Below are 57,135 nucleotides of genomic sequence, written 5' to 3'. Positions count from 1 at the left end.
TGGCACAACTGGTCACCGCCGCCGGATCCATCGGCGGTCAGGTTGACCTGCTGTTGCTGGGTCAGGGGCTGACCGAGGCGGGTGAACAGGCGGCTGCCCTTGGCGGTGTCGACAAGGTGTTGCTTGCCGAACATCCCCGCTTGGCCGACGGGCTGCTGGATGGGGTGGACAAGCTGCTGGCCAGCTGGTGCGAAGGTTACAGCCACTGCCTGATGGCGGCGAGTGCCATGGGCAAGGCGCTGCTGCCACCGGTGGCGGCCCGGCTCGGGGTGGAGATGCTCTCCGAGGTGACGGCTATCGAGAGCAGCGACACCTTCCTGCGCCCCATCTATGCGGGCAATGCCATTGCCAGAGTGGTGAGCTCGGCGCCCGTCAAAGTGATGACGGTGCGGGCTACCGCGTTTGCCAAGACGGCGACGGGCGGACAGGCTCTTATCGAGCACTTGGCCGTGCCCGAATTCGCTGGTCGTACCCGGTTGGTCGAGCGCCGCGCGGTGCGCTCAAGCAGGCCCGAACTGACCGCCGCTCGGGTGGTGGTCTCCGGTGGCCGAGCCCTTGGTTCCAAGGCGCAGTTTGCCCTGATTGAGGCGCTGGCCGACAAGCTGGGCGGTGCCGTGGGGGCATCGCGAGCCGCCGTTGATGCGGGATATGTCGCCAACGATCTGCAAGTGGGGCAGACCGGCAAGGTGGTGGCGCCCGAGCTCTACATCGCGGTCGGCATTTCGGGCGCCATCCAGCATCTGGCGGGGATGAAGGAGTCGAAGGTGATCGTGGCCATCAACAAGGACAGCGATGCCCCCATCTTTCAGGTGGCGGACTACGGGCTGGTGGGGGATCTCTTCACCCTGCTGCCGGAGCTCACCGCCAAACTGTAAATTTGTCAGAAATGGCTGGGCTGTGGTCGTTTATGCGCTCTGCCCGCCATTTCTGTGCATGTTCCCTGCAAGCCCTGACCCGTTCAGGGCTTTTTCTACGGCAAGGGGGAGGCAGAGTGACGGTAAAAGGTTGAGCCAGCTCCCAAAAAGCCTTTGATCCGCTGGCTGCTCTTGTGTAAAACCTGACAAGTCATCGATTACTCTCATCCACTCACGGAAAGCGTCATGAGCAAACAGATTTACAACTTCTGCGCCGGCCCCGCCATGCTGCCGGTTGAAGTCATGGAGCGCGCCCAGCGCGAATTTTGTAATTTTCAGGGGCTGGGAGCCTCGGTCATGGAGCTTTCCCATCGCGGCAAGCCCTACATGGCGGTGGCCGAGAAGGCTGAAGCGGATCTGCGCGAGCTGCTGGCAGTGCCGGACAACTACAAGGTGCTCTTCATGCACGGTGGCGGCCGCGGTCAGTTCTCCGCCGTGCCCATGAACCTGCTGGGCGGGGCCAACAAGAAAGCGGACTTTCTGCTGACCGGTGTCTGGTCCCAGAGCGCGGTGGATGAAGCCAAAAAGTATGGCGATATCCAGACCTTCCAGGGGGTTGCCAAGAACGAGCAGGGGATCTCCCACCTGCTGCCGACCCCGGCGTTTCGCGCCGATGCGGCTTACGTTCACTACTGCCCGAACGAAACCATTGATGGCATCGAGATGTTTGACATCCCGGCCACCGGCGAGGTGCCGCTGGTGGCGGATCTCTCCTCCACCATTCTCTCCCATCCTCTCGACGTGAGCCGCTTTGGCATCATCTATGCCGGTGCCCAGAAGAATATCGGGCCGTCCGGGCTTGCCATCGCCATCGTGCGCGATGACCTGCTGGATCAGGCCCGCGCTGATGTACCGTCGATTTTCGACTACAAGCTCACTGCCAAGAACGACTCCATGTTCAACACCCCGCCCACCTACGCCTGGTATCTGGCCGGTCTGGTGTTCGAGTGGCTTAAAGAACAGGGTGGCCTCGAGGCGATGGAAGCGCGCAACAAGGAGAAGGCAGATTTCCTCTATGACTATCTCGATCAGTCGAGTTTCTATGGCAATCAGGTGGATGTCAGCTGCCGTTCGCGGATGAACATCCCGTTCCAGCTGAAAAATGCCGAGCTGGACAAGCAGTTCCTGGCCGAATCGGAAGCCGCTGGCCTGCTGGCCCTCAAAGGGCACCGCATTGTCGGTGGCATGCGCGCCAGCATCTACAACGCCATGCCGCTGGAGGGGGTGAAGGCCCTGGTGAGCTTTATGGATGACTTTGCCAAGCGCAACGGCTGAGAAGAGTGCCCCTATGTGTTTGCTGGTGGCCTCTCGTGACAACCCTTGAGCCGCTTCCAGCTATTGCAGTGATTCAAGACGCCGGGGATACCCCGGCGTCTTTTTTTCAACAGAACCAGCTCGCTGGCGTTTACCGTGCGATTTCCCCTGAAAGTGCCCTTGCCGAGCGGGACGCAGGCTGTTAACGTCCGGACAGGCGTTTATTTTTGAGATAGCACAGGAAGTCTATGAATTCGTTGCGTTTGGAACCCATTTCTCGTGTGGCCGGTGAGGTCAATTTGCCCGGCTCCAAGAGTGTCTCTAACCGTGCGCTGCTGTTGGCGGCGCTGGCTCGTGGCACCACCCGTCTGACCAACCTGCTCGACAGCGATGACATTCGTCATATGCTGGCTGCGCTGACCCAGCTCGGGGTCAAGTACAAGCTCTCCGCCGACAAGACCGAGTGTACCGTGCAGGGCCTGGGCCGCAGCTTTGCGGTAAAAGAGCCGGTCAATCTGTTCCTTGGCAACGCCGGTACCGCCATGCGACCGCTGTGCGCCGCGCTATGCCTAGGCTCCGGTGAATATACTCTGGGCGGCGAGCCGCGCATGGAAGAGCGTCCCATCGGCCATCTGGTGGATGCCCTGCGTGAAGCGGGAGCCCATATCCAGTACCTGAAACACGATGGTTATCCGCCGCTGGTGGTGGATGCCAAGGGGCTGTGGGGCGGCGATGTGCACGTCGATGGCTCCGTCTCCAGCCAGTTCCTGACCGCGTTTTTGATGGCGGCGCCGATGGCGGCCGGTGATACCCGGATCCACATCAAGGGGGAGCTGGTCTCCAAGCCCTACATCGACATCACCCTGCACATCATGAAGCAGTTTGGGGTGGTCATCGAGCACGACAACTACAAGCTGTTCTATATCAAGGGCAACCAGACCTATATCAGCCCGGGTGATTTTCTAGTGGAAGGGGATGCCTCCAGCGCCTCCTACTTCCTCGCGGCGGGCGCCATCAAGGGCAAGGTGCGGGTCACCGGTATCGGCAAGCACAGCATTCAGGGTGATATCCACTTTGCTGACGTGCTGGAGAAGATGGGCGCGCGCATCACCTGGGGTGATGATTTCATCGAGGCGGAGCAGGCGCCGTTGCACGGAGTGGATATGGACATGAACCATATTCCCGATGCGGCCATGACCATCGCGGTTGCCGCGCTGTTTGCCGAGGGGCCGACCTCCATTCGCAATATCTACAACTGGCGGGTGAAGGAGACCGATCGTCTGCACGCCATGGCGACCGAGTTGCGCAAGCTGGGCGTCGAAGTGGAGGAGGGGCATGACTTTATCACCGTGACCCCGCCGACCCAGCTCAAGCATGCCGAGATCGATACCTACAACGATCACCGTATCGCCATGTGCTTCTCGCTGGTGGCGCTGTCGGATACACCGGTCACCATCAATGATCCCAAGTGCACCTCGAAGACCTTCCCGGATTACTTCGACAAGCTGGCCAGTATCAGCCAGCGTGGCTGATCACTGACAAACCCGTCATCACCGACGCTTCGGGCCCGCGCTGAGCGGGCCTTTTTGCCTTCCTCACCAGCATCGTCATTTCGCTTAGCATCATTTCAATAACTTGCAAGATTGCCATATAAAATAGTTTTGTAATTGCTGTAATTTCCTATTTACACATGCCCTGTCGCGGGCTATGTTGAGATTTCCTAATCGCAGTCATCTAGCAGGAAGCCTTGTCATGCAGCATCAAACCGACGACGTTCGTATCAGTGAAATCAAAGAGTTATTACCCCCGGTTGCGGTGCTTGAGAAGTTTCCGGCTACCGAGGTGGCCTCGTCCACCGTTTTTGAATCCCGTCAGGCCATTCACAATATCCTGGCTGGCGAAGATGATCGTCTGCTGGTGGTGATTGGCCCTTGCTCCATCCATGATCCGGTTGCCGCGCTGGAGTACGGCAAGCGCCTCAAGGCGCTGCGCGACGAGCTGAAAGGTCAGCTGGAGATCGTGATGCGGGTCTACTTCGAAAAACCGCGCACCACAGTGGGCTGGAAGGGGCTGATCAACGATCCGTACCTCGACAACAGCTGCAAGATCAACGACGGTCTGCGCATTGGTCGCAAGCTGTTACTGGATCTCAACGACATGGGGCTGCCGACTGCCTCCGAGTTCCTCGACATGATCACCCCGCAATATGTGGCGGATCTGATGAGCTGGGGCGCGATCGGTGCCCGTACTACCGAATCCCAGGTACACCGCGAGCTGGCCTCCGGCCTCTCCTGTCCGGTGGGCTTCAAGAACGGCACTGACGGCACCATCAAGGTTGCCATCGATGCCATTGGCGCTGCCAGTGCGCCGCACCACTTCCTGTCGGTCACCAAATACGGTCACTCCGCCATCGTGGCGACTCGCGGCAACCCGGACTGTCACATCATTCTGCGTGGTGGTCGTGAGCCGAACTACAGCGCGGCTCATGTTGATGAGGTAGTGAAGGGGCTGGAGAAGGCCGGTCTGCCGCAAAAGGTGATGATCGACTTTAGTCACGCCAACAGCAGCAAACAGTTCAAGAACCAGATGGTGGTGGCAGAAGACGTAGCCGGTCAGCTGCGTGCCGGCAGCAAGGCGGTGTTTGGGGTGATGGTGGAGAGCCATCTGGTGGAAGGCCGTCAGGATCTGGTGGAAGGGTGTGAACTCACTGTTGGCCAGAGCATCACAGATGCCTGCATCGGTTGGGCCGATACCGAAGTGTTGCTGCGCAACCTGGCGGATGCCGTCGCAACCCGCAACGCCCGCTAAAGCCATCCTAGCGGCGCTGTTAATCGTCAACGCGCCGCTGGAACAGCAAGCGGCCGTTCGGCCATATCGAATCCATAAAGCAAAAGCGCGACCCTCGGGTCGCGCTTTTTCGTTGGTGAAGTGGATTACCAACGGTAGGTTTTCAGCAGCGCCTCCAGTTTCTGACACTGCTCCACCAGCTGGATGCTGGCGAGATTGGCGGCGTGCGCCTGACCCAGGGTGTCGTTGGAGGTGTTGCGGATATCGCTCACCGAGCTGTCTACCTCATGGCAGACCCTGTCCTGCTCTTCGGCCGACTGCGCCATCTGGGCGTTGAGGTCGTTGATGCGGGCGATGCGCTCGATGATGTTCTGCATGGCTGCCAGGGTCGCTTCGGTCTTGCTGATGCTCTCATCGGCTTTGCTTTTTGCATCCCCGATCACCGTAACTGCGCTCTGGGCCTCATTTTGCAGGGCGGCGATCATCTGGGAGATCTCTTCGCTGGCGGCGCGGCTGCGGTTGGAGAGGGCCCGCACTTCATCGGCCACCACCGCAAAGCCACGGCCTTGCTCACCTGCTCGGGCTGCTTCAATGGCGGCGTTGAGGGCCAGCAGGTTGGTCTGATCGGCAATCCCCTTGATCACCTCGAGTACGCCGTCAACCGCCAGGCAGCGGCTGTCGAGTTGCTGGATCACCTGATCCACCCGATCGATCTCTGCCGACATCTCGCCCATATCGGTGATGGAGTGCTGGGCGAGACGGCTGGTGTCGGCGGCATCCTGATTGGTGAGAGCGGAGAGCTCGGCGCTGTGGCGGGCATGTTCGCGCACTTCATGAGAGCTGGCGGCCAGCTCGCTGACGGCGGCGGCAACCTGGGTGGTCATCCCCTCTTGCTGGCGGGCCGAGTTTTCGGTCTGGGTCGCGACCTGACGGATCTGGTTCGACTCCTGATAGAGCTGGTGGGTCGCCCCTTCCACCTCCTGCAGGCTGTGGCGGAATCCCTGCACCATGTCATTGACGGCGCGGGTCATCTGGCCCAGTTCATCCCGGCTGTGATTGACCAGGGGGAGGGCGAGGTCGCGCTCTTTGGCCATCCGGATCATGGTGAGCTGCAACTGGCGCAGGGGGTGTTTCACGTAACGTTGCAATACCCACCAGAGCAAGCCGAAGCCGAGGCTGAAGACGGCGGCCAGGCTGCCGCTCAGGATCAGGTTGTTGTGGCGGATCTCGCCGAAGGTGTGGCTGAGGTCATAACTGATCCGCACTGCCCCCATCACTGTTCCTTCATTGACCTGGTGACAGGTGAGGCACTGGGTGCCGCGATACTCCTTGTAGGCTTTGAACGGTTTGATCAGGGTGAGCCGGTTGCCCTGCTGCTCCAGGATGGCTTCGCCCTGATTGATGGCACGCTCATCGAGGGGATCCTGCGCTTTCTGATCCGGATGACCCGGGCCAAACAGGTTGCTGACGGCCGGCGCGCGCACCAGACGGGCCTCAACGATGCCCGCTTCACTCTTGAGTTTGGTCTGCACTATCTGCCGGTTGGCCATGCCACCGGTCATCATCAGCACGTTCACCTGATCCATATAGGTGTTGGCCATGCTCTCAACTTTCTCCTCTGCCAGCCGGATGGCGAGATCCCGTTGCAGCCAGGCGGAGAGTTCGAAGCAGAGGCCAAAGGTGGTGCTGATGACCAGCGCAAGAGGGAGGAATATTTTCCAGTTCAAGGAGAGGTTATGCATTTTGGGCAAGTTCCATGCGCTTGGTGTTGTTATGTGATCCCGTATCATCTTGATCGTAGACGAAGAAACGGCGGGAGATGGTTCTCTATCGGCACACGATAACCACTCTTGAGTAAATAATCTGTTAAGCAGATCGGTAATGCAGGTTGCCAAAATGCCTTTCGGGAGGGGGGCTGCTCCTCGGGTTGATCCAGAACAAATTGCTAGTAACGATAATCGTTATCATTGTCATTATTTGCTGATAATAGTGACCATCATGAATCTGACCCCTTCCATGACCGGTATTGCCACGCCGGATCCCCTCAAGTTTGCTTTTAGCGCCAAGACCTCGGCTCACGCCAGTCGGGGAGGGATGCGCCCCTTCCCGCTGGATGAGGCTGGCTGGCAGAGCTGGTGGCAGCGAGAGAGTGAAGCTGAGGAGCGCGCCCTTTACATCCACATTCCGTTTTGCCGAAAGCGCTGCAGCTTCTGCAATTTCTTTGAAAATGGCGCCAACCCGGCGCGGATCAACCGCTATGTCAACGCCTTGTGCGCCTCTCTTGCGCAGGCGGCTGACACCCCGCTGGCGCAGAGCATGCCGTTTTCAGCCGTCTATGTAGGGGGCGGTACACCGACCGACATGAGCGCCGACGAGCTGGCCATGCTGGCCGCCGTGATCCGCCGTTTCCCGTTGGCGGCCGATGCCGAGGTGACGCTGGAGGGGCGTCTAAACGGCTTTGATGATGAGAAATGGCAGGTTGCGCTGGCGGGGGGCTTCAACCGTTTCTCATTCGGGGTGCAAAGCTTTGATACCCGGGTGCGTCAGCAGGCGGCCCGTTTCGATGACAGGGAGACGCTGCTGACCCGTCTGGGTGAGCTGACCCGGGATGATGCGGCTGTGATCGTGGCGGATCTCATCTTTGGTCTGCCCGGTCAGGATGATGCCGTGTGGCAGCAGGATATCCGCGATGTGATGGCGAGCGGTGTACACGGGGTCGATCTCTACCAGCTCATCGCCATGCAGGGCACCAATCTGGAGCGGGCGCAGGAGAAGGGCACCCTGGATTGGCTCGCCGATGGCCAGCAGCGGGCGGCCATGTATGCCTATGGCGGGGCGCAACTGGAAGCCCACGGCTGGGAGCGTCTCTCTTGCAGTCACTGGCGGCGCAGCCCGGCCGAGCAGAGTCGTTATAACCAGATGGCCAAGCGCGGTGCGGAGATCCTCCCCTTTGGCGCCGGTGCGGGGGGCAGCATTCTTGGCCACGGTTTGATGTATGGACGGGATCTGGCCCCCTGGCACGACGCACTGGCCAACGGCAAGCGGGCGCCCGGCATGGTGATGGGACGCAATCCCAATGCAAGGATGGACGGTCTGCTGCGTGGCGCCCTCGACAGTGGAGTGCTGGCGCTGGATCGTCTGCCAGCGCCTTTGCTGACCCATCTGATGCCGCTTTTTGCCGCCTGGCAGCAGCACGGGCTGGCCGAGATCGAGAACGCACGGTTGCAACTCACCCTCGCCGGCCGCTTCTGGAACGTCAATATGCAGGCTGGCTTGTTCGAGTTCTTGCAGCTCAATCCGCTCGATGGTTCTGCGCCGCCCAGCCACGGTACTGCCGCGGTACGCCATTCGCTGGTTTGAGCCCGAGCGGAGCATTTGCACGGAGCACTTGCATGGCTCCGTGCGATCCATAACGAAAGAGGGAGCCTTGCAGGCTCCCTCTTTTGGCTTGGCAGTTAGCGTCGCGCGAGCTTACTCGTCGCTGCTCTCCTGATAGCTGTCGCGCATTGCTTTGGGCAAGCGGCGCATTGGCGCAAAGCCGATATCCTCACCCACTACTTCCCGCTTGCGGGACTTGTTTTGAGGAGCCTGGGCAGGCTTTTTGCTGGCGTCGCCTTTGGCTTTGCCCTTGCCCGCGGCTGGCTTGCCCTTGGCATTGCTGCTCTTGGCGTTGGCATGACCGCGAGCCCGAGGCGGGTTCTGCACCGGTTTGCTGCCTGGCAGAGTCTGGCGACTCGGCTTGCCGCTTGGCTCATACCCTTCCAGGATCTCCACGGACAGGGATTGGCCGATCAGGGCTTCGATCGCCTTGAGCTGACCCAGCTCGTCCTGACTGACCAGCGAGATGGCCTCGCCGCCACGACCGGCGCGGCCGGTACGGCCGATACGGTGGATGTAATCTTCCGCCATCTGGGGCAGTTCAAAGTTGATCACGTAGGGCAGTTGATCGATGTCCAGACCGCGGGCGGCGATATCGGTCGCTACCAGCACCCGCACCTCGCCACTGCGAAAATCGGCCAGCGCCCGGTTGCGGGCTCCCTGGCTCTTGTCACCGTGGATCGCCACGGTATTGAGGCCATCTTTTTGCATCTGCTGGGCGAGGCGGTCGGCGATCTGCTTGGTGCGGACAAACACCAGCACCCGCTGCCAGTTGCCACGGCCAATCATGTGGGAGAGCAGCTCGCGGCGGCGTTCCCGATCTACCTGAATGATGCGCTGGGTCACCTGCTCCGCGGCAGTATTGCTGGGGTCCACCTCGATCAGGGTGGGGTCGTTCAGCAGATCATCGGCCAGCGCCTTGATGTCGTTTGAGAAGGTGGCAGAGAAGAGCAGGGTTTGCCGCTCTGCAGGCAGCGCCTTCATGATGCGGCGGATGTCGACGATAAAGCCCATGTCGAGCATGCGATCCGCTTCATCCAGCACCAGCACTTCCAGCTGGCTCAGGGTCAGGGCGCCCTGGGTCAGCAGATCCAGCAGACGGCCCGGGGTGGCGACCAGAATGTCTACCCCCAGCTTGATGGCGTCCAGATTGGGCTTGATGCTGACACCGCCATAGGCGATCAGAGTCTTGAACGGCAGGTGGTGGGCATACTTGATGATGCTCTCGCCCACCTGTGCCGCCAGTTCGCGGGTCGGGGTCAGTACCAGTGCGCGCACCTGACGACGGCCACGACCATGGTTGGCCAGCAGACGCTGCAACATCGGCAGGGTGAAACCGGCCGTTTTGCCTGTGCCTGTCTGAGCGCCGCCGAGCACATCCTGACCGGCCAGAATGGCCGGAATCGCTTGCTGCTGGATGGGGGTTGGCTGTTCGTAACCCAGCTCCTTGACGGCCCGCAGAATATGCGGAGACAGACCCAGTTCGTTGAATGACATGTTCGAGAGAAACTCCTGAGATGAGCCTTTGGCTCAACGGGCAGCCAGCATGTTGGGGCCAGCCACGATATGGAAAAGATAGTGGGGCCGTAATATAGCAAAAGAGCGGCCTCTGCGCAGTAGCTGTCGCACCGGCCGCCATACAATCGTTCAACGCAGTGGCGTAAAACGGTGCGGGAGCATCAGAGCATCTCGCGGATCTGCTCGGCCAGACTCTCCGGTTTGGCCTGGGGGGCGAAACGCTCCACCACGTTGCCATCGCGGTCTATCAGGAACTTGGTGAAGTTCCATTTGACGTTTTCCAGCCCAAGAAAGCCCGGTTTCTGTTGCTTGAGCCACTGGTAGAAGGGGTGGGCATGCTCACCGTTGACATCGCACTTGGCCATGATGGGGAAGGTGACCGGATAGTCGAGGGAGCAGAAGCGGGCGATCTCGTCCGCATCCCCCGGCTCCTGATTGCCAAACTGGTTGCAGGGGAAGCCCAAAATCACCAGCCCCTTGGGGCCGAGCTCCCGATAGAGCGTTTCCAGCCCTTCATATTGGGGAGTAAAACCGCAGCGACTGGCCACATTGACCACCAGCACCACCTTGCCCGCCAGTTGAGTCAGCGGGTAGGGGGTACCATCCAGTCGTTGCAAAGTGAGATCGGGCAGAGGCATGAGAAGATCCTTTCGTGGGTGATGCGCGGGTTGTGCCGTGAGTGGTTCGGTCGGTGACAGAGACAAGCGCCGGATGAACAGCAACATGGCGATGCGGCTACGGTATCGGTTGGCTCTTGGCACCGCAAGGAGGCCGCGGCGCCTCCTCGTCCCGATTGCAAGGGCCATCACAGTTTCGACAGCCAATACGCTTTTTGGCAGGGCGGGATCACAACTGGCGAGAAAAATGCGGGGAGGGGGGCAGCAACTCGCGTATTGATGTTGGGACTTCTCAAGAGAAGCAAACCGGTTTGTACCTTTGTCGCTTAATCGCTAAAAAGCGCCATCTTTTTGTACATTGCGAGCCACGATTGGACTATCAAACTGTCATGGATGCTATCTACACCCACGGGTGGGCGATAGTGGACGATTTTCTCACCGCCGCCGAGGTAGATGCCCTCAAAGCCTGTTTGCCAAGCGAATGGCAACCGGCCGGGATCGGCCGTGACGCCCTGCATCAGGGCAATCCCGACATTCGCCGTGACCAGATCCACTGGCTGGAGCCCTCCCTCGGTGCGCCGGTGGCTGACTACCTCGCTCGGATGGAGTCCCTGCGTCTTGCCGCCAACCGGATGCTGATGCTGGGATTGTTCGACTACGAGGCCCACTTCGCCCGCTATTGCAGCGGGGATTTTTACGCCACCCATCGGGATGCCTTTGCCGGTCGCTCCAACCGCCGTCTTACCACCGTTTTTTACCTCAACAACGACTGGCTGCCCGAAGCGGGTGGAGTGCTGCGCATGTATGACAACAAGGAGCAGTTTCTGATGGATGTCAGCCCCAAGGGGGGCCGGCTGGTCATGTTTCTCTCCGAGGAGTTTCCCCACGAGGTGCTGCCTGCCAATCGCGAGCGCTACAGCATTGCCGGCTGGTTTCGGGTCAATGGCAACGGCATGGGAAGGGTCGATCCCCCGCGCTGAGGGGCAATGTGTCCCGATTTTGACACAGGGGAGACTTTTCACTGCAAGAAGTGGGGTCATGGGTCTCCCATCAGCTGACAAGGGTTGATCTCCCTTGCTACACTGGCGCGCACTTATGTTCGTATCTGGCTTCGTCCGGTTTTTATGGTGGTTGGCTTATCAAATGGTCATGACGAGGCCGCTTTTCCCAAGGGATCACATCTAATGAAGAACATGCATGTCTTGCTGCTGTGCGGCGGCGGTGGCTCCGAGCACGAGGTTTCTCTGCGCAGCGCCAATTTCCTCGAGCAACAACTGGGCCTTCTGCCCGGTGTCGAAGTGACCCGCGTCGAGATGTTCGCCGATCGCTGGCTCAGTGCCGATGGCCGCGAGTGCAAGCTGGGGCTCGACAAGCTGCTTTCGTTTGACAGCGTGGCCCGTCCGGTGGATTACGTGGTGCCCTGCATCCACGGCTACCCGGGTGAGACCGGCGATCTGCAATCCTTCCTCGAGCTGGCCGGATTGCCTTATCTCGGTTGCGATGCCGAGGCGAGCAAGATCTGCTTCAACAAGATCAGCACCAAGCTGTGGCTCTCCGCTATCGGTATTCCCAACACCCCGTACCTGTTCCTGACCGAGCAAAATGAGGCGGCGCTCGCCGAGGCGAAGGCCGCGCTGGCCAAGTGGGGCAAGGTCTTTATCAAGGCGGCCTCCCAGGGCTCTTCCGTTGGCTGCTACTCCGCCAGCAACGAAGCGGATCTGGTGAAAGGCATTGCCGATGCATTTGGTTACTCCGAACAGGTTCTGATCGAGAAAGCGGTCAAGCCGCGCGAGCTGGAAGTGGCGGTTTACCAGTATGGTGACGAGCTGGTGGCGACGTATCCGGGCGAGATCTGCGTGCCGCAGGACAAGTTCTACACCTATGAAGAGAAATACAGCAGCGCCAGCCATACCGAGACCGCATTGCGTGCCGAGGGGCTGACCCAGGCGCAGGCCGATGCGATCCACGAGTATGCCCTCAAGGCATTCCGTCAGCTGAAGCTGACCCACCTCTCGCGCATCGACTTCTTCCTGACCGACGAGGGCGAGATCCTGCTCAACGAAATCAACACCTTCCCGGGCATGACCTCTATCTCCATGTTCCCGAAACTGCTGGAGCATCACGGTCACCGCTTCGCCGACTACCTTGAGCAGATCCTGCGCAAGGCCAGTTAAGCGCGCTCTCCCGCTCGCGGGATGAAGCAGGACCCAATAAAAATCCCCGCCAATTGGCGGGGATTTTTTTATGCCTTTATCAAGCGGGGCAGGCCAGCTTGAAGGGATAAACAGGCGGGGAGGGGATGACTCTTCCCCGCCTGTTGCTAGCTGTGGGTGTTACCGGTGGTTAGCCGCGAGCCACCCGAAAGCGCACGCTGCGGGAGTGGCAGGGCGCCAGATCGCCAAACTCGCCAGCGGCCAGTTCAAGGGGCAGGGGTTGTTCATCCATCCGCACCGCTTGCCAGTCGCTCAAGGTGTGCTGGCTGGTCACCTTGCCTCCCTTCAGCACCGCCTGTTCGCTCGGGTTGTAGACCCTGATCACCAGCGCCTCTTCATCCTCGGCTTTTTTCAGGGCGCTCAGCACCGGACCGGACGGGTCCATGGTGAGCAGGCTGAAGTGCAGCGGGGTGGTGAAGCTCGCCTTGTTGAGCTTCATGGCATCGAACGGGATCTTGTTGTAGCAGCGCACCGGGGTGAGGTAGCTGCGCGCCGCCTGCATCACGTTGGCGCTGATGTGATCGCCGGCAAACGCCAGCAGGCTGAAACGGCAGCTGAGCTTGCCACGCACCTGGGAGTCCGGGGTCGGCAGCTTGATGCCGGAGGGGCGACCCGGGCGCAGCAGCAACTCCTCTTTACCGAGTACGCCGACCCCGCGCAGCAGGGTGAGTGCCAGGGTGTCGCACTGCTCACCGATCACTTCAAACTCGCGCAGACCGTCGCTCAGCACCGCCAGTCCCTGCTTGCCATCTTGCAGGGCGACGAAGTTCATCAGCTGCCAGACCGGAATGGGGGCCTCTTTCCACCCCTCCGCTTCCCAGTTCGCCATGGCGCTGTCGCGGGTGGGGCGGGTGATGCAGCCAAACTGGTTGTCAGAGACCACAGTGTCGCTCGGGAAGGGGGTGGGGATCAGCACCCGCACCCGATGATCATCGGCCTGATTGTCGAGCTCCAGCTCGATATCGATACGCGGGCTCTGATGCGCCAGGGTGATGCGGCAGATGACATCGAGGTGGCCGCTGCACTGGCGATCCGCACGCTCGGCGAGATTGGCCGGCAAGGCCATACGCAGTTTGAGAGTGGCGATGCTCTGCCACGCCTGATGGGTGACCTCGCGGGTCACCGCATACTCGGTGGAGTAGCGCAGCCACTCGTCCCGCGACGGCGAGTAGTCATATTCGTCGCCATCATCGGAGCCCTCCTCCAGCGTGAGCACCTGATCAAAGGTGGTGCCGCGCAGCTTGTCCAGGATCTGCAAGGTGCCGTTGTCATTGAGGGCGATGCGGTAAAAATCGTTCTCCAGCAGCTCGCCGCTGGCCGTCACCGGCTGCTCCAGTCCCGGCTGATTGCCCTCGATATGGAGAGTGCAGTAGCCCATGGCCGGCAGCGGATGGCAGAGTTGGATATCGTACTCCATAAAGGGGTCGTAGTTGCCGTAGTGAACGATCTGTCTGTCCACCAGTCCCGGGTCAATCTCGCGTCTGGCGCGGATGAAGTAGGGGATCGGCTGGCCTGCCTCGTCGCGCAGGGCAAAGGATTGAGCGCGAATGCGGATACTGGTGTTGACCACCTCCTGACGGGGGAAGGGCATCAGGTTGAACAGGCAGAGCTTGTCAGCCACCTGTACCCCGTCTTCACAGAGCGCCACCGGCATGTTGTCGACAATCTTGCGCATGTAGAAGCGGATCAGGTTCTCGGCCATGTCGTCGGCCAGAATGAAGCGGGTCATCACCTCCTGATGCACCTTGTCGCTGCAGCAGCAGCCGATGCTGTCATGGGCGTGGTTCTTCATGATCTCCTTCCACATCTTCTCCAGCAGCCCGTGGTGGTACTCAAAGCCAAGTGCCCAGGCGATGCTCGCCAGTGGCTCGAGGATGTTGACGATCTTGTTCTCGATGGCAGCGTGGGCCAGCTTGATGTCCATCCGGGTGGAGGAGATGGTGCGGTGTACCCGCATGTATTTGCCGTCGTTGAACTCCCCCTTGAGGGTGGCCAGCTGATCGCGGCACGCCTCGATGCGCTCGAATACCTGCTCGAAGCGGCTCATGTGGAATTCACGCTGGGGGTAGATCTCCCGCAGCTTGTCGATAATGGCGAAGATGTTCTGTTGCAGCGGCATCTGGTCGTGGCCGTTGGGCAGCAGGATATCCTTGGTCACCGAGGCCTTCTCCAGCACCTCGAAGTAGGATTCGAGCCGCTTGCGCAGGCCCGCCTCATCTTCCGGCAGGTACTTGCCGATGGCGTAGCCGAGCGGCAGTACCTGGGCGGTCACCTCGCTGCCGTCGTTGCTCTGCCAGAGGAACTCGGTTTTGTCGGTACCGTGGCGCTCGGAGCAGCCGCGCCAGAACATGGCCGATCGATCCCGAAGCCGTTGAAGATGTGGGGTAGCTGGGAGGACATGCCGAACGAGTCGGGCAGGTAACCGATCTTCATCGGCTCGCCAAGGCTAAGGCAGTCGCGCATCCCGTAGAGCAGGTTGCGCAGGATGGACTCGCCGCTTACCTGCATGGTGTCGGTCTGGGTGTACCAAGGGCCGATGATGAGCTTGCCTGCTTCCACCAGCGCCTTCACCCGGGCCTTGTTCTCGGGCTGGATGGCGAAGTAATCCTCCAGCACCGTGGTCTGGCCGTCCAGCACGTAGAACTTGTAATCGGGGTCGGATTCAAGACGCGCCAGGATCTCCGCCATGTTGTTGATCAGCAGGATGCGGGACTCTTCGGTGGTGAAGTACCACTCCCGATCCCAGTGCATGTGCGGCGTGATGTGAACTCGTGAAACTGTCATGACAATGATCCTTTGCTGACGCACGGCGGCCCTTGCCTGCCGTGCGGAAAAATAGTCTGTTGAAAAAGTGGTGGTGAAGATGAGCCTTACTCTGCGGCGACCACCTGATAGGTGCCGCGCTGCATGGCGTGACGACGCCAGCCGATCAGCACCACAGTGGAGATAAGGGTGCCCACCAGCGCCGCACCGAGCCAGACGGCGGCAGCCATCAGGGCGCCGTGTCCGCCATCGTGGAGCAGGAAGAGGGAGAAGATGCCGGCCCCCGGGGTGGAGAGACCAATTCCCATGGCACCCACCATGGCGCCGGTGACCACCGAGCCTGCGAGGAAGGAGCCGATCACCCGGATCGGATCTTCGATGGCCATCGGAATGGCACCCTCGGTGATCCCCGCCAGCCCCAGCAGCCAAGTGGACTTGCCGGTCTCGATCTCGAAGGTCTGGAACAGGCGTGGCGCCAGCAGGGTGGAGAAGGTGACGGTAAAGGCCGAGACCATCTTGACCGCGCCGAAGATGGCGTAAGGGCCATAGACCCCGTTGGCCATGGCGCCGAGGCAGAAAGCGTAGGCCGCCTTGTTGACCGGGCCACCCAAGTCAAACGAGCACATAAAGCCGAGCAGGGCGCCCAGTACCAGCGCATTGGTGCCGGAGAGGCCGTTGAGCCACTCGGTGAGGCTGTTGTTGAGCCAGGCTACCGGCTGGCCGATGACAAACAGCATCAGGCTGCCCGCCACCAGAGTGCCGATCACCGGATAGAGGTAAAAGGTGAGAAAGCCGTTGAAGTTGGGGCTAAGGCGCACATGCTGCTTGACCCAGCGCATCAGGTAACCGGCGATAAGACCACCGACCACGCCGCCGAGAAAACCGGAGCCAATCATGTTGGCGGCCAGTCCCGCCGCAAAGCCCGGGCCCAGCGCCGGTTTGTCTGCCAGCGAGTAGGCGGTATAGGCCGCCAGCACCGGCACCATCAGGGTGCCCAGCATGCTACCGCCCAACTTGCGGTACATCCAGAGCCAGGAGTTCTCGGTATCAAACAGATGTTGCAGGCCGAAGATCTGGGCCAGAAGCACAGAGACGGCGAGCACGGTACCGCCTGCCACGATCAGCGGTACGGCAAAGGAGATGCCGCTCAGCAGCGCCTGCTTGAGCTCGGTCTTGAGGCTCACCTTCTTGCCGGTCTGCGCGTCGCTCTGGCTGGGGTTGGGCGTCGGGGCGGTGCGACCGGCCTTGGCCGCGTCAAGCGCGTCATTGAGGATCCGCTCGGCATGGCGGATGGGCTCGGCCACCGGCGTCTCGATCCGGGGAATGCCGGCGAAACGCTCCTGCTCCTTGATGGCCACCTCGGCGGCGAAGATACAGGCCACCGCAGCATCGAGCGCCTCTTGCGGCAGGCGATCCTCGATGCCGTTGGCACCCTGCTTTTCGACCAGTACCCGAATGCCCAGCTTGCGCCCCGCCTTTTCCAGATACTCGGCGGCCATATAGGTGTGGGCGATCCCCGCCGGACAGGCGGTGACACAGACCACAGTGGGTTTATTTGTATCTAAGTTGTCTTTTTTTGCTGGTTGCTTGCCGCCATCCCCTTCACCATCGAGCAGCGCCATCAGCTGCTCGGCACTCTGGGCCGCCAGCACCGCCTCGCGGGTATCGTCATCCACCAGGGCAGTGGTGAGGGTGGTGAGTAGCTGCATATGGGTGGAGCCCGCCTGATCGGTCGGGATCGCCAGCATGAAGATCAGGTTGACCGGCTCGGGGCCGTCGATCCCCTCCCAGCCCAGCTCCTCGCTCAGGGTAGCGACGGCAAAGGCAGCTTCACGCACCGCATCACACTTGCCGTGGGGCACCGCCAGCCCTTCGCCAAGGGCGGTGGGGCCCTGCGCCTCGCGGGCCATGACCGCGGCCAGAAAGGCGGGCTTGTCGTGCAGCTTGCCGGCCTGATCGAGCCGATCAGCCAGGGCATGAATGGCCGCATCCCGATCGGCAAACCGGGTTTGCAACGTGATGAGATGGGGGCCGGTAAGACTGGTCAGATTCATGATGATCCTCTGTCAGGTTGGCTTGCCAGCAAGCCGTCATGGTGAAAGTGACAGCGATGCTAACAAACCGGCCGACTGATTTTTGTGAGTGGTATCATACAATTTGTTATTTGTATTGTTTTTGTATTATTTGTTCAAGGTGATTTGTTAGGTCAAATGAGGCCGAGCCGTTTTGTCTGCCGGGCAACTGGGGTAGAATGGCGCCTCTTCCATTTATCATGGCGCAGAGCCGACGAGGTGGCCTTTCGTGTCGAAAAAACCCATGTATCGCCAGATAGCCGACACCATCCAGCAGTGGATTGCGCAAGGGGAGCTGGCCCCCGGCGATGCCCTGCCCACCGAAGCCGAGCTGCGCGAGCAGTTCGGGGTGAGCCGGGTGACGGTGCGCCAGGCCCTCAAGCAGCTGACCGAACTCAACGTCATCGAGAGCATTCAGGGCAGCGGCAGCTATGTGCGGCAGGAGAAGGTGAACTACGACATCTATCAGCTCACCAGCCTCTACGAGAAGGTGACTGATCCGGCGGCCGAGACTCACAGCGACATTCTCGCCTTCGAGGTGATCAAGGCGAGCAGCGAGCTGGCTGAGCGGCTCAATCTGCTGGAAGGGGCGTTGGTCTATTACGTCAAGCGGGTGCGCTTTATTCGCCAGATCGCGGTAACGCTGGAGGAGACCTGGATGCCGCTCGCCCTTTTCCCCGACCTCAGCTATGCGGTGATGCAGGGCTCCAAGTACCACTACATCGAAGAGGTGAAGCAACTGGTGATTGACCGCAGCGAGCAGGAGATCATTCCGGTGCTCCCCTCGGCGCAGGTGGTGGAGGCGCTTGGTATCGATCCTGCCAAGCCCATTATCGAGAAGGTCTCCCGTGGCTTCTTGCAAGATGGCACCGTGTTCGAGTTCAGTCGCAACTTCTTCAAGAGCGATGATTACAAGTTCACCCTGGTGGCGCGCCGCGCCAAGGGGTGAGCAGGCGCCAGCACCCGAGATAAAAAAGGCCACCACCGTGTTTGCGGTGGTGGCCTTTGTTTTTGGCTGATTGCCGGGCTGAATAGCAGATTGTCGGGTGGTTTGATGCAGCCGATCTACTGCTCGGCGTCTTTGATAACTTCCTCGACCCGTACCTGCAGGCTCCCTTGCGCCAGAGTGGTGATGAGCTGATCGCCACGGTTGACCTGATCGGCGCGGCTAATGACCTCACCACGCGCAGTGCGGGTGATGGAGTAGCCGCGACCCAGAGTGGCGAGCGGGCTCACCCCGTCGAGGCGGGCGGTGAGCATGGCGAGGCGGTGACTAGCAAGGTCTTGCCGCTTGGCAATCAGGGCATAGAGTCGCTCCTCGGCCAGCTGATGGCGGCGCTTGCCAGCTGCCAAGAGGCGCTCCGGGCTCTTGCCCTGCAGTCGCAGCTCAAGGTTGGTGAGGCGCCGCTCACCCTGATGCAGCCGCTGGCGCAATAGCTGTTGCAAACGGGTGGAAAGCTCGTCGAGGCGCTGGGACTGCTGCTCCAGCCGCCGCTTCGGATCCTGATGGTCGAGCCGCTTTTGCAGCAGGATGAAATCGTGGCGGGCGGCGGTCTGCTGGCGACTCATCGCCTGCAGCAGTCGCTGCTTGAGGTGGGCGAGGCGCTGGATGCGGGCCTGATTGTCCGGCGCCACCAGCTCGGCGGCGGCCGACGGGGTAGGGGCGCGCAAGTCGGCGGCAAAGTCGCTGATGGTGACATCCACCTCGTGGCCCACCGCGCTCACCACAGGTATGGCGGAGTGGGCAATGGCGCGCGCCACCGCCTCTTCGTTGAAGCACCAGAGATCTTCAAGCGACCCGCCACCCCGCCCGACGATCAGCACATCCACCTCGGCGCGCTGGTTCGCTTTGGCGATCGCCGCGACGATCTGGCTGATGGCGGCGCTCCCCTGTACCTGAGTCGGGTAGATAAAGACCGGCAGATCCGGCGCGCGCCGTTTAAGCACCGTCAGCATATCGTGCAGGGCGGCGCCGGTGGCTGAGGTGATAAGGCCCACCGCCCGCGGCTCACGGGGCAGCGGCCGCTTGCGGCTTTCGTCAAACAGCCCCTCGGCGCCGAGACGGCGCTTGAGCTCCTCAAAGCGCAGCGCCAACACGCCGTCGCCTGCCGGCTGCATCGACTCGATGATCAGCTGGTAGTCGCCGCGCGGCTCATAGAGAGAGACTCGCGCCTGCACCAGTACCTGCATGCCATCCTGCGGGCGAAACGCCACCCGCCGGTTGTTGCCCTTGAACATGGCACAGCGCACCTGTGCCCCCAGATCTTTGAGCGAAAAGTACCAGTGGCCGGAGCTTGGCATCGCCAGATTGGAGAGCTCGCCGGTCAGCCACACCAGCCCCAGATCCTGCTCCAGGATTATGCGCACGGCGCTGTTGAGGCGGGTGACGGTAAAGACCTGCTGCTCGCGGCCGCTCGCCGCACTGGATGGGGTAAATCGGTTCAAAGGCGTACCTGTGGTCTGCTCCGGCGGGGCCGGGATAAAACGATGGCCGCTATCTTAACCCGAAACAGGGGGAGGGCGTTAAGCAGGCGGCGCCAGCAGCAGAAAAGCAAGATTGGAAACGCTGCCGTTTATCCGGGCAGGCAGTATGGCTCCCGACAAAGCCCTCGCGCTTGCCCGCATCTGGCCAAGTTACGGCTTGTCTCGATGCCGTTGATATATCTTGTCCGCTGATATTCACGGCGCCACCAGCTTGACCAGCGTTCACTCGCCCCCTGTTTGGAGTAGCTTATGAATCCCTCAACCCACTTAAGTTTGACGACCCGTTTGCTGCACTGGTCGGTTGCCTTGCTGATGATTGGCCTGACCCTTGTAGGTTATCTGATGGTTAAATTTGAAATATGGGATCTCTATGCCCTGCATAAATCTCTGGGGGTGATTGCACTGATCTTGATCCTGCCCCGCGCCATTCTCCGCATTGTTAGAGGGTGGCCTGAGCCTGTGCGTCAATATCCTGTTTACGAGGCATTGGCAGCCAGGGCGATCCACTGGGGTTTGCTGATTTCAACGCTGCTTATTCCGGTGTCTGGTCTATTATTCCGATGAATCCAGATATCCATGATCCTGCCAATGTGATTCCATTTAGTGAATCCGTTCGGGATATTGCTCACACAGTCCATATATATTTGCCATATATCATGCTGGCATTTTTGCTGGTGCACATTGTCGGGGCGTTGAAACATCATCTGCTGGATAAAGATAATACCTTGCTGCGAATGGTGGGGCGAAAATAATAAAGAGAGGCAACCCTTGTTGTGCCAGAAAATATATATTGGCAGCGGGCTAAATTTATTATCCAGACCGAGCAAAGGAGATTGAGAAGAGAATGATACCGGTGCGAGTGGTCGCCGCGAGGGCAAGAGACAATACAAGGACACAAAACAAGGGGAGGGTGGTCAGAGGCCGCTTGCCCCCTGAGCCCCTGTCGATCATCCCGTTGCATGGGGGTTGCGCTGCGTCGGCACCTACCGGTTTTGCATAAATCACCGGTTAGCCAACTCTTTTGCCCCGAAATGGCGCTTTTCGTACTGATAATCTTGGTTTTTTGGCGTTTTGGCCGCCTAAAAGAGGGCTATGCCATAAAAAATTCAAAAAACTTCTTTACCAGTGACCAATGCGTGAGTAAACTTCGTCGGCAATATTTTACACCCCCACTTCCTCAACGGTGAGATATTGCCATGCTCAGGATTGCCAAAGAAGCGTTAACCTTCGACGATGTACTGTTGGTTCCCGCCCACTCCGAAGTTCTTCCCAATACTGCCGATCTGCGTACCAAGCTGACCTCCGCCATCAGCTTGAACATCCCGATGATCTCCGCTGCCATGGACACAGTGACCGAAGCCCGTCTGGCTATCGCACTGGCCCAGGAAGGCGGTATCGGCTTTATCCACAAGAACATGTCCATCGAGCAGCAGGCTGCCGAAGTGCGCAAGGTCAAGAAGTACGAGAGCGGCGTGGTCACTGACCCCGTCACCGTGCGCCCTGACATGACCATCGCCCAAATCAAGGAGCTGAGCCACAAGAATGGCTTCGCCGGTTACCCCGTGGTGACTGACGGCAATCAGCTGGTCGGTATCATCACCGGCCGTGACGTGCGCTTCGTGATTGACCTCTCCCAGACCGTTGAACAGATCATGACCCAGAAAGATCGTCTGGTCACCGTGCGTGAAGGGGCCCCTCGTGAAGAGGTGGTTGCCCTGATGCAAAAGCACCGTATCGAAAAAGTGTTGGTGGTGAACGGCGACTTCAAACTCAAGGGCATGATCACCGTTAAAGATTTCCAGAAAGCCGAGCGCAAGCCCCACGCCTGTAAAGATGACAAGGGTCGTCTGCGGGTCGGTGCTGCGGTTGGTGCCGGTGCCGGCAACGAAGAGCGCGTCGCTGCGCTGGTTGAAGCCGGTGTTGACGTGCTGCTGATCGACTCCTCCCACGGCCACTCCCAGGGCGTGCTGGATCGCATCAAGGCCACTCGCGACGCCTATCCGGATCTGCAGATCATCGGTGGCAACGTGGCGACCGCTGCGGGCGCCAAGGCGCTGGCTGCTGCCGGTGTCAACGCCGTCAAGGTCGGTATCGGCCCGGGCTCCATCTGTACTACCCGTATCGTGACCGGCGTGGGCGTGCCCCAGATCACTGCCATCTCCGACGCCGTTGACGCGCTGGAAGGCACCGGTATTCCGGTGATTGCCGACGGCGGTATCCGCTTCTCCGGCGACATCGCCAAGGCCATTGCCGCGGGCGCCAGCTGCGTCATGGTAGGTTCCATGTTCGCCGGTACTGAAGAAGCGCCGGGCGAGATCGAGCTCTATCAGGGTCGCTCCTTCAAATCCTACCGTGGTATGGGTTCTCTGGGCGCTATGTCCAAAGGCTCCAGCGACCGCTACTTCCAGACCGACAATGCCGCCGACAAGCTGGTGCCGGAAGGCATCGAAGGTCGCGTGCCGTACAAGGGGCGCCTCAAAGAGATCATCCACCAGCAGATGGGCGGCCTGCGCTCCTCCATGGGCCTGACCGGCAGCGCCACCATCGACGACATGCGCACCAAGGCAGAGTTCGTGCGCATCTCCGGCGCCGGGATGAAAGAGTCCCACGTCCACGATGTGACCATTACCAAAGAAGCCCCCAACTATCGGATGGGCTGATAAAACGGGGCCCTGCGCCCCGTTTTTCCACCCTTTTTTTATCCCGTGCCCTTTGTGACAACATCAGCCTGATGCAGGAATAAAATGACTAAAGACATTCACCAGCACCGTATCCTTATCCTCGACTTCGGTTCCCAGTACACCCAACTGATCGCCCGCCGCGTGCGCGAAATCGGCGTTTACTGCGAACTGTGGGCCTGGGACGTAACCGAAGAGCAGATCCGCGAATTCAATCCGAGCGGCATCATCCTCTCCGGCGGCCCCGAGTCTGTCACCGAAGCGGGCAGCCCGCGTGCCCCCGAGTATGTGTTCAACGCCGGTGTCCCTGTGTTCGGCATCTGCTACGGCATGCAGACCATGGCCGAGCAGCTGGGTGGCAAGGTGCAATCCTCTACTGAGCGTGAATTCGGTTACGCCAAGGTGGAAGTGCTGGGCGAAGCTGGCAAGAGCAGCGCGCTGCTGCGCAACATCGAAGATGCCATCGCCGACAACGGCAATGCCCTGCTGGATGTCTGGATGAGCCACGGTGACAAGGTCACCACCATTCCGGCCGACTTCACCACCATCGCCCAGACCCCGACCTGCCCGCACGCGGCCATGGCCAACGAAGCCAAGCGCTTCTACGGCGTGCAGTTCCACCCGGAAGTGACCCACACCCGTCAGGGTGCCCGCATGCTGGAGCACTTCGTCAAAGACATCTGTGGCTGCGAATGCCTCTGGACCCCGGCCACCATCATCGACGACGCCGTTGCCCGCATCCGCGAGCAGGTGGGTGACGATGAAGTGATCCTCGGTCTCTCCGGCGGTGTCGACTCCTCCGTGGTCGCCATGCTGGTGCACCGCGCCATCGGCGATCGCCTGACCTGCGTCTTCGTGGACAACGGTCTGCTGCGTCTGAATGAAGGCGAGCAGGTGATGGAGATGTTTGGTGATCACTTTGGTCTGAACATCATCAAGGTTGAAGCGGAAGAGCGCTTTCTCTCGGCCCTGGCCGGTGTTGACGAGCCGGAAGCCAAGCGCAAGATCATCGGCCGCGTCTTCGTCGAAGTGTTTGATGATGAAGCGAAAAAGCTGAAAAACGCCAAGTGGTTGGCGCAAGGCACCATCTATCCGGACGTTATCGAATCCGCTGCCAGCAAGACCGGCAAGGCCCACGTCATCAAGTCTCACCACAACGTCGGCGGCCTGCCGGAAGAGATGAAGATGGGTCTGGTCGAGCCGCTGCGCGAGCTGTTCAAAGACGAAGTGCGCCGCGTTGGCCTCGAGCTGGGTCTGCCCTACGACATGCTCTACCGTCACCCGTTCCCGGGTCCAGGTCTGGGCGTGCGTGTTCTTGGCGAAGTGAAGAAAGAGTACTGCGATATTCTGCGCCGTGCCGATGCAGTCTTTATCGAAGAGCTGCGCAAAGCCGACCTCTACAACCAGGTCAGCCAGGCGTTCGCCGTCTTCCTGCCGGTGCGCTCCGTTGGCGTGATGGGTGATGGTCGCAAATATGACTGGGTGATTGCCCTGCGCGCTGTTGAAACCATCGACTTTATGACCGCCCACTGGGCTCACCTGCCGTACGACTTCCTCGGTCACGTATCGAACCGCATCATCAACGAGATCAACGGTATCTCACGCGTGGTGTACGACGTCTCTGGCAAGCCGCCCGCAACCATCGAATGGGAATAAGCGACTCGCGCCCTTCTACCCTTCGAGCATAAAAATGCAAAAAGACGCCCTTGAGGCGTCTTTTCTTTTCTCAATCGTTTGCGCTACATATCTTCTTTTTTAGAGCAGCTTTTTCGCCACCTTGCCCCTGTCATATGTGACAGGGGCATTTTTGCCATCCCGCACTAGGCTCTCTCATGCCAATTGAGCCCGCTGTCAACAGCGGCTTGTGGCAAGGGGGAGGGCTGAGCCAGTTGCAGATAGCTGCGCAAACGGGCCCATCGTTATCGCGCCAACCGGCAGTGATTACACCCCGGTGGAGACCGGAAACCACTTGAATCAACGGGGCGCAGCCCGAACGGCCAAACGAGTCGGGATCATAGAGCACGGAGAGTTTGATATGTCAGAACAAGCAGTGTTGGTGGGTGGATGGACCGCATATCACAAGCTGACCGCCGAGGATCAGGCGGTATTTGATCAGGCGCTGAAAGGATTTGTCGGGGTGCAGTACGTACCCTTTGAAGTCTCCACCCAGGTGGTGGCTGGCACCAACTACCGCTTCAAGTGCAAGAGCACTGTGCCGCTTGCCAAACCGATCCATGGCGAAGCCGTGGTACAGATCTTCAAATCACTGGACGGGGATGCCCATATCACCTCCATTACCCCGATTTGATTGGGGGCGGGGCTTGGCGGGGAGGGGGAGATCTCCTAACCGGTTTGCTCCAAATCCTGAAAATATGAAAGACGCCTTAGGGCGTCTTTTCTTTATCTATGATCTGGCACCGCAGATATATGTCCAGTATTGGTACGTCTTATTTAATTTGTTGATCTTGCTCAGGAAACTGCCATATCACACTTTTTATTATCTTCCTTACTAGCTAGCATACTGGCTCGGTAACAGCCTTTTTCGTCAAGCTAGAGTAGCCGCAGAGTTATATGGCAAGCTCAGTGAACTGACCTGTACCGCTTCCCATCTAATCGCCATTAGAGGTCACATGCAGCTTACAGTGCATGAAAACTGGATTGAAGGTGATGGTGTTCGCTTTAAAGGCGAATATCCAGTCCTCAGCGCATCACTGATTCACGAACACGTTTTGGTCATATATGACTGGATGGCCTTTGAGAGAAATAGCCCAGCTAGAAACCTATTTTGCTATGCTCGTGCGGGGAGTTTTATTTGGCGGGCATCAGATATTGGTCAAGGTGCGGTTGATGCTTACACCTACATTACAAGTGAATCTCCATTATGGGTAGGGAATTTTGCGGGATTCAACTGCAGAGTTGATGAGGCATCAGGTAATGTATTAGAGACATATTTCAATAAATGACCCTTAATATATTATTCACTTCGTTCACGGCTTTGCGAACTTTTAACAAAAAATTGGAGGGACTATGAGAAAGCCAAGAGTATTTATCGGTTCATCTGTTGAAAGCCTACCTATAGCAGATGCAATTGCTGAAAACTTAGAGTTTGATGCAGAAGTTACAATATGGCGGAATGGTACATTTAACATTTCGAGTAACGCTCTTGATGACTTGATTTCAAAAGCTAAGTCTGTAGATTTCTCTATTTTTATTTTTTCTCCTGATGACCTGACAGTTATTAGATCTAGAGAAAAGTATGTTGTAAGAGATAACGTAGTTTTTGAACTTGGTTTGTTTATTGGTGCAATTGGAAAGAACCGGTGTTTTATTGTAAAACCACGTGGCGTTGACTTGCATTTCCCAAGTGATCTTCTAGGTATTACTCCAACAGATTTTGATGCAAACAGAAGTGATGAAGACTTAGCAAATGCCCCGTAAACCCTCGCCCAATCGGGCGGGGATATAAGGGGAGCTAATCTGGTGTTTTCTGCGATGCCACATACGCCTTCAGCGTTTCGATAGTGGCCCCTCCTGCGCTACAGGCAAAGTAAGAGCGTGACCACAGCATCCCACTATTGCTCTGTTTCCGTAGATGCGTATTCAAAATCCGCACATGGCGGCTGCTGATTGACTTCAAATTGTTGACCAGCACGCTGATGGACAGCTTGGGCGGATAAGCAACGAGAAGATGAACGTGATCGGCTTCTCCATCCATCTCCAAAATCTCCACCTCCAACTTCTCGGCTGCGGACAAAAACGCGTGGCGCATCTGTTCGATCATGGTGCCGTCGAGCAGTTTGCGGCGGTACTTTGTGGTGAAGATTAAATGCACAACCAGCTTGCTGACGGAATGACGTTTGCGCAGATAGCCAGTGAAATCAATGTTGTGCTCACTCATTTGAAATGTCTCGAATTAAAGCATATAGTGCCTGAACTTTATCAGTGAGCAGTGACCGTGAAAAGAGCTACTAAAGTACGCCTTTACCCAACAAACGAACAGGCTGCATTTTTAAATGCCCAGTTCGGAGCTGTGCGGTTTGCGTACAACAAGGCTCTTCGTATTCAACGGCACATGTTCAAGCGCCGTGGTGTATCCCTGAAGCCCAAGCGTGACTTGAAACCGCTACTAGCGGTGGCAAAAAAATCGCGCAAATATGCCTGGCTCAAAGAGTACGATTCCCTCGCCTTGCAACAGGCAGTGATCAATCTGGACAAAGCATTTGCCAACTTTTTCAACCCTAAGCTCAAGGCTCGGATGCCGACTTTCAAGAGCAAACGGGGCAGGCAATCGAGCTACCACCCCAACGGGAAGGTACTGGCCGATGCTATCCAGCTACCGAAGATGACGCCGATCAAAGCAGTGCTCCACAGGGACATCAAAGGAACAATCTCTAGCATCACGATCAGCCGTGGCCCGACAGGGAAATACTACGCGTCAATTCTCAGTGATGATGGCTGCGAAGCGCCCGCCAAGCCGACACTCATCACAGATGTGACAGGCTGCGACATGGGGCTGTCTCACTATCTCATCGCGTCCAACGGCAAGAAGATCGACAACCCGCGTCACCTTATCAATGCCAGCCGCAATCTGCGGCGCAAGCAAAAATCGTTATCTCGCAAAAAAAGAGGCAGCGCCAACCGAGCGAAGGCACGGATACAGCTGGCCGCCCTGCACGAACGTGTAGCCAACGCCCGCGCCGATTTTCAGCACAAACTCTCCCGAACGATGGTTGACGAAAACCAAGCGGTCATCGTAGAGACATTGAAATCAGCGAACATGATGAAGAATCACAACCTAGCCAGAGCCATAGGAGATGCGGGCTGGCATGGATTTATCATGAAGCTGGAGTACAAAGCAGAGGCGCAGGGGAGACACGTGGTCAAGCTAGACCAATGGTTTGCCAGCTCGAAACTGTGCAGCTGCTGCGGGCACAAGATGCCTGAAATGCCATTGCATCAGCGCAGTTGGGCTTGCCCAGCATGTAATGCGGAGCATGACCGGGATATCAACGCGGCCATGAACATCCGACAGCAAGGCATATTGGAATTAAAAGCGGCGGGACACGTCGTTTCTACCCATGGAGGCCAGCGTAAATCTGCCAATTCGGCAGTAGCGGCCTAAGAAGTGGGAAGCCTCGCCGCTTGCGGCGGGGAGCAGTCACCTTCATCTCTTAATTACTCCGCTACACAAATAAAACGAGCTTTCAAACTACAAGGTTTGCTTGAACTTGATTCTGTTCAGGAAAAACCACGTATTGATGTAAATGCTCAATTAGCAACGCTCACCGACACAGATATGATCGCATTGTCAGTGTTACTTGAGTCTGTAAACTCAGATGTTGATGGTTGCGTTAGTTGGGATTTGTATAACCGTTTCGTTAAATATGATTTAAGTTCGGCTAAAATCAACTTGGCTATAATAAAACTCACCCGTTTAGGTATGATCGAAAAATTAAATAGCTCTGATTTTAATGGTAATGAGTATTTTAGCTACAAGTTAACTGAGTACGGAATTGACGTTTGTCTATCAAATCAAGATCGTATTGAAACTCTTACTTCACCAGAGAAATGTTAATCTGGCTGGGGTATGCCTCCGCTATTTAGAGTGTCGTAGGGTGCAATGAAATTGCACCTCTACTTTTGTTTCTCATACCTTGCACAAAAGCCGCTCGGCAAATGGTGCAATGCGCTGCGCTTATTGCACCCTACGTCTTTTCGTAAATCCGCTGGGGTGGGGTGGCTAGGCACCATGTCTTGCCAAGGCAACAAAAGGGGCGATCTGCGCCCCGATTTTTCTGTTTTCCCCGCTGTATATCGCCGCACGCTTGTCCGGCACAGCCTTATTGTCTGCTGACTCACAACCAACACTCCTGTTTCGTCACCCCCATCAGGCCGAGCAGACTAAAGGCTACCTTCACTCATACCTCGCCGTTTCCCAGGCGTGTATCGCCTGTTTGCGGGTCTCGCCCCAGTGATAGCCGCCGAGTTTGCCGTTTTGCTGGATGACCCGGTGACAGGGGATCATCAAGGCGACGGGGTTGGCGCCCACCGCCAACCCCACGGCGCGGGCAGCCTTGGGATTGCCGACGGCGCTCGCCACCTGGGCGTAGCTCACCACCTTGGCGGGCGGGATCTGCAGCAGCGCCCGCCAGACGCTGATCTGAAAGTTGGTGCCGCTCACGTGCAAGGAGATGGGGCGATCCGGCGCCTTGCTACCATCGAACATGGTGTTGATGACCCCCTGGGTGCGTGATGGCGCTTCTTGCAGCCTTGCCGCAGGCCAGCTGTGGGCGAGGGCGGCCAGCGGCGCCTGTGGGGCCTTTTCATCGAGAAACGAGAAGTTGCACACCCCCCGCGGGGTCAGGGCGACGAATGCCTGACCGAAGGGCGTGTCGTGCACCCCGTGATCGATAACCAGCCCGGCCCCGCGCTGCTTGTACTCGCCCGGCGTTACCGCTTCGAGCTGCACGAAGTGATCGTAGAGCCGTGAGCCGCTGCTAAGACCCAGGGTATCGGCCACCTCAAGCAGTGGACGCGACTCCTGCAGCAGCGCCTTGGCCCGCTCCAGGGTCAGCACCTGCAGATAGCGTTTGGGCGTCACTCCGGCCCAGCGGCTGAACAGCCGCTGGAAGTGAAAGGGACTTAAGTGCACGTGCGCCGCTATCTCGTCCAGAGTGGGTTGGCGCTCCACCTGACTTGCGATAAAACGGATGGCATCGGCGATGCGGGCGTAATCAGACATAAGGCGCTCTCACGATAAGGTTTCGGTCGCAGGATCTTGGGGGCGACAAGGTCATGTGCGACAAATAGATACCCCACCATCGGCCAGCAGGGCAATGCCGGTGGTAAAGCTTGATGCATCGGACGCGAGATAGAGGGCCGAGCGGGCGATCTCCTCCGGTTGGGCCAGGCGCTTGAGGGCATGCATATTCTGCACAAAGGCGAGACTCTGTGGCGTATCGGTAAAGGCCCGTCCCATGGGGGTGTCGGTGCCCCCCGGCAGCAGGGCGTTGACCCGCACCCCCTGCGTCCCGAACTCCGCGGCTAGCACCTGGGTCAGGCCGACGAGGCCCGCCTTGCTCGCGGCATAGGCCGCCATGCCCGGCAGCCCCAGGGAATAGCCGACGAAGGTGGAGGTAAAGATTAGGGAGCCGCCGCCGCGAGCCAGCATGGCGGGGATCTGGTACTTGGCTCCCACAAAGGCGCTGGTGAGGTTGGTATCCAGGGTCTCCTGCCACTGCGCCAGTTCAAGCTCCTGCACGCTGCCCGGCGTCCCCGTGCTGCCGGCGTTGTTGAAGGCGATATCGAGCCCGCCGAAACGCCCCACGGCCAGCTCCACCAGGGCGCGGGCGTAAGCTTCGCTTTTCACATCCCCCGAAAGGCTCACCGCCTGGCCCCCGAATTCCCTGATCTCCTCCACCAGCGCATCCAGCTCGGGCTGGCGCCGTGCCCCCAGCACGACGCTGGCCCCCTCCCGAGCAAACAGGATGGCGCTGGCGCGACCTATGCCGGAGCTGGCTCCCGTGATGATGGCGACCTTGTTGGACAGTTGTGACATGGCAGTTTCCTCGCTGGTGTATTGTGCGGGCGCACAGGGTTGGTAGTGGGTTGGAACCCCAATGGATTCGGCTCTCAATAGGTTCGAACCCACTTGGGTTTGACCCCGCTCAGGCCCCACTATGGCAACCGGCCCTCGCTGGCACGACCCGGATCTTGCTCTCTTTGCCCTCGCGTCGCTTTGCTGCGCGCTGATGGCGGCCCCTGCGGCAACAAAACAGGGGATCTTCGGCCGTCATTCTCTATAATGCCCCCTCTTTTTTTGACTGCAGGTTTGACTGCCGGGCCAACCACCGGCGGCGCCGTTGGCCGCGAGCCGGCCACCCTGATTGAGACGATGTCATGCATACCCTGGAACAGCTTCGCGCAGGTAAACTCTGCGGCGCACGCCACCTGAAACTCGCTGAAGGACTCACGGTTTTCCCCCCGAGATCTTGAGCCTCAAGGAGACGCTGGAGGAGCTGGATCTCACCGGCAACCAGCTGAGCGAGTTGCCGGACGGTTTGGCCGAATGCAAGAAACTGCGCATTCTCTTCTGCTCCGAGAACAATTTCACCGAGTTGCCCGAGGTGCTGGGGCGCTGCCCCGCGCTGACTATGGTGGGCTTCAAGGCCAACCGCATCGCGACCGTCTCGGCCGCTTCCCTGCCCGCCAGACTGCGCTGGCTTATTCTGACCGACAATGAGATTGAGTCGCTGCCGGACGAGCTGGGCCAGTGCAACGCCCTGCAAAAGTTGATGCTGGCGGGCAACCGCCTGCGCGAGTTGCCGGCGAGCCTTGCCAACTGCCGCAATCTAGAGCTCCTGCGCATCGCCGCCAACCGCATCGAACGTTTCCCCGAGTGGCTGCTCTCGCTGCCGCGCCTTGCATGGCTTGCCTACACCGGCAACCCCTTTAGCGAAGGGGAGGAGGCGCGGGCCATCGATGATGCCTATGTCACGCCGATTGCCTGGGAGACGCTGGCGCTGGGCGAGCTGCTGGGGCAGGGAGCATCCGGCGTTATCCATCGCGCCACCCTTATGGGTAATACTGCTGATGCAGTGACTCAGGCGAGCGATAGAGGCGATGGCAATCAGGTGGCGGTCAAGCTGTTCAAGGGAGCGGTGACCAGCGACGGGCTGCCCCGCTGCGAGATGGCGGCATCGCTGGCGGCGGGCAGCCACCCCAACCTTATCAAGGTGATAGGCAAGGTGGCGGATCACCCCTCCGGAATTCCGGCGCTGGTGATGGAGCTGATCGACCCGGCCTTTGCCAATCTGGCCGGGCCGCCGAGCCTGGACTCCTGCACCCGGGATGTCTATCCCGAGGGGCTGCACCTGAGTGTGCCGGATGCGCTGGCGATGGCCCATGGCATCGCCTCGGTGGCGGGCCATTTGCATCGCGTGGGCATCATGCACGGGGATCTCTACGGCCACAATATTCTGTTTACCCGCAGGCCTGACGCCCCGGCTCGCGCTCTGCTGGGGGATTTTGGCGCCGCTTCCTTATATGACCGCTGCGACCGCGAGCGGGCCGTAGGACTTGAGCGGTTGGAAGTGCGCGCCTTTGGTTGCCTGCTGGAGGAGCTGTTGGCCCATTGCGATACGCAAGACTCACCGCTTGATGGGTTGCATCAGCTCAAAGCGGCCTGCCTCTCGGAACTCCCCGCCGATCGTCCCGATTTTGCTTATATCGAGCGCCAGCTGGCGGCCGCTCGCGCCACGCTGTCGTGATCTTTCTGGCGTTGGCAGGCACGGTTTGGCCTGCCAACGTCATTCCCTTCTTTCATTAATGGCTATCAATGCATGACGTATTTGCATGGGTTGGTATGTCTTGTCCGTCATAAACGCAGCCAATAGCGATCATTGCGACAGCGAGGCGCACGGTAAGGGGATGTCCCGTCATTCGCCCGATAACACGCAGAGGCTGCGTGGCAAAAAGGGGAGGGCAGAGGGTTGCACGGTGCCGGTTAAGTTGTGATATTGAGGCATCTTTAGTACAGAAGGGTAATAACGATGGAAGCTGCGTTTTGGCATCAGCGTTGGGAAGAGAACCGGATTGGCTTTCATCAGGCGGACTTCAACCACTGGCTGCAATCCCGGTGCTCCTCCGGACTCACCACCAGAAACTGCCGCTCGCTTTTCGGATCGCGCAAAAAGAGGTTCTTGGTCTTGGCGGCGGGCAGGTCGGGTAGCAGCCTGCTCGCCTCCTCACAGGTAAACACCGGAGGATGGTCAAAGCACTGGTAGGGGATAGCCAGCTGATCCAGCAGGGAATAGATTGCCACAGAGACTCCTTTCGTCGGCGAAGAGTGGTCAGAACGGGATGGGTGGGAATAACGACCGGATCGAGCTTACCAGTTTGACTTCCGCCTCGCAGCCAGCGTGACGATTGCGAGCAGGCACTGTATGAACGTACAATAGTCCCATTCTCGGACAGCCCTTTTACGCTTCATGATTGCAACCCAGCCCACCGTACCCGCCACTCCGCCCCTCGACGGTTTTATCCTGACCCGCCATGGTCGGGACGTGCGCGGCCGCAACGGGCAGCCTGCCACCACCGAAATCGTGATGTGGCTCTGGAGCGCGCAGGGGCCGGTGCGGGTGGTGGTGCCGGGGCAGGAGCCGGTGTTCTTTTTGCCACAGAGCCACATGGCAGAAGCCGCCGAGCTGTTCAAGGGGGCCGGGGTGAGCGGGCGGTTTCGCCGCCTGCCGATGCACACCTTCGACGGTCGCCCTGTGGTGGGCTGCTATTTCGCTACCCTGAGCGCCTTTCACCGCGCCATCGAGCTGCTGCTTATTCGCGGTCTGGAGCACTTCGAGGCGGATATCCGGCTGCCGGAGCGCTTCCTGATGGAGCGTTTCATCACCGCTGGTGTGCGCTTCGATGGCCGGGCGGTAAAAAAGGGGGGCAAGCAGGGCTACTGGGAGGTGAACGAGGCACGCTGCGCGCCGCAGGCGGTGACACCGACCCTCTCCTGGGTGTCACTGGATGTGGAGTGCGCCATGGACGGGGCCCTCTTCTCGGTCGGTCTTTACAGCGAGCAGGACGCGCGGTTCATCATGATCGGCACCCCGGAAGCGGATGCCGAGAGTTGGGGCACCCAAGTCCAGTGGGTAGAGGACGAGAGCGCCCTGCTGAGTGCGCTGGAGAGCTGGTTCAGTCTGCATGACCCCGACTTGGTGATTGGCTGGAACGTGGTTAATTTTGACTTTCGTCTGCTGCTGCGCCGCGCCGAACTTAACAAGCGGCGGCTGCGGCTCGGACGGGGGCGTGAGCTCTGCTTCTGGCGCTCGTCACGGGGCGATCCCCAGACCGGCAACGTCATTATCCCCGGGCGCATGGTGCTCGACGGCATCGATACCCTGAAAAGCGCCACCTGGCAGTTTGCCAGCTACAGCCTGGATGCGGTGGGGAGCGAACTGCTTGGCCGTGGCAAGGATATCGAGGACGTGGCCAATCGGGGGGAGAAGATCACCGAGCTGTTCCACTCCGACAAGGAGGCGCTCGCTCGCTACAACCTGGAAGATTGCAAGCTGGTGTGGGAGATCTTCGATTACTGCCACCTCATCCCTTTTGCCATCGAGCGCGCCTCCCTCACCGGCCTTGAGCTGGACCGGGTAGGGGGCTCGGTGGCGGCGTTTACCAACCTCTATCTACCGCGGCTCCATCGTGGCGGCTACGTGGCGCCCAATCTGCCGGCCGACGGGGGGCTCGCGAGCCCCGGTGGCTATGTGATGGACTCCAAACCCGGCCTCTATCGCCATGTGCTGGTGCTCGATTTCAAGAGCCTCTATCCCAGCATCATCCGCACCTTCTGCATCGACCCCATGGGACTTATCGAAGGGCTGCAGCATCCCGAGCACGCTATTCCGGGCTTTCGCGGCGCCATGTTCTCCCGTGAGCGGCACTTCTTGCCGGATCTCATCGCTACCTTGTGGGCGGCGAGGGATAGAGCCAAAGCTGCCAGCAACAAGGCGCTCTCCCAGGCCATCAAGATCATCATGAACTCTTTCTACGGCGTGCTGGGGTCGGGGGGCTGCCGTTTCTATGATCCGCGCCTAGCCTCGTCCATTACCCTGCGTGGCCACAGCATCATGCAGCAGACCCGCGAGTGGATTGAAGAGAAGGGGTTCGAGGTGATCTATGGCGACACCGACTCCACCTTTGTCCATCTGGGGCGCGAGACCAGCCCGGATGAGGCGGACGAGATCGGCCAGCGACTGGCTCAAATGATCAACGATAACTGGGCTGCACTGATCAGGCGCGAGTTCGATCTGCCGAGTTATCTCGAGATCCAGTACGAGACCCACTACCGCCGCTTTCTGATGCCCACCATCCGCGGCTTGGAGAAGGGGAGCAAGAAGCGCTATGCGGGGCTGGTTGGCAAGGCCAGTGAGGGGAGTGAACAGCTGGTATTCAAGGGGCTCGAATCGGTGCGCACCGACTGGACCATGCTGGCCAAGCAATTCCAGACCCGCCTCTATGAGCTGGTGTTTCACGATGAAGATCCCAGCGGCTATGTGCGCACCATGGTGGATGAGACCCGCGCCGGTCGTCACGACGATCTGCTCATTTACCGCAAACGGCTGCGCCAGAAGCTCGAGGAGTATCAGAAGAATGTGCCGCCCCATGTGCGGGCGGCGCGGCTGGCCGATGAGGAGAACCTGCGCCGCGGTCTGCCCCAGCGCTATCAGCATCGGGGCTCCATCGCCTATTTGATGACCCTCAATGGCCCCGAACCGCTGGAGTACCGGCGCAGTGCCATCGATTACGAACACTATATCGACAAGCAGTTGCGGCCCATTGCCGATGCAATCCTGCCCTTTATCGGCGAGTCGTTCGACCGAATCTGTGGTCAGCAGCTGGATCTTTTCTGATTGGTGCAAGTTGGCACTTTACTTCCCATGAATACTGGATAAAAATACAGTTATAAATCATGGAGAAGTTTCCTATGCGTCTTGAAATCATCATCGACAGAAAACATCAGATCCCGACCTCGACCATGGAGGCGCTGCGTCAGGAGCTGCTCAAGCAGCTTGGTGAAAAATTCCCCGACATCCATGTGCGGGTCGCACCGGGCAGTGCCATGGCCCTGACCGTCAGCCGTGCCAGCAAGGAAGACAAAGAGCTGGCCGAAGCCATGGTGCAGGAGGTGTGGGAGAACGCCGAGAGCTGGATGCCGGAAGAGAACGTCGCATCCTGATCCCCATGGTCAGTGGATAATTCTGGCGTTGGATAAATGGGCATGCCAGCTACTGATCCGTTGATCCTCGGACAACAAAAAACGCAGCCAGGTGGCTGCGTTTTTTGTCGGTGGTGAGAGGTTTGCGGTGGCTTGTCTGGCTCTGGGTTGAGCCATGCCGTTACAGTCCCGCCCAGCTTTTCAGGCTCTGCTGCTGCACCCGGCGGTTGGCTTCGCGGATCTCCCCCCTAGCGCGCAGGTCGGCCAACGCAATGGGCAGTGCGGCGCGGATCTCGTCACTGCTCATTCCGGCTTTGAGGGCCGGGTGATAGGCCATCTTGAGCAGCACATAGTCGAGACCGGTTAGAAAACTGTCGATGCTGTTGTCATTGAAGATGGAGGGAAACACCTTGTCCGAGTCGTTGGGCAGCCCCATCACCTGGGTGAACTCCTCCACCACACAGTCGAGAAAACGCCCCTTGGCTCTGCTGTAGTCTACCGGAATGATGATGGTGGCACGGCTGATCTCGTGTTTCACATTGGTTGCGAAGTTGGCAAGGCAGAGCCCCTCCTTGAGCGCCATCTTGACCGATGGATCCCCCCCATGGTGCGGTTGGCCCAGCTCTTCATCTTGCTGTAGTCGGTCATGATCAGGGTGAGGTTGGGCTTTGCGGTCACCATGCTGATGGGGTGGCCGGTGATGCGGGCCAGATGGGCCGCCTGTACCTTCACCACGTCTGCCTGCAGCGGCTTGTCACCTGACTCGTTGATAAGTTGCAGCCGGATCGGCTGCTGCCAGCGGGCAAAACGGGTCTGCCTGGCTTCGCCATACTCCCGCTCCATGGCGATGGCCATAAAGCTCTCGACCAGATAGCTGTCGCTCTGCCAGCGCTCATCGGCACGGGCGCTGTGGCCTGCGAGCAGAATCAGCAGGGCCAGCAGCCCGCGTAACGTGAAGCGGGGATAGTCAGCGCGGCCCAAGCAGGCTATTACCAAAGTGGCAATAAAGCGGGTGGCACCAAAGGGGATGGCGGCAAATGGCATGTTTCCTCCCTGAAACGGTTGTCAGCCTAGCGGTTGGCCTTGTCGATATCGCGCCAAGTGAGCCAGAGCCTGAGATCAAACTCCAGTTGATGATAGTCGGGCTCCATGTGCTGGCAGAGCTGGTAGAAGCTCTTGTTGTGATCCTTCTCTTTGATATGGGCCAGCTCGTGCACCACGATCATTTTCAGGAACGGGGGCGGGGCCTCCTTGAACAAGGCGGCGATGCGGATCTCGTTCTTGGCCTTGAGCTTGCTGCCCTGCACCCGGCTGACGTAGGTGTGCAGGCCGAGGGCATCCTTGATCACGTTGATCTTGCCATCGAACACCACCTTTGACAGGGGCGCCGAGCTCTTGAGGTAGCGGTTCTTCAGCTCCATGGTGTAGGCGAGCAGCGCCTTGTCGCTCTGGATCTGGTGGCTCTCCGGATAGCGTTTGGCCAGCATCTCCCCCAGCTTGCCCGCCGCAATCAGCTGCTGTACCTGTGCCTTGAGAGGGTCGGGATAGCCGCCCAGATAAGTCAGTTCCGCCATGGTGTCACTCGTTACATCAAAAAGAGCGTCATTGTAGTTATCTCGGGCGGGCTCTTCAAACGCTCAGGCCCTGCTCAAGGATACTCGAGACAAGAAGCTGTCGACCGAAGGCGGTTAATCGGTCATTTTTATAGCGGTTCACTGGGGTACCTCGGGTGATTAGTTTGGTTGGCGCCTCCAATTCTCTGGGAATGCCCAGAGTGAATAACCTACAGAGAGGTCAGATCTAGGGAACTGGGGGCGATTCAGCATGACTCGTTCGTATGGATAGGTGTGCCTCTGCCTGTCATAAACGTACCCAATTGCAAACATTGCGACAGCGAGGCGCACGGCAAAGTGACGTCACGCCATTCGCCTGATAACACGCAGAGGCTGTGCGGCAAAAAGGGAAGGGCAGAGGGTTGCGCGGTGCCGGTTAAGTTGTGATATTGAGGCATCTTTAGTACAGAAGGGTAATAACGATGGAAGCTGCGTTTTGGCATCAGCGTTGGGAAGAGAACCGGATTGGCTTTCATCAGGCGGACTTCAACCACTGGCTGCAATCCTGGTGGTCTGCCCAGCAAGCGGACGAGCCGGTGCTGGTTCCCCTGTGTGGCAAGTCCCGCGACATGCTCTGGCTGAGCGCTCAGGGCCATCCGGTCGACGGTTTCGAGCTATCGAGCCTTGCCGTCAGCCAGTTCTTCAGTGAAAACCAGCTCGCCGCGACCGTGAGCGAAGTGGGCCCTTATCAGTGCCATCAGGTGGACAGCCTGCGCATTTTCCAGGGGGATTTTTTCGCCGCCCCCAGTCTGGGTCGCCGTTACCGGCTGGTCTATGACCGCGCGGCGCTGATCGCCCTGCCGACCGCGATGCGCCGCCAGTATGCAGCCCTGATCAGTTCGCTGGTCGAGACCGGTGGCCAGATCCTGCTGGTGACCCTTGAATATCAGCCGGAGCAGCAGAGTCAGCCCCCCTTCTCGGTGGGGGAGATGGAGGTGCGGGCGCTGTTTGAACGGGACTTTCGTATCGAGGTGCTGGGGCGTGCCGCCGAGGTGGAGCACCCGCGGGTGTTGTCGGGTCAGCTCTCCTACTTCGATGAGGTGGCCTACCGGCTGGTTCGCCGTGGCTAACGGGCAGCTAACGGGCGGCCAAAGGGTGATCTGCGCCGACAAATCGTCGGGCTGTGCGCTCTTCGCTACCTCCTTTGACGTAGATCAACGTGACTGGCGGGGGGAGTGCCTAATATGAGGCTGTTTCTCAATCACTGTTGGCATTGCAAAGCGAGTATCGGGTCTTTCCCGCTTGCTGATCAGCAACTCAGTGTCTGATTTTCACGCTCATGTTCACTTTTGGCGGCTTTGGTCGCAATTGTTATGGTTTTTCCAGCCGACCCTGATGGGTCGGCTTTTTATTGTCTGTGATTTGCCGTGGGCAGGAAAAGCGGGGGAGTGCGAGGCCTGATCAGGCCTCGAAGGTGGCGGCATTGAGCCGAAATGCTCGTGGATCATCGATAAACTGGCCGGTGATCCGCTCGTCATGTTCGTGCCCCTGACCATAGCTGCAGAGGATCAGCCGATCGGAGGTGCGCGAACGCAGTTGGGTGATAAAGCGCACCAGATCGGCACGGCTCAATTTGCCCACCTCGTCGCAGACTCTTTCGCGCTGATCAAACCCCAGATCCTTGTTGCCGATGCTGACCCACAGCCGCTGGCCGCGACTGCGCAGGTTGGCATCCCGCTCGCTCAGCTGGGCTTGCAGCCCCGCCTTGCTCTCCTGCCACTGCTGCTCGGTAAATTCGAGCATGGCGAGCGGGAAGAGGTCGATAAACTCCTCCACCGCATCGAGCAGGATCTGCGGCCCCGCCACTGGCGACTGGATATAGAAGATCAGGCCCGGATGGCGATTGAGGGGCAGGTTACCGGCGCCCACCACATAACCCAGTTGCTGGCGGGTGCGCAGCTCGTGGAAGAAAGTAGAGGACATGATGTGGTTTGCCAGGGTGAAGCAGGCGAGATCCCGCGCCCGGGTGGTACGGGACTGGTAGTAGACCAGGAGCGCCGAGTCCTCGTGATCGCAACCCTGCTCGCGAATAAGGGTGCCCCTGTCCTGAATGGAGATGAGCGGACGACGGGTCTCGCCGCTCGGTTTGCTGCTGGTGCCATTGATGTCGCTCAGGTGGCGCTCCATCAGGGCGGCCAGCTCCAGTGCTTCGGCAGCAGTCCAGTCGCCGTGTACCAGCGCTTCGACATGCACCTCGCCAAACAGCTGGGCCACGAAGCCGGGCATCTCCTCCAGCTCGACGGTGCGCAGGTGGCGCAGCAACTGCTCGAACGGCGGGTTGTTGGGTTGCAGCAAACTGGTGAGCTGGTTAAAGAGCTGGGAGATGGGGCGCGCCTTGGACTGGTTGTCCCAGTTGCGGATGAGCTGCTCCTTGATTTCGGCGAAGCGACCCGGATCCGGATACCCCAGGGTGCGGTTGCCGAGGATCATGTCGAGCAACAGCGGCTGCTTGTCGGCAAAGCCGCTCAGGTTGATGGTAAAGCCCCCCTGATGGGCATAGATCTGGTAACCCAGCCCAGCCAGCTCCGCCGGATAGGTGAGGGCGTTGAGGTGGTCGGCCAACAGCTCCACGGCGAGGCGCGCCATGGCGATATTGCGCGGATTTTTGACCGCATGTTCGCTGTCGATGGAGATGTAGAGATTGCCCTTGGGCACGCTGAACAGGTGCTCATGGAGGTGCCAGAGGCGAAAACCGGGGCGATCGATAAGGCAGGCGGGCATGTCGGCGGCAAGCTCGGGTGTGCGCGGATCGAGCCTACTGCTGATAAAGGGGTTGGGCTTGGGTAGCGCCAGCGCCGGATCCGGTTCGCTCTGCTGCCAGCGAATTTTCTCGGCCTCGGTAATGGTCGCCACGCTGTAGGGGGTCTGATACCAGCGGGCCAGCCGATCGGTCGCCACTTCCGGCGCAGTGATGGTGATACGCAAATTGTGCGGGGTGAGCTTGGCGAGGAAGCGGCGGATCAGCCCCTCGTCATATTCGCGCATCATGTAGTCGCCGTAGAGCAGATCCTCAGGTTTGTAGCTAAAGAGGTTGAGCACCAACCCTGACACCGTATCGAGGGGGCGGCCGCGCTCCTGGAAGCGGAACGCCGATTCGAGCACGGTCCGTTTTTCGTCATAGCGCCAGCTCTGCAGCCCTTCGCGGCCAATCAGTTTCAGATAACCAAACAGGGCGGCGAGGATGTCGTCCACATGCTTAAGGCCCAGAGGGGTGAGGCCGAAGTTGACGCCAAAATCCTTGAAGTTGGCGCCGCTGATGCCACCGCCCGCCGAGAGCTGATTGACCCACCCTTTCGCCTTGAGCAGGGAGAGCAGGCTGCCATCCCCCTCGTAGCCAATCAGATGACTCAGGAAGGTGAGGGGTTTTTTGTCGTAAAACTCGTCCACATTGGGCAAGGGGAAGCTCAGCGACAGCTTGCGGGTCTCCTTGACCGGGTTGATGTGGATGCGCACGCCGAGATCATCGAGCCGGTAGAGTGGCATGGTGAGGGTCGGGGTTCCCAAATTGCGATTCAAAATGGGAGCAAAGTAGCGACAGCACCATTGCAACTGGGTATCGATGGATTCCGGCGAGATCATCACCAGCGCCATGCGATCCGCGCTGTAGTGGCTTTCGTAAAAACGGATAAGGTCGGAGCGCAGATCCCGTCCCGGTAGATCGGCCAGGGTATCGAGGTTGCCCACCGAGAACTTGGAGAAGGGGTGCGCCGGGTTGACCGTCTCTTTATGCACCTGATAGCTGCGGCGCATGTCGTCCTGCAGCTTGAGGCGATACTCGGAGTCGACCGCGTTGCGCTCCTTGTCCACCCACTCCGGATCAAAGGTGGGGCAGATAAAGAACTGGGAGAAGCGATCCAGCCCCGCTTCGAAGAAGCCGTTGTCGATCTCGAAGAAGAAGTTGGTGAACTCGGTGCCGGTCCAGGCGTTGTTGCTGCCGCCATGACGGCTCATAAATTGCTGGTACTCACCAGGCTTGGGGTAGGTGCAGGTGCCGAGAAACAGCATGTGCTCCAGAAAATGGGCCATTCCCTGCCGGTCAGCGGGATCGTCAAAATGGCCGGTATTGACCGCCAGCGAGGCGGCGGATTTGTCGGTGTCGGGATCACAAATCAACAAGACCCTGAGCCGGTTGGCCAGCTCCAGAAAATGGTATTGCCGATGGTCATTGGGACTGGCATATGGGCTCATTGGCGTGTGACTCACGTTGGATTTATTTGAATTTAAACATGATTATCGACCCCGCTATCCCGTCAGGCAAACCCTTTTCTGAGAGGTAGCGCAATTGTTTCCACACCCGTGGCGGGGTAAGATCCCCCGGCTATCAAAACAGGCCCGTTGGGCGAGGTTGTAATGAAGATCTATATCATGCGTCATGGCCAGGCAGGCATGAATGCGAAAACAGATGAACAGCGTCCATTGACCGAGCAGGGTATTGAAGAGTCTATCCAGATGGCCCGCTGGCTGGCGCCTCAGCTGATTGGCCCGCTGGATCGGGTGATCCACAGCAACTATCTGCGGGCACGTCAGACCTGGCAAGCCATATGCAGTGAATTACCTGACGCAGCAGCCGTTGAAGAGAGTGGCGACATTACCCCTTACGGTGATCCCGCTTTCGTGGCCAGCTACCTCACCACTTTGGCGCAGCAACATGACCAGATCCTGATGGTCAGCCATCTGCCGCTGGTGGGTTATCTGGTGCAAAGCCTCTGCCCGGCCGCAGGAGCACCCATGTTCGCCACCTCGGGGATCGCCTGTATCGAGTGGCACGATGGCAAAGGAGCCTTGCTCTGGCTCGAAGGGCCGCATACAATAGGCTAAAAGTTAATAAAAAGTTATAGATTGAATTTTTTGGGAAGAGATGGGCGAGTTTTCCGGATTTTTATAAATAATTTACGGAATTAATTCGCAGAAGCTGCTGTCATACGGATACAACTGCAAGAGGTTGCAAACGATGAGAGTGTTCAAGAAGTACCTGCCACTGATGGTGGCAAAGCATGTCAAAACCTTCTTTAAAGGTCGGATTTACATCCATGGTCGGGGGCGGTTTGATTTCCAATCCGGTTTGTTGCTGATGCCGAATCCGGCGGATATTCCCCACCGCCAGACAGTCACCGAAGTCAACGAGCTGATCTCCAGACTGCACATGGATGCCGCGTGATGCGCTTCTGAACCTGTTTCTGCACTGATATGCCCGCACTTTTGCGGGCATATTTGTTTCTGGCGACTGGCGTTCACCGCGTGGCTGTTCAGGCCCACACCTTTGTTTATCTCCCATCGCCCCCTATACTGGTCCGCTGTTGTCTCTTTGGTCTGGATCCTCTCATGCCCCTTGCCTTTCTGTTTCCCTTTTCCTGCATTGCCATTTGGGCTGGCAATGGCATCGTCAGCAAACTGGCGGTTGGCGTTTTGTCTCCTGCAGCCTTGGCCTGGTCGCGCTGGGTGGTGGCTGCGCTGGTATTAAGTCCGTTTCTGGCCCGTCGGGTATGGCGTGCGCGTGCCCGTCTGCGCGCTGGCCTTTGGCAGATCGCCATGCTGGCTTCGCTGGGCATGGTGCTCAACCAGACTTTTGGTTACTACGCGGCGCAAACCCTGGGAGCCACCGAGATGGGGTTGATGATGGGACTGACGCCGCTACTGACCGTGTTGTTCAGCATCTGGCTGCTGCGCGAGCGGCCCACCTGGGGCGCCGTGCTGGGGGCGCTGCTTTCCATCCTTGGCTTGTCTATCTTGCTGGGGCAGGGGGATCCGACCCGGCTGTTTACCCAAGGCATTCATATCGGCTCTGTCTATATGCTGATTTCGGCGGGTACTTATGCCCTTTACAGCGTGCTGCTCAAGAAGTGGGATCTGGGGCTCGACAACTGGTCGTTGCTCTACGGTCAGGTGATCTGCAGTGTGGTGATCCTGACCCCCTTCTTTTTGCTGGTGGATGACCAGTGGCCGGATGGTCGGGCCCTGTGGCTGATCCTCTATGCCGGTATCCCCACTTCGGCGCTCTCACCCTGGCTCTGGATGCAGGGTATCGCCCTGCTCGGTGCCAGCCGTACCGCCATCTTTATGAACCTGCTGCCGGTGATGACGGCTGGCCTTGCCATCACCCTGCTGGGTGAGCGGTTGACCAGCTATCACCTGATCGGGGGCGGTCTGACCCTGCTGGGTGTCTTGCTGGCACAGCTGCTGGTGCGTCCGGTGGTGATGGGTCGCCGCCGGGTTATAGTGGTCAACTAAATCCGGACACTTGGTTAGGCCGATCCTCGGCTTTTGCTGGCGGTATCCCGTCATTGTATTGATGTGGACGTCGCCAGTTGTAGTGATCCATCAGGTAATAACTGATATCTCGTTTCGCTTCTCGCAAGCTCATATATCCCAGAGCCGGCAACCACTCTGACTTCAGGCTTCTGAACAACCGCTCCATCGGGGCGTTATCCCAGCAGTTGCCACGCCGACTCATACTCTGGGTCATGCGATAGCGCCACAGTCGTTGCCGAAATGCCCGGCTACCATATTGGCAGCCTTGGTCAGAGTGAAATAGCACACCGGATGGGCAACCCCGCTGCTGATAGGCCATCTCCAGTGCTTTGATTGCCAATTCTGCATCAGGCTTATCAGACATCGCCCAGCCCACGACCCGCCGGGTGTGCAGGTCAAGAACCGCTGCCAGGTAATGCCAACGGCCACCTGCCCAGACGTAGGTGATATCGCCACACCACACCTGATTGGGTTGCTGGACATCAAATTCGCGGGCCAGTAGATTGGGAATATCCGGCCGTTCAGACTGTGCCACCTTATAACGGTGTGCACCCGGCTGCCTGGATGCCAGCCCGGCTTCCTTCATCAGGTTACGTACTTTGAATCGGCCAATCTGATACCCCAACTCTCGCATCATCGACATCAAGGCGCGGCAGCCAGCCGAATCCCAGCTCTCTTTGAACAAACGGCGCAACTCAGAGCGCTGCTGCATGCGCTCACGGTTAATCGTCCGCTTGCGAGCCAGATAATCGTAGATACCTTACTTGTCAGGACACCTCATTAGCCTTTCAACACGTAATTGGGACAGAGCCAATAAAAATGGCGGCCATTGCAACAATGGCCGCCCTGCGGGGCGTATTGACGATCAGCGTCGGCGATAGAGACCCGGATCCACCTCTTCGTAGTGGCTGGTCAGGTATTGATAAAAGGCGAGATGGGAAGTCGAGCTCGGTTTTTTCAGCTCTTCGCTCACCCGATCCGGCTTGGCGATGATGAACTTCGGATTCTGGCGCTGGATATCGGCCAGCACCCGCTCGCGTACGTCATAGGGCGGATTGACGTTGGCAAAGAAGAGGTAGGCGGAAGCCGGCTGACGATCGGTCCAGAGATAATATTGCGGCTGGATGCCATCGACCCAGATCTTGTCGCTCGGGCTGGTCTCGGCCTTGATGCGATCAACCCGCACCTGCGCCGCCGGATTGAAGGGGCGACCCTTGAGAGTGCCTTCCCAGGCGTTGTTGATCATCAGCAGCAGCATGGCCAGCGTCGCCAGCCAGGGGGTGGCACTGCGCACATCCCAGGCGCGCCAGAGGGGGATGAGGATCAGCACAGGCAGCGCCCACAGCAGGCTGGTACCGAGCACCTCGTTGACCCGCTCGAGGGACCACTCCTTGGTGCTCCAGCCAAAGGCGAGCTGCTGGGCCAGCAGCCAGCTGGCGGTGAGCACCACCAGCGAGATGCAGAGCAGGCCGATGGCATCTGCCTGCTGTTCGCTGCGATCCAGTAATACTGCCAGCGGCAGCACCGCCAGTTGCAGATAGAGCACATCGTAGTGATCGAACACATGGCCGGAGACCGAGTTGGCGATCAGGGTGAACAGCACCCCAAACAGGGTCGCCAGCAGAGCGGGCAGATACCACTCCTGACGGCGGCTCAACATCAGAATGATGAAGGCGGGCAGCAGCATCACAAGGCCTGTGCGCAGCAGGCCGACGGCGCCCACCATGGGGGAGAAGCCGTTGCCATAGCTCCCTTCGAAGAAGATGTCGAAGGCGTAGTATTTGAAGGCCGCCAGTAGATCATGCTGCTGGAAGTAGGCGTAAAGCGGGCCGCCAATCAGCGCCAAACCGAGCAGGCTGGAGATGAGCAGCAAGATGGCATCGCGCCACTTCTCGTGCAGACACCAGTGGCAGAACAGCACCAGATACCAGGCCCCCCAGAAGGCGCCGTTGTTGGTGCGCATCCAGGCGACGATGGCGAAGGTGAGGGCCGCCACCAGTGCTGGCCACCAGCGAAATCCCTTGTCCAGCAGCAGGGTAATGAAGGCCCACTGGGCGATGAGGGCGAGGTGGAAGGTCCAGTCCTCGGTCATGTTGCCGTAGTAGTAACGGGTGCCGTAGAGAGCCAGCACCGCCAGCATGGCGCCAAGGCGCGCCTTGAACGAGAGTCCGAGCTGGGCAAAGGCCTGCCAGCTGGCCAGCAATCCGAGCCAGCAGAGCACCCACTCCAGTGTCCAGATCCCGACAAAACCACCCATTCGATAACCCAGCGCGTCGAGAGCGAAGATCATCGGCCCCTTGATGTCGATCATGTCGCGATAGAGCACGCCCCCTTCGCTCCACATCTTGCCCATCACCGCGAACAGCGAGGCATCAAAGCCCGGCGCCATGGCGTGGAAGAGCGGGTTGCGCAGACAGAAGAGCAGCGCCAGCAGGGCGGTCAGCAGCACGATGGCTGGCTTGATACCCGGGTTAACGCGAGGGGGAGTGAAACGGATGGAGTGATTCATGAAGTCGCCTGTTCCTGCAGCTGGTCTTGAAAGCGGGCCTATCTTGCCGAGCTAGTGAGTGCGATGCAATGGGGCGGGCCCGTGTGGGGCAAATATTCTCGAAAAAGCCCGGTTCTTGCAGGGAACCGGGCGCTGGCTGCGGCAATTTTGGCCGTCAGGGGGATGTGGCAAAGGCATCCCCCCGATATCAACTGAAGTACTCAAGCAGGGGCGGCTGCGCTTCCAGCGTGGGCAGGTGGCGAGCCCAGCGGATAAAAGCGTCGGCCAGGGTGATACCGAGCTCCTGATTGTGCTGGGTCAGGGTGCGCGCCAGTGCGGTGTAACCCTCCTTGCCGGAGGCGGTATAGGCGCTCGACACCCCGCGATAGACCTGTTCGGCATTGACCGCTTGCCACTGGCCGGGGGCGGCTTCCCACTCCAGTCGGGTGATGCGCTGGCCCTTGGGCCGATCGGCCTGATAGGTGAATCGCACCCCCGCGGTGTAGGGGAAGCTGCCGTTGCCATTGCCGACCACGCCGTTGTTGGTGGCGTTGTCGATGGCATTTTCCAGCGCTTCCGCCAACTCGTGACCGTGCACCCGATAGAGGGTGAGGGGAATGGCAAACGGCAGCAGGCGACCGGCGATATCCGCTTCGCTCAGGGGGCCCGGCTCCAGCGAGCAGCGCACGCCGCCAGCATTGTGCAGGGCAAAGTCCACCTCGCCTACCTGTTCACGAGCGGCGGTCAGCATGGCGCGGGCCACCAGCGGGGCGAGCAGGCTGCCGTGGGGCAGGGTGGCATCCGGCAGCCGCTGATGGGGCAACGGCGCCGCCAGTCGGGTGACGATGCGCTGACTCATTGTCTCTATCTCAGGCCGATAGCGTTTGGCCAGATGTTGTTCCAGTTGTGGATCCGGCTCGCAGAAGGTGAGCCCGGCAGGTGGCGTGGAGGCGTACGGCCAGGGTTGCCAGGGGAGCCACTCCAGCTGACCCTGACTTTGCACGACGCGGCCCGCCTCATCGAAGGTGAGCTCGCAGACACCGAGGCAGAGGGCGCTGTGGCCAGCGTGCAAAATGGCTACCCCGTTGTTCATCAGGGGGTAAGTACCTTCGCTTGGCAGGCCCAGCGGCGCGAGATCGCCGAGCAGGCTGTGGGTGTGGCCGCCAATGATGAGACTGAGCTCGGGGAAGCGCTCGGCCAGCAGCTTGTCCTGATCCAGCCCGAGGTGGCTCAGCAGCACGATATGCTGGATCCCTTCGCGCTTGATCTCCCGCAGCACCCGGGTGAGGGTGTCGGCGACCGCGTGGAAACGGGTGTGGGGATCCGGGTTGGCGATGGCAGCCATCTGGGCGAGGGTGATGCCGAGCAGCGCAAAGGGAACCCCGTCGATCACCCGGCGATGCCAGGGCTGATGGGCGTCGTAGAGGTGGGGAATATCCCACAGCCCAAGCGGCGTGTCGGCTGGCTCCTGACTGTTGTCCAGATTGGCGGCCAGCACCGGAAAATCGAGCTGGCGCAAGAACTCCACCAGCGGGCCATTGCCCAGATCGAATTCGTGGTTGCCAAGTACCATGGCATCGGGGGCCAGCATGGCGAGCAGGTCGGCGTTGGCGCGCCCTTTGAAGCGGTTGAAATAGAGAGAGCCCTGAAAGGAGTCGCCACCGTGCAGAAACAGAAAACGCTGGCCGGCTGCTGTGGCTTTGGCACGCAGTTGGGTCAGTCGGGTCAGGATCCGGGCATAACCGCCGCACTGGGTGCGCCACTGGCCTTCACCGACAGGGGAGAAGCTCATGGGCGCGCCATCGAAGTGGGAGTGGCAATCACTGAAATGGGCAAGTTGAACCGTAATACTCATCTCGGTCCTCCTTAGGGGGAAAATGAGCACCGAGTCTACTGCAAAGAAGGGGGAGGATACCAGCCCGGCAGGGTGCCGGGCTGGTCAGCGATCAGGCGGGTACCATGATCTGGGTGGCGACGATCACCACCAGCAGGCCGACGGCGACCGGCATACTGGTGCGCTTGACCACCCCGAACGGCGAGAGCTTGCCCATCCCGGCACAGGCGACCACCACCCCGGAGACCGGCGAAATGGTGCGACCCAGGTTGGAGGCTTGCAGCATGGGGATCACCAGATAGGCCGGGTTGATGCCAAGGCTGCTTGCCAGGTTGGGGATCAGCTCCACGAAGGCGTAGAAGGGGGCATTACCCGAGCCGGTGGTGAAGGCGGCCAGGGTGGTGATCACCACCAGTGACAGCATCATGATCAGGCCGCCCGAGCCCAGATCCTGCGCGTGAGCCAGCAGGGTGTCGATAAAGCCGATGGTCATCAGGCCCTGGGCAAAGACACCGGCACCGACCAGCAGCATGACCACACCGGCAAAGGCGTCAGCCATGTTGCGCCAGCAGACCTGCAGACCGTCCAGCAGCTCCTTGCCATTGCGGATCCGCACCAGCTCCAGCAGGCTGGCCAGCACCATGCACATGACGATGATGGTGACGATGTCCAGCTGTGGGCCCCATTTGCCGTCAAACACCAGCACCCCGATGATGGGGGTAAAGGGGAGGATGGCGTAGAAAGCGGGGGCGGTAGTCACCAGGTCACCCGGGGCGACCGGTTCGTTGTGCTCACCGGATTTCTGGTCAAGATAACGCTGCCAGAAGAAGTGGGTCACCGCCATGCAGGCGATCGCCACCAGCGAGATGGGCAGGGTCAGCTTGAAGGCAAAATCCAGCAGCGGCATGTTGGCGGCCTGGGCGGCCATCACCACGTCCCCTGAGGTCGGTGCCAGAATGATGGCGGCTGGCGAGGCGCACACGGCCGCCGCCGCGCCACGGGAGATCCCCATGTTGACCATTAGCGGGAACAGGGTTGCCATCAACAGCACGCCGAGGCCGGTGGCGGAGCTCACCGCCAGCGACATGGCGCAGGCCACCAGATAGGCAGCCACCAGCAGGATATAGGGGGACTTGATGATGCCGAGCGGTTTGCTGGCCAGCTTGACCAGAATGGTGTTGGCACCGATATGGCTCATGTAGCCGGCGAAGCCGCACAGCACCATGATCAGCATCCCCAGTCCACCGCCACGGTCATTGAGCAGGAAGCGGACGTATTCGAAGATATCGGTTGCGATATAACCGGTGCTGACCACCTTGCTCGGTAGTACCGGCTTGCCCATCATGGCGGTGATGACCAGCAGCAGCAAGCCGCCGCTCAGCAGCACCCCGGTCGCGGAGTATCCTTTGAAAATGGCACGGCCCACCACCAGGGTGACCAGGGTGCCAACGATGAGTTCCAGCATATGTTGCCTTCTGATTGGATGAGAGTGGAGGGAGTCTATTCCGATAGGGGTAGAGTGGCGACTGGAAACAGGATGTTGTGTGAGCTAAATCAACGTTTAACCCCATGAACAGAATTAAAGAAAGGTAAAGGTACTTTACCCAGCGGGTTTGGCTACCTACCCTTGCCAGCCTTGGTTGTCTTTTGAGGCTTTTATATGGCGATTGGTGATTTTTCAGGCATTAAACGCTCTCTTTTCCTGCTTTCGATGCTATTTTCACCTACTTGCGTGTTTGCGGTAACCAATGACGGTTTTCATCAAACCGGTCCTCATCAGGCGGTCGCCATGCGGCGTCTCATGGCTCCTCACTCTTACGGCGTACTGGTGGTGGCCGAGGGGAACAGACCCCGTTTTGCCGCGCTGGCATCCAAAACCACGGAAGCAAACTGCCTGGCCCGTCATGCCATCCGGGTAGATGGAGTCGCGCTGCTGGTTACTCCGAGATTCTATGCCAAAGAGGGAAAACGGGGACTTTGCGAGCTGTGGCTCAATGAGGGGGCAGATCAGGACTTTTTTGCCAACCGCCTTAAAAATGATCATTTTATTCAGATAGATGGTCATGACATCAATGTGAAAAACTATCACCTCGACTGGCAGCGCATCAGCCGTCATGCTCAATAAAAATACAGTTTTGGCCTTGTGCCATACTCTGCTCACGCAACCTGTGAGCGTGCTCTGATTTCTGGGCGCATCATTGTATTGCGCCGCCTCGTCGTCACACATAGGCTATACCCGTCATCTGTGTGGCGGTGGGGTTCACCAAGGTTGGTACTCCGCCCGTGCAATCAAGGAAGGTAGTCTGGCATGGTCAGCAAGGTTTATGGAGTAGTGGGGGTCGGGTTGTTGCTGTTGCCCCTGATGAGTCAGGCTCAGCCGAGCCGGCCGCAAGTGGTGCCAGAGTCCCGCATCAATGTCCGTTTTTATGAGGTCAATGCAACCAGTCCGGAGCAGCTTGCCCGGGCGATCGCCCAGAGTGCTCCCAAGGTGAATGGCAAGCCCGTACTCGGCAAGGCGAGTTATCAGGTGGACTGGCAGCTGGATACCGAGCAGTTGCCGGGTCGTTGCCAGCTCAACCGGGTGACGGTGACCACCAACGCCACTGTGTTGCTGCCCCGCTGGCGTCAGAGCGCGAACAGTAACGATCCTGCCCGCCAGCGCTGGGGGCGGCTGCTCTCCAGCATGTTTGACTACGAATCCCGCTTCAAGGAGATGGTGCTGCAAGGGGCCAATCAGGTGGGTGGCGCCATTGCGGGATTACCTGGTCATGCAGATTGTCAGGCGCTGCGCTATGCCGCGTGGGCAGCAGGCAGTGGCGAGCTGAACAAGGTCAAGGGACGGCTCGACGGATTCCAGCGTCAGACAGGTTATGGCGAACAGCTTGGGGTGCACTGGCCCAAGTGAGCGCTATCTCAAGACGCAATATCCAGCATCGCACGATTTGATAAATAGAATGGCCGCCCGATGGGCGGCCATTCTATTTGTTTGCAGAGTCCGGTTCAGACCAGCGCTTTGCCCTTGAGCAGCTTGCGTACCCAGTAACGGGCAGGGTGGAGCGCTTCCAGCAGATCGGCGGCCAGCGGCAGGGGATCGCCGCAGATCTCGCTGGCGAGCAGCTCACCACAGAGCGGCGCCGAGCAGAGGCCCCGCGAACCGAGCGCCCCCAGCACATAGAGGCCGGGGTGAAGGGGGAGTGGCTGGGCGTTGTGCTGATCATGCTGCAGCTGCGCATAGTGATCCGCCAGACCTTGCAATCTGGCCACTGGCCCCACCACCGGAAGGTGATCCCGGCTGGCACAACGCACCCCCACGCGCGCCTCGTTGCCGCTCACATCAACTTCGGCGGGCCAGGTTTGCTCCGGCAGGCAGGCTTGCAACCGCACCTGATTCTGGATTTGTTCCTCGGCACGAAACTCAAGGCTGCTCTGGTTGCGGCCATAGCTGGCACCGATGCAGTGGTGATCGTTGTACATTGGCGTGAGGTAGCCATCGTAGCAGAGCACGGTATTGAGCCGGCTCAGGCTGGCTGAGGTCGGCACATGGCTCACCTGACCGCGCACCGGATAGAGCGGCAGTTCGGCAAAGGGGAGCAGTGCTGGCAACTGGTGACCGGCAGCGACAACCAGATTGGGGGCCTGCCAGTGGCGGCCGTCTTGGCTCTCTATGTGCCAAGCATCTGTCTGCTCGGCAATGGCAACCACCTCGGTGTTGAACACCACCTCAAGCAGGCCGCTGGCTTGCGCCTCTTTCAGGGCTGCTCGGGTGAGATCGGCCGGACAGAGCCAGCCCCCCAGTGGGTAACTGACGCCGCTGTGGCCGCAGGGCAGGCCAACCACTTGCTCTACCTCTGCTGTAGAGAGGGGATGCATCAGTTCGGACGGGAAGGGGCCCTGGTTCATTTTCGCCAACTTGGCTGCCGATTTGTCGTCATAACCGAGCTGGGTCACTCCGCATAATTCGAAAGCGATAGGATGGCGTTCGGCCAACGCCAGCAGCCGTTGGCGGGCATAGCCAAAGGCGAGCGAATAGAAGCGTGACAGGGCATCGTGCTCGCCGTTGAGCAGGGGATAGAGCGCGCCCTGGCGGTTGCCGGAGGCGCCGGTGGCCGGTTCGCCATCTGCACACAGCAACGTCACCTTGCGACCCCGCTCCACCAGAGAGAGCGCCGTCATGGCCGAGGCGATGCCGCCGCCGATGATCACCACCTCGCCAGTGCGTCCGGCAGGACGGGCATACCAGGGGGCGATGGTCTGCTGCGGCTGCTTGTCGGTGCGATCCCCCACCAGCATCTCCCGCTTGCTACCGTGGCCCTTCACCTTCTTCATGGCAAAACCGGCGGCAATCAGGCCGCGACGGACAAAACCGGCACAGGTAAAGGTGGCAATGGAGCAATCGGGACGGGCGAGGCGAGCGAGACCATCAAACAGCTCCTGTGTCCACATCTCCGGGTTCTTGGCCGGGGAGAAACCATCCAGATACCAGGCATCCACCAGCCCCTCTGCCCAGTGAGGCACTTGCGGCAGCATATCCTTGATGTCGCCAAACCAGAGATCGAGGCGAATGCGGCCACCCGCAAAATGCAGGCGGTGGCAACCAGAGACCGGCAGCGGCCACTGGGCGACAAGATCCTGACTCAAGTGGCCAATTTCAGGCCAGGCGGCCAACGCCTTGCGCAGATCGTCCCGGGTCAGGGGGAATTTCTCGAAACTGATGAAGTGCAGACGGGAGCCGTTGCCGGATTGAGGCGCCTGTTCCAGGAAGGCTTGCATTGTCGCCAGAAAGTTAAGGCCTGTGCCGAAACCTGTTTCACCTATCACGAAACTGTCACTATCGTGGTGCGAAAATCGCGCAGGTAGCCGGTTTTGCTGCAAAAAGACGTAGCGGGTTTCACTTAGACCGTTATCATTGGAAAAGTACACATCCCCGAAGTCACTGGAGACAGGAGTTCCCGCTTCATTCCAGTCCAATCGGGCATGATGTAAGGATGTTTGACTCACGTTTTCCTCGGCTCGCGTCACAAAATCGCGGGCATTCTACGTGAAAGCAGACCAGTTTGGCAGCCGAAAGCGGGTAGACTTGGCGCCAGTTTTTCCAGACGAGATGAATTAATGAGAAGAGCAGTGATCACCGGTATCGGCGTCATCTCCAGTATCGGCAACAACAAGGAAGAAGTGCTGGCCTCCCTGAAAGCAGGTAAATCCGGCATCACCTATTCCGAGCAGTTCGAGCAGCACAACCTGCGCAGCCGTGTCTGGGGTAACATCAAACTCGATCCGTCTGAACTGATCGACCGTAAAGTCATGCGTTTCATGGGCGACGCTGCGGCCTACGCCTACCTCTCCATGCAGCAGGCCATTGAAGATGCCGGTCTGGCGGAAGATCAGGTCTCCAACGAGCGTACCGGCCTTGTGGTCGGTTCAGGTGGTGCCTCCGGCAAGAACACCTCGGAATCTGTGGACATCGCCCGTGAGAAAGGGGTCAAGCGTGTGGGCCCTTACATGGTGCCGCGCACCATGTCCTCCACCACTTCCGCTTGCCTCGCGACCCCGTTCCAGATCAAGGGTGTCAACTACTCCATCAGCTCCGCCTGCGCCACCTCTGCTCACTGCATCGGTCACGCGCTTGAACTGATCCAGCTTGGCAAACAGGATGTGGTCTTCGCTGGCGGCGGTGAAGAGCTGGACTGGTCCTCTACCATCCAGTTTGACGCCATGGGTGCCCTCTCCACCAAGTACAACGACACGCCGGAAAAAGCGTCCCGTACTTATGATGCGAACCGCGATGGTTTCGTTATCTCCGGTGGCGGCGGCATTCTGGTGATCGAAGAGCTGGAACATGCGCTGGCGCGTGGCGCTCACATCTATGCCGAGCTGACCGGTTACGGTGCTACCTCCGATGGCTACGACATGGTCGCCCCGAGCGGTGAAGGCGCGGTGCGTTGCATGAAGATGGCGATGCAGGGTGTGGGCAAGGTTGATTACATCAACACCCACGGCACCTCCACTCCGGTGGGTGATACCAAAGAGCTGGAAGCTATCCAGACGCTGTTTGGCGCCAACGGTCCCAAGATCTCTGCCACCAAGGCGATGACCGGCCATGCGCTGGGCGCTGCGGGCGTGCACGAGGCTGTCTACTCCCTGCTGATGATGGAGCACGGCTTTATCGCCCCCAGCATCAACATCGAGACTCTGGACGAGAAGGCCGAAGGTCTGCCCATCGTGCGTGAGTACGAAGCGGCCGAACTCAACACTGTCATGTCCAACAGCTTCGGCTTTGGCGGTACCAACGCCTCCCTAGTGTTCAGCAAGTTCAAAGCTTGATCATCCGGTTGATATGAAAAAAGCGCCTCAGGGCGCTTTTTTTGTCTTCGGGATCTGCCATCACTCATTGCAGAGCAGAGCAGAGCAGAGCAGAGCAGAGCAGAGCAGAGCAGAGCAGAGCAGAGCAGAGCAGAGCAGAGCAGAGCAGAGCAGAGCAGAGCAGAGCAGAGCATCGGCCATTGTGGAATAGGAAGAGTGGGTTAGTGGCAGAGTTCAGCGCAGATGGTGGGGGGGGGAGGTGACGCCACACCAATGAGCCTGATCTACATCTCTCTAGCGGGGCAGATAGCAAGAAGGGAGCCTGATGCTCCCTTCTTTGTTAGCGGTAATGTGATGGCTGCTGGCTAGAACCAGAAGCCGATGATAAAGGAGCCCGCAAGGGTCAGCATCACGTTGGCCACCGCATAGGTACCGGCATAGCCGAGCGCCGGAATGGAGCTGTTGGCTGCCTCGTTGACCACATCCATCGCCGGGGCACAGGTACGGGCACCTGTGATGGCACCGAGCAGCAGCGCCGGGTTCATCTTGAGCACCCAGACCCCGAACAGATAGCCTACCAGCACCGGCAAGGTGGTCACCAGCATGCCGGAGAAGAGCACTACCGTACCCACCTCGCTGAGGTGGTCGAGGATGCCGCCACCGGCTTTCAGGCCCGTGCTCACCATAAAGACCGCCAGACCGAGATCCTTGGCCAATCTGAGCGCACCGGGCGGCACATAGCCTACCGTCGGGTGGTTGGCCCGCAGGTAACCCATCAGAATGCCTGCCAGCAGCAGGCCGACGGCGTTGCCGAGACCAAACTCGATCTGACCGAACACCAGCGAAACGGAGCCGATCAGCAGACCGAGTACGAAGAAGGTGGTGAAAGCCACCAGATCTGTGGTCTGGCTGTGGATGCTGATAAAGCCGATCTTGTTGGCCAGCAGTTTGACCCGCTGTTTCTCGCCACTGATCTGCAGCACGTCGCCCTTTTGCAACATGATGTTGCGATCGAACGGCATCTCGATTTGGGAGCGTACCACCCGGTTGAGAAAGCACCCTTTCTCGGTGAGGTTGAGCTCCACCAGATGGCGGCCTACCACGGAGTCATTCTTTACCACTATCTCTTCGGTGACGATCTGCAGGTCGAGCAGGTTGCGGTCGAACACCTCTTTCCCGTTGCGGTAGTTTACGTCCAGCTTCTCGTGGCTCTCGGGATAGCCCACCAGGGCGATCTCATCCCCTTCCTGAATGACTGCATCGCCATCGGGACTGGCCAGAATGCCGTTGCGGCGGATCCGCTCTACATAGCAACCGGTATGGGGGTAGATGCCGGTCTCCCGCAGGGTACGGCCACCGATCCAGGCTGCCAGTTCGGGGCCAACCCGATAGGCGCGGATGATGGGCAGATAGGTCTTGCGACTCTCGCTGTCGGAGAGACCCCGCTCACGGGCGATTTTTTGCGCTTCGGTATTGAGGTCGAGGCGTGCCAGCGATGGGAGATAGCGCACCACCAGCATCAGGCCCACCAGACCCACCAGATAGGTCAGGGCGTAGCCGATGCCCATGTTGTCGAGCACCGCCTGCATATCGGTTTGATGGGGCAGGTTAAGCAGACCACTGCGCAAGGCATCCTGGGCACCCACCAGTGCCGGGGTCGAGGTGAGGGAGCCCGCCAGGATCCCCGCCGCCATCCCCGGCCCCAGATTGAAGAACTTGGCCAGCCCCACCGTCAGCAGCAGGGCGGTCAGCAAGATCACAAGAGTCAGGGTGATGTAGTGGATGCCGTCGCGCAGGAATACGCTGAAGAAGTGAGGGCCTGCCTCGATCCCCACACAGAAGATGAACAGCATAAAGCCGACGTTTTCAGTGGTGGCCGCAAATTCGAAGCCCATCTGGCCGAACAGCAGGGCGGTAAACAGCACACCTATGGTGTTGCCAATCTGAAAGTTGCCAATTCGCACCTTGCCAAGCAGCAGGCCGAAGGCCAATACCACGAACAGCAGCAGGGAGTCGCTTTGATGTAGCAGTGTCACGAAATCTATGGTCATGCCCGGAAAAACCGAGGAAAAAAGTGGGGTCGATATTGTGCCGGATCTATCCCCAATAAAGAAGCGCAAGGGTGCGATTAATCGGACGTTATCGGACGCTATTTGTGGAGCCGGCGGCGTGATAGGGAGACAAGCGGATGAAATCTGGCAATTTTTGCTGTAACCGTCGTTGTCAATTAGTGAAATCTGCTGCCCGCGACCGAAGTGCTCTGGCGCAGGCCGATATTTTAGATTCTGCTGTCCGGCCGCTTGGCGGGGATCAGTTTCAGCAGATTCAACCGATGGCCACCATGGTTGGCTGAGGGGCAAATCAGCTTGATATTTACCCGTTCGCCCACGGGGCATGGGTTGGCAAAAAGATGCTTCTGAAAAGTGCCAATAGAGCCTGTCACTAGGTGGTTCCGGAGGGAGCAAAAAAACAGCATAAAATCAGGTTGGCCAGCAAAATGACTCTTCGCCGGGGGCCATCAAGGGCAATCCCGCGTCCTGACAGGGCTTGCTGCACTTACCCACAGAATCTGTGGATAACCCTGTTTATGAAACTTGTTCATCGCCCTGAAAGCCGCGCCAGCACTGGGATGCAAGGGCTGTTCAAAAAATACCGGAAGAAAAATGTTTGTATAAAAATCAAATAGTTAGATGCGACAGGAGAAAACTCTGTCGAGCCGAGACGGGTAACAAAAGGGATCGTCAGCAGCAAGAAGGATCTTGTGCATTAAAATTGGCAGGAGTGGGCACTAAAGTGGATAACTTGCACCGAGATGGTGAGGAATTGGCTCCCCCGACTGGACTTGAACCAGTGACATACGGATTAACAGTCCGCCGTTCTACCGACTGAACTACGGGGGAACATCAGGCAAGGAGGAGCATCATACAGAAGGTGTCCTGGGTGGTCAAGCCATTCGCGGTATGATGGCACGGGTGTACCGCTGCCAAACCCTCGGTTACACTGCTCGTCTGCTGTTTTGTGTCGGGAGTGTTCATGAGCAAATTGTTCAAGTTAGCCAGCCAGTTTCAACCCGCCGGGGATCAGCCCACGGCGATTGCCCAACTGCTGGATGGTATCGAGTCGGGGCTGGCCCATCAGACCCTGCTCGGGGTGACCGGTTCGGGCAAGACCTTCACCATGGCCAACGTCATCGCCACCCTGAACCGCCCGACCATGATCTTGGCTCCCAACAAGACCCTGGCCGCCCAGCTC

The 57,135-nt window shown here is 59.2% G+C and carries 45 protein-coding genes, 1 tRNA gene and 5 pseudogenes (2 of these 51 running past the window's edge); 30 read left to right on the top strand and 21 right to left on the bottom strand.

Annotated elements, in window-relative coordinates; translation table 11 throughout:
• The 4 genes from ACTG1K_RS14730 to aroG form a co-directional block, all read left to right on the top strand.
• Positions 1–875, top strand: the 3' portion of a protein-coding gene (locus ACTG1K_RS14730) for an electron transfer flavoprotein subunit alpha/FixB family protein (protein ID WP_069527231.1). 52 nt of this gene lie to the left of the window's left edge; the window shows 875 of its 927 coding nt (coding positions 53–927); its start codon lies beyond the left edge, outside the window; it ends in the stop codon at positions 873–875.
• Between the two features lie 225 nt (positions 876–1,100).
• Positions 1,101–2,189, top strand: a complete 1,089-nt coding sequence (serC, locus tag ACTG1K_RS14725; protein ID WP_101531256.1) for a 3-phosphoserine/phosphohydroxythreonine transaminase — start codon at positions 1,101–1,103, stop codon at positions 2,187–2,189.
• Positions 2,190–2,416: 227 nt separating this feature from the next.
• Positions 2,417–3,700: a 3-phosphoshikimate 1-carboxyvinyltransferase gene (gene aroA, locus ACTG1K_RS14720; RefSeq protein ID WP_005351267.1), complete on the top strand. Its 1,284-nt coding sequence runs from the start codon at positions 2,417–2,419 to the stop codon at positions 3,698–3,700.
• Positions 3,701–3,920: 220 nt separating this feature from the next.
• On the top strand, positions 3,921–4,976 hold the full coding sequence (gene aroG, locus ACTG1K_RS14715) for a 3-deoxy-7-phosphoheptulonate synthase AroG (protein ID WP_005337046.1): 1,056 nt from the start codon (positions 3,921–3,923) through the stop codon (positions 4,974–4,976).
• A gap of 125 nt (positions 4,977–5,101) precedes the next feature.
• Here aroG and ACTG1K_RS14710 read toward each other — a convergent pair whose 3' ends face one another.
• Entirely contained in the window at positions 5,102–6,697 is a 1,596-nt protein-coding gene (locus ACTG1K_RS14710) for a methyl-accepting chemotaxis protein (RefSeq protein ID WP_005360022.1), read from the bottom strand.
• Between the two features lie 256 nt (positions 6,698–6,953).
• On the opposite strand from ACTG1K_RS14710, the gene hutW reads away from it, so the two are divergent.
• Entirely contained in the window at positions 6,954–8,315 is a 1,362-nt protein-coding gene (gene hutW, locus ACTG1K_RS14705; RefSeq protein ID WP_440005876.1) for a heme anaerobic degradation radical SAM methyltransferase ChuW/HutW, read from the top strand.
• Between the two features lie 111 nt (positions 8,316–8,426).
• On the opposite strand, the gene ACTG1K_RS14700 is transcribed toward hutW, so the two are convergent.
• Positions 8,427–9,830 carry a DEAD/DEAH box helicase gene (locus ACTG1K_RS14700; RefSeq protein ID WP_368209980.1) on the bottom strand — a complete coding sequence of 468 codons (1,404 nt, stop codon included), beginning with the start codon at positions 9,828–9,830 and terminating at the stop codon, positions 8,427–8,429.
• 182 nt (positions 9,831–10,012) lie between these two features.
• Entirely contained in the window at positions 10,013–10,489 is a 477-nt protein-coding gene (locus tag ACTG1K_RS14695) for a glutathione peroxidase (RefSeq protein ID WP_042080383.1), read from the bottom strand.
• A 350-nt stretch (positions 10,490–10,839) separates the two neighbouring features.
• On the opposite strand from ACTG1K_RS14695, the gene ACTG1K_RS14690 reads away from it, so the two are divergent.
• Positions 10,840–11,448 (top strand): 2OG-Fe(II) oxygenase, encoded by a 609-nt coding sequence (locus tag ACTG1K_RS14690; RefSeq protein ID WP_440005873.1) that lies wholly within the window; start codon positions 10,840–10,842, stop codon positions 11,446–11,448.
• A gap of 204 nt (positions 11,449–11,652) precedes the next feature.
• Positions 11,653–12,642 carry a D-alanine--D-alanine ligase gene (locus ACTG1K_RS14685; protein WP_064338123.1) on the top strand — a complete coding sequence of 330 codons (990 nt, stop codon included), beginning with the start codon at positions 11,653–11,655 and terminating at the stop codon, positions 12,640–12,642.
• 169 nt (positions 12,643–12,811) lie between these two features.
• On the opposite strand, the gene ACTG1K_RS14680 is transcribed toward ACTG1K_RS14685, so the two are convergent.
• The 3 genes from ACTG1K_RS14680 to mngA form a co-directional block, all read right to left on the bottom strand.
• Entirely contained in the window at positions 12,812–15,031 is a 2,220-nt protein-coding gene (locus ACTG1K_RS14680) for a glycoside hydrolase family 38 C-terminal domain-containing protein (protein ID WP_440005871.1), read from the bottom strand.
• Positions 14,950–15,465 carry a hypothetical protein gene (locus ACTG1K_RS14675; protein ID WP_440005869.1) on the bottom strand — a complete coding sequence of 172 codons (516 nt, stop codon included), beginning with the start codon at positions 15,463–15,465 and terminating at the stop codon, positions 14,950–14,952. Before ACTG1K_RS14675 ends, ACTG1K_RS14680 begins: the two co-directional genes overlap by 82 nt.
• Positions 15,466–15,551: 86 nt before the next feature.
• On the bottom strand, positions 15,552–17,498 hold the full coding sequence (gene mngA, locus ACTG1K_RS14670) for a PTS 2-O-a-mannosyl-D-glycerate transporter subunit IIABC (RefSeq protein ID WP_440005867.1): 1,947 nt from the start codon (positions 17,496–17,498) through the stop codon (positions 15,552–15,554).
• A gap of 247 nt (positions 17,499–17,745) precedes the next feature.
• On the opposite strand from mngA, the gene ACTG1K_RS14665 reads away from it, so the two are divergent.
• A complete protein-coding gene (locus tag ACTG1K_RS14665) occupies positions 17,746–18,465 on the top strand; it encodes a GntR family transcriptional regulator (RefSeq protein WP_005337027.1) in 720 nt (239 codons plus the stop codon).
• 116 nt (positions 18,466–18,581) lie between these two features.
• Here ACTG1K_RS14665 and xseA read toward each other — a convergent pair whose 3' ends face one another.
• Complete coding sequence (gene xseA, locus ACTG1K_RS14660) at positions 18,582–19,961, bottom strand: exodeoxyribonuclease VII large subunit (protein WP_440005865.1); 1,380 nt, start codon at positions 19,959–19,961, stop codon at positions 18,582–18,584.
• 288 nt (positions 19,962–20,249) lie between these two features.
• On the opposite strand from xseA, the gene ACTG1K_RS14655 reads away from it, so the two are divergent.
• The 7 genes from ACTG1K_RS14655 (at position 20,250) to ACTG1K_RS14625 (ending at position 26,116) form a co-directional block, all read left to right on the top strand.
• Positions 20,250–20,564, top strand: coding sequence for a cytochrome b (locus tag ACTG1K_RS14655; RefSeq protein WP_440005863.1), 315 nt, complete (start codon positions 20,250–20,252; stop codon positions 20,562–20,564).
• A complete protein-coding gene (locus ACTG1K_RS14650) occupies positions 20,561–20,752 on the top strand; it encodes a cytochrome b (RefSeq protein ID WP_440005861.1) in 192 nt (63 codons plus the stop codon). The genes ACTG1K_RS14655 and ACTG1K_RS14650 overlap by 4 nt, the downstream gene beginning before the upstream one ends.
• Before the next feature lie 444 nt (positions 20,753–21,196).
• Positions 21,197–22,660 (top strand): IMP dehydrogenase, encoded by a 1,464-nt coding sequence (guaB, locus tag ACTG1K_RS14645; RefSeq protein WP_005345006.1) that lies wholly within the window; start codon positions 21,197–21,199, stop codon positions 22,658–22,660.
• Positions 22,661–22,744: 84 nt separating this feature from the next.
• On the top strand, positions 22,745–24,334 hold the full coding sequence (guaA, locus tag ACTG1K_RS14640; protein WP_040066364.1) for a glutamine-hydrolyzing GMP synthase: 1,590 nt from the start codon (positions 22,745–22,747) through the stop codon (positions 24,332–24,334).
• A gap of 379 nt (positions 24,335–24,713) precedes the next feature.
• The gene (locus tag ACTG1K_RS14635; RefSeq protein WP_005337011.1) at positions 24,714–24,986 is read left to right on the top strand and encodes a hypothetical protein; all 273 of its coding nucleotides are present in this window, start codon (positions 24,714–24,716) and stop codon (positions 24,984–24,986) included.
• Between the two features lie 322 nt (positions 24,987–25,308).
• On the top strand, positions 25,309–25,641 hold the full coding sequence (locus ACTG1K_RS14630) for a hypothetical protein (protein ID WP_139348866.1): 333 nt from the start codon (positions 25,309–25,311) through the stop codon (positions 25,639–25,641).
• Positions 25,642–25,705: 64 nt separating this feature from the next.
• On the top strand, positions 25,706–26,116 hold the full coding sequence (locus tag ACTG1K_RS14625) for a TIR domain-containing protein (protein ID WP_440005859.1): 411 nt from the start codon (positions 25,706–25,708) through the stop codon (positions 26,114–26,116).
• 34 nt (positions 26,117–26,150) lie between these two features.
• On the opposite strand, the gene tnpA is transcribed toward ACTG1K_RS14625, so the two are convergent.
• Positions 26,151–26,576 carry an IS200/IS605 family transposase gene (gene tnpA / locus ACTG1K_RS14620; RefSeq protein WP_440005151.1) on the bottom strand — a complete coding sequence of 142 codons (426 nt, stop codon included), beginning with the start codon at positions 26,574–26,576 and terminating at the stop codon, positions 26,151–26,153.
• 51 nt (positions 26,577–26,627) lie between these two features.
• Between tnpA and ACTG1K_RS14615 the strand changes: the two genes are divergently transcribed.
• Complete coding sequence (locus ACTG1K_RS14615; protein WP_440005582.1) at positions 26,628–27,800, top strand: RNA-guided endonuclease TnpB family protein; 1,173 nt, start codon at positions 26,628–26,630, stop codon at positions 27,798–27,800.
• Between the two features lie 3 nt (positions 27,801–27,803).
• A complete protein-coding gene (locus ACTG1K_RS14610) occupies positions 27,804–28,253 on the top strand; it encodes a hypothetical protein (RefSeq protein WP_440005857.1) in 450 nt (149 codons plus the stop codon).
• A gap of 339 nt (positions 28,254–28,592) precedes the next feature.
• On the opposite strand, the gene ACTG1K_RS14605 is transcribed toward ACTG1K_RS14610, so the two are convergent.
• Complete coding sequence (locus ACTG1K_RS14605) at positions 28,593–29,420, bottom strand: bifunctional transcriptional activator/DNA repair enzyme AdaA (protein WP_421211327.1); 828 nt, start codon at positions 29,418–29,420, stop codon at positions 28,593–28,595.
• A gap of 51 nt (positions 29,421–29,471) precedes the next feature.
• Positions 29,472–30,236 carry an SDR family oxidoreductase gene (locus ACTG1K_RS14600; RefSeq protein WP_302246046.1) on the bottom strand — a complete coding sequence of 255 codons (765 nt, stop codon included), beginning with the start codon at positions 30,234–30,236 and terminating at the stop codon, positions 29,472–29,474.
• Positions 30,237–30,577: 341 nt separating this feature from the next.
• On the opposite strand from ACTG1K_RS14600, the pseudogene ACTG1K_RS14595 reads away from it, so the two are divergent.
• A pseudogene (locus ACTG1K_RS14595) lies at positions 30,578–31,947 on the top strand (leucine-rich repeat-containing protein kinase family protein).
• A 282-nt stretch (positions 31,948–32,229) separates the two neighbouring features.
• Positions 32,230–32,313, top strand: a pseudogene (locus ACTG1K_RS14590) (thiopurine S-methyltransferase); the annotation flags it as partial.
• Here the strand turns inward: ACTG1K_RS14590 and ACTG1K_RS14585 are convergent.
• A pseudogene (locus ACTG1K_RS14585) lies at positions 32,313–32,501 on the bottom strand (prolyl-tRNA synthetase associated domain-containing protein); the annotation flags it as partial. The pseudogenes ACTG1K_RS14590 and ACTG1K_RS14585 sit on opposite strands and share 1 nt — an antisense overlap.
• Before the next feature lie 166 nt (positions 32,502–32,667).
• Between ACTG1K_RS14585 and ACTG1K_RS14580 the strand changes: the two are divergent.
• Both ACTG1K_RS14580 and ACTG1K_RS14575 read left to right on the top strand, forming a co-directional pair.
• Positions 32,668–35,094, top strand: a complete 2,427-nt coding sequence (locus ACTG1K_RS14580; protein ID WP_440005855.1) for a DNA polymerase II — start codon at positions 32,668–32,670, stop codon at positions 35,092–35,094.
• Positions 35,095–35,168: 74 nt separating this feature from the next.
• Positions 35,169–35,420: a DinI family protein gene (locus ACTG1K_RS14575; RefSeq protein ID WP_005333426.1), complete on the top strand. Its 252-nt coding sequence runs from the start codon at positions 35,169–35,171 to the stop codon at positions 35,418–35,420.
• Between the two features lie 160 nt (positions 35,421–35,580).
• Here ACTG1K_RS14575 and ACTG1K_RS14570 read toward each other — a convergent pair.
• Together ACTG1K_RS14570 and ACTG1K_RS14565 are read right to left on the bottom strand one after the other, a co-directional pair.
• A pseudogene (locus ACTG1K_RS14570) lies at positions 35,581–36,443 on the bottom strand (DUF2927 domain-containing protein).
• A gap of 26 nt (positions 36,444–36,469) precedes the next feature.
• Positions 36,470–36,973 (bottom strand): M48 family metallopeptidase, encoded by a 504-nt coding sequence (locus ACTG1K_RS14565; RefSeq protein ID WP_005333421.1) that lies wholly within the window; start codon positions 36,971–36,973, stop codon positions 36,470–36,472.
• A gap of 461 nt (positions 36,974–37,434) precedes the next feature.
• Here ACTG1K_RS14565 and ACTG1K_RS14560 point away from each other — a divergent pair, with 461 nt between their 5' ends.
• Positions 37,435–38,082 (top strand): thiopurine S-methyltransferase, encoded by a 648-nt coding sequence (locus ACTG1K_RS14560; protein ID WP_267529083.1) that lies wholly within the window; start codon positions 37,435–37,437, stop codon positions 38,080–38,082.
• Positions 38,083–38,413: 331 nt separating this feature from the next.
• On the opposite strand, the gene ACTG1K_RS14555 is transcribed toward ACTG1K_RS14560, so the two are convergent.
• The gene (locus ACTG1K_RS14555; RefSeq protein ID WP_127006573.1) at positions 38,414–41,200 is read right to left on the bottom strand and encodes an insulinase family protein; all 2,787 of its coding nucleotides are present in this window, start codon (positions 41,198–41,200) and stop codon (positions 38,414–38,416) included.
• 162 nt (positions 41,201–41,362) lie between these two features.
• Here ACTG1K_RS14555 and sixA point away from each other — a divergent pair, with 162 nt between their 5' ends.
• The 3 genes from sixA (at position 41,363) to ACTG1K_RS14540 (ending at position 43,240) form a co-directional block, all read left to right on the top strand.
• Positions 41,363–41,830: a phosphohistidine phosphatase SixA gene (gene sixA / locus ACTG1K_RS14550; protein WP_005351311.1), complete on the top strand. Its 468-nt coding sequence runs from the start codon at positions 41,363–41,365 to the stop codon at positions 41,828–41,830.
• 133 nt (positions 41,831–41,963) lie between these two features.
• Positions 41,964–42,170: a DUF1107 domain-containing protein gene (locus ACTG1K_RS14545; RefSeq protein ID WP_005336998.1), complete on the top strand. Its 207-nt coding sequence runs from the start codon at positions 41,964–41,966 to the stop codon at positions 42,168–42,170.
• A 164-nt stretch (positions 42,171–42,334) separates the two neighbouring features.
• Complete coding sequence (locus ACTG1K_RS14540; protein WP_440005852.1) at positions 42,335–43,240, top strand: DMT family transporter; 906 nt, start codon at positions 42,335–42,337, stop codon at positions 43,238–43,240.
• Here the strand turns inward: ACTG1K_RS14540 and ACTG1K_RS14535 are convergent.
• From ACTG1K_RS14535 to dcuC, 4 genes and pseudogenes are all read right to left on the bottom strand, one after another.
• Positions 43,233–44,015, bottom strand: a pseudogene (locus ACTG1K_RS14535) (IS3 family transposase); the annotation flags it as partial. The gene ACTG1K_RS14540 and the pseudogene ACTG1K_RS14535 sit on opposite strands and share 8 nt — an antisense overlap.
• Before the next feature lie 111 nt (positions 44,016–44,126).
• Entirely contained in the window at positions 44,127–45,770 is a 1,644-nt protein-coding gene (locus tag ACTG1K_RS14530) for a hypothetical protein (protein WP_421339298.1), read from the bottom strand.
• Between the two features lie 187 nt (positions 45,771–45,957).
• Positions 45,958–47,604: a bifunctional metallophosphatase/5'-nucleotidase gene (locus ACTG1K_RS14525; protein ID WP_421339297.1), complete on the bottom strand. Its 1,647-nt coding sequence runs from the start codon at positions 47,602–47,604 to the stop codon at positions 45,958–45,960.
• Positions 47,605–47,695: 91 nt separating this feature from the next.
• Positions 47,696–49,048: an anaerobic C4-dicarboxylate transporter DcuC gene (dcuC, locus tag ACTG1K_RS14520; RefSeq protein ID WP_440005849.1), complete on the bottom strand. Its 1,353-nt coding sequence runs from the start codon at positions 49,046–49,048 to the stop codon at positions 47,696–47,698.
• Positions 49,049–49,243: 195 nt separating this feature from the next.
• On the opposite strand from dcuC, the gene ACTG1K_RS14515 reads away from it, so the two are divergent.
• Both ACTG1K_RS14515 and ACTG1K_RS14510 read left to right on the top strand, forming a co-directional pair.
• Positions 49,244–49,708: a hypothetical protein gene (locus ACTG1K_RS14515; protein ID WP_440005847.1), complete on the top strand. Its 465-nt coding sequence runs from the start codon at positions 49,244–49,246 to the stop codon at positions 49,706–49,708.
• Between the two features lie 183 nt (positions 49,709–49,891).
• Positions 49,892–50,488 (top strand): DUF922 domain-containing protein, encoded by a 597-nt coding sequence (locus tag ACTG1K_RS14510; protein ID WP_058056880.1) that lies wholly within the window; start codon positions 49,892–49,894, stop codon positions 50,486–50,488.
• A 95-nt stretch (positions 50,489–50,583) separates the two neighbouring features.
• Here the strand turns inward: ACTG1K_RS14510 and mnmC are convergent, their stop codons facing one another.
• Positions 50,584–52,602 (bottom strand): bifunctional tRNA (5-methylaminomethyl-2-thiouridine)(34)-methyltransferase MnmD/FAD-dependent 5-carboxymethylaminomethyl-2-thiouridine(34) oxidoreductase MnmC, encoded by a 2,019-nt coding sequence (mnmC, locus tag ACTG1K_RS14505; protein ID WP_440005846.1) that lies wholly within the window; start codon positions 52,600–52,602, stop codon positions 50,584–50,586.
• A gap of 90 nt (positions 52,603–52,692) precedes the next feature.
• On the opposite strand from mnmC, the gene fabB reads away from it, so the two are divergent.
• Complete coding sequence (gene fabB, locus ACTG1K_RS14500; protein WP_005336905.1) at positions 52,693–53,904, top strand: beta-ketoacyl-ACP synthase I; 1,212 nt, start codon at positions 52,693–52,695, stop codon at positions 53,902–53,904.
• Between the two features lie 344 nt (positions 53,905–54,248).
• Here the strand turns inward: fabB and ACTG1K_RS14495 are convergent, their stop codons facing one another.
• A complete protein-coding gene (locus tag ACTG1K_RS14495) occupies positions 54,249–55,934 on the bottom strand; it encodes an aspartate:alanine antiporter (RefSeq protein ID WP_005336899.1) in 1,686 nt (561 codons plus the stop codon).
• A gap of 137 nt (positions 55,935–56,071) precedes the next feature.
• On the opposite strand from ACTG1K_RS14495, the gene ACTG1K_RS14490 reads away from it, so the two are divergent.
• A complete protein-coding gene (locus tag ACTG1K_RS14490; RefSeq protein WP_155397229.1) occupies positions 56,072–56,236 on the top strand; it encodes a hypothetical protein in 165 nt (54 codons plus the stop codon).
• 471 nt (positions 56,237–56,707) lie between these two features.
• On the opposite strand, the gene ACTG1K_RS14485 is transcribed toward ACTG1K_RS14490, so the two are convergent.
• A tRNA-Asn gene (locus ACTG1K_RS14485) sits at positions 56,708–56,783 on the bottom strand.
• Between the two features lie 133 nt (positions 56,784–56,916).
• Between ACTG1K_RS14485 and uvrB the strand changes: the two genes are divergently transcribed.
• Positions 56,917–57,135: the 5' portion of an excinuclease ABC subunit UvrB gene (gene uvrB / locus ACTG1K_RS14480; protein WP_440005844.1), read on the top strand. 1,794 nt of this gene lie beyond the right edge of the window; the window shows 219 of its 2,013 coding nt (coding positions 1–219); it begins with the start codon at positions 56,917–56,919; its stop codon lies beyond the right edge, outside the window.

The organism is Aeromonas sp. 102P (assembly GCF_051920345.1).
GTDB lineage: Bacteria > Pseudomonadota > Gammaproteobacteria > Enterobacterales > Aeromonadaceae > Aeromonas > Aeromonas veronii.
The sequence above is the reverse complement of the archived record's forward strand: the minus strand, read 5'-3'. Positions and strand labels throughout refer to the sequence as shown.

What these genes read in the sequence shown, in the direction of transcription:
- serC (WP_101531256.1), top strand. Translation starts at nt 1,101, where the DNA reads ATGAGCAAACAGATTTACAACTTCTGCGCCGGCCCCGCCATGCTGCCG.
- aroA (WP_005351267.1), top strand. Translation starts at nt 2,417, where the DNA reads ATGAATTCGTTGCGTTTGGAACCCATTTCTCGTGTGGCCGGTGAGGTC.
- aroG (WP_005337046.1), top strand. Translation starts at nt 3,921, where the DNA reads ATGCAGCATCAAACCGACGACGTTCGTATCAGTGAAATCAAAGAGTTA.
- ACTG1K_RS14710 (WP_005360022.1), bottom strand. Translation starts at nt 6,697, where the DNA reads ATGCATAACCTCTCCTTGAACTGGAAAATATTCCTCCCTCTTGCGCTG.
- hutW (WP_440005876.1), top strand. Translation starts at nt 6,954, where the DNA reads ATGAATCTGACCCCTTCCATGACCGGTATTGCCACGCCGGATCCCCTC.
- ACTG1K_RS14700 (WP_368209980.1), bottom strand. Translation starts at nt 9,830, where the DNA reads ATGTCATTCAACGAACTGGGTCTGTCTCCGCATATTCTGCGGGCCGTC.
- ACTG1K_RS14695 (WP_042080383.1), bottom strand. Translation starts at nt 10,489, where the DNA reads ATGCCTCTGCCCGATCTCACTTTGCAACGACTGGATGGTACCCCCTAC.
- ACTG1K_RS14685 (WP_064338123.1), top strand. Translation starts at nt 11,653, where the DNA reads ATGAAGAACATGCATGTCTTGCTGCTGTGCGGCGGCGGTGGCTCCGAG.
- ACTG1K_RS14680 (WP_440005871.1), bottom strand. Translation starts at nt 15,031, where the DNA reads ATGTTCTGGCGCGGCTGCTCCGAGCGCCACGGTACCGACAAAACCGAG.
- ACTG1K_RS14675 (WP_440005869.1), bottom strand. Translation starts at nt 15,465, where the DNA reads ATGACAGTTTCACGAGTTCACATCACGCCGCACATGCACTGGGATCGG.
- mngA (WP_440005867.1), bottom strand. Translation starts at nt 17,498, where the DNA reads ATGAATCTGACCAGTCTTACCGGCCCCCATCTCATCACGTTGCAAACC.
- ACTG1K_RS14655 (WP_440005863.1), top strand. Translation starts at nt 20,250, where the DNA reads ATGAATCCCTCAACCCACTTAAGTTTGACGACCCGTTTGCTGCACTGG.
- ACTG1K_RS14650 (WP_440005861.1), top strand. Translation starts at nt 20,561, where the DNA reads ATGAATCCAGATATCCATGATCCTGCCAATGTGATTCCATTTAGTGAA.
- guaB (WP_005345006.1), top strand. Translation starts at nt 21,197, where the DNA reads ATGCTCAGGATTGCCAAAGAAGCGTTAACCTTCGACGATGTACTGTTG.
- guaA (WP_040066364.1), top strand. Translation starts at nt 22,745, where the DNA reads ATGACTAAAGACATTCACCAGCACCGTATCCTTATCCTCGACTTCGGT.
- ACTG1K_RS14635 (WP_005337011.1), top strand. Translation starts at nt 24,714, where the DNA reads ATGTCAGAACAAGCAGTGTTGGTGGGTGGATGGACCGCATATCACAAG.
- ACTG1K_RS14630 (WP_139348866.1), top strand. Translation starts at nt 25,309, where the DNA reads ATGCAGCTTACAGTGCATGAAAACTGGATTGAAGGTGATGGTGTTCGC.
- ACTG1K_RS14625 (WP_440005859.1), top strand. Translation starts at nt 25,706, where the DNA reads ATGAGAAAGCCAAGAGTATTTATCGGTTCATCTGTTGAAAGCCTACCT.
- tnpA (WP_440005151.1), bottom strand. Translation starts at nt 26,576, where the DNA reads ATGAGTGAGCACAACATTGATTTCACTGGCTATCTGCGCAAACGTCAT.
- ACTG1K_RS14605 (WP_421211327.1), bottom strand. Translation starts at nt 29,420, where the DNA reads ATGTCTGATTACGCCCGCATCGCCGATGCCATCCGTTTTATCGCAAGT.
- ACTG1K_RS14600 (WP_302246046.1), bottom strand. Translation starts at nt 30,236, where the DNA reads ATGTCACAACTGTCCAACAAGGTCGCCATCATCACGGGAGCCAGCTCC.
- ACTG1K_RS14580 (WP_440005855.1), top strand. Translation starts at nt 32,668, where the DNA reads ATGATTGCAACCCAGCCCACCGTACCCGCCACTCCGCCCCTCGACGGT.
- ACTG1K_RS14575 (WP_005333426.1), top strand. Translation starts at nt 35,169, where the DNA reads ATGCGTCTTGAAATCATCATCGACAGAAAACATCAGATCCCGACCTCG.
- ACTG1K_RS14565 (WP_005333421.1), bottom strand. Translation starts at nt 36,973, where the DNA reads ATGGCGGAACTGACTTATCTGGGCGGCTATCCCGACCCTCTCAAGGCA.
- ACTG1K_RS14560 (WP_267529083.1), top strand. Translation starts at nt 37,435, where the DNA reads ATGGAAGCTGCGTTTTGGCATCAGCGTTGGGAAGAGAACCGGATTGGC.
- ACTG1K_RS14555 (WP_127006573.1), bottom strand. Translation starts at nt 41,200, where the DNA reads ATGAGCCCATATGCCAGTCCCAATGACCATCGGCAATACCATTTTCTG.
- sixA (WP_005351311.1), top strand. Translation starts at nt 41,363, where the DNA reads ATGAAGATCTATATCATGCGTCATGGCCAGGCAGGCATGAATGCGAAA.
- ACTG1K_RS14545 (WP_005336998.1), top strand. Translation starts at nt 41,964, where the DNA reads ATGAGAGTGTTCAAGAAGTACCTGCCACTGATGGTGGCAAAGCATGTC.
- ACTG1K_RS14540 (WP_440005852.1), top strand. Translation starts at nt 42,335, where the DNA reads ATGCCCCTTGCCTTTCTGTTTCCCTTTTCCTGCATTGCCATTTGGGCT.
- ACTG1K_RS14530 (WP_421339298.1), bottom strand. Translation starts at nt 45,770, where the DNA reads ATGAATCACTCCATCCGTTTCACTCCCCCTCGCGTTAACCCGGGTATC.
- ACTG1K_RS14525 (WP_421339297.1), bottom strand. Translation starts at nt 47,604, where the DNA reads ATGAGTATTACGGTTCAACTTGCCCATTTCAGTGATTGCCACTCCCAC.
- dcuC (WP_440005849.1), bottom strand. Translation starts at nt 49,048, where the DNA reads ATGCTGGAACTCATCGTTGGCACCCTGGTCACCCTGGTGGTGGGCCGT.
- ACTG1K_RS14515 (WP_440005847.1), top strand. Translation starts at nt 49,244, where the DNA reads ATGGCGATTGGTGATTTTTCAGGCATTAAACGCTCTCTTTTCCTGCTT.
- ACTG1K_RS14510 (WP_058056880.1), top strand. Translation starts at nt 49,892, where the DNA reads ATGGTCAGCAAGGTTTATGGAGTAGTGGGGGTCGGGTTGTTGCTGTTG.
- fabB (WP_005336905.1), top strand. Translation starts at nt 52,693, where the DNA reads ATGAGAAGAGCAGTGATCACCGGTATCGGCGTCATCTCCAGTATCGGC.
- ACTG1K_RS14495 (WP_005336899.1), bottom strand. Translation starts at nt 55,934, where the DNA reads ATGACCATAGATTTCGTGACACTGCTACATCAAAGCGACTCCCTGCTG.
- ACTG1K_RS14490 (WP_155397229.1), top strand. Translation starts at nt 56,072, where the DNA reads ATGAAATCTGGCAATTTTTGCTGTAACCGTCGTTGTCAATTAGTGAAA.